This is a genomic window from Brevundimonas kwangchunensis (genome assembly GCF_039523815.1).
Lineage (GTDB): Bacteria > Pseudomonadota > Alphaproteobacteria > Caulobacterales > Caulobacteraceae > Brevundimonas > Brevundimonas kwangchunensis.
The window spans coordinates 499,867-542,209 of the sequence record NZ_BAAAGA010000001.1; the positions used below are offsets into that span (position 1 = coordinate 499,867).

Annotated in this window: 43 protein-coding genes and 2 tRNA genes; 19 read left to right on the plus strand and 26 right to left on the minus strand. The window is 67.9% G+C overall.

Translation table 11 applies throughout. From position 1 onward, the window contains the following. Positions 1 to 658: TetR/AcrR family transcriptional regulator (locus ABDZ95_RS02375; protein WP_343789785.1), on the minus strand; the 658-nt coding region annotated here is incomplete at its 3' end. 222 nt (positions 659 to 880) lie between these two features. Further along, the gene (locus ABDZ95_RS02380; RefSeq protein WP_343789788.1) at positions 881 to 2,719 is read right to left on the minus strand and encodes a cation:proton antiporter domain-containing protein; all 1,839 of its coding nucleotides are present in this window, start codon (positions 2,717 to 2,719) and stop codon (positions 881 to 883) included. 155 nt (positions 2,720 to 2,874) lie between these two features. On the opposite strand from ABDZ95_RS02380, the gene ABDZ95_RS02385 reads away from it, so the two are divergent. Beyond that, entirely contained in the window at positions 2,875 to 5,025 is a 2,151-nt protein-coding gene (locus ABDZ95_RS02385) for a M13 family metallopeptidase (RefSeq protein WP_343789791.1), read from the plus strand. A gap of 300 nt (positions 5,026 to 5,325) precedes the next feature. Here the strand turns inward: ABDZ95_RS02385 and hisS are convergent, their stop codons facing one another. From hisS to ABDZ95_RS02415, 6 genes are all read right to left on the minus strand, one after another. Next, positions 5,326 to 6,819, minus strand: coding sequence for a histidine--tRNA ligase (gene hisS / locus ABDZ95_RS02390; RefSeq protein WP_343789794.1), 1,494 nt, complete (start codon positions 6,817 to 6,819; stop codon positions 5,326 to 5,328). 77 nt (positions 6,820 to 6,896) lie between these two features. Continuing rightward, entirely contained in the window at positions 6,897 to 8,132 is a 1,236-nt protein-coding gene (locus ABDZ95_RS02395) for a DUF418 domain-containing protein (protein ID WP_343789797.1), read from the minus strand. An 87-nt stretch (positions 8,133 to 8,219) separates the two neighbouring features. Next, a complete protein-coding gene (locus tag ABDZ95_RS02400; protein ID WP_343789800.1) occupies positions 8,220 to 8,789 on the minus strand; it encodes a phthalate transporter in 570 nt (189 codons plus the stop codon). Then, positions 8,786 to 9,664 carry a 3-hydroxybutyryl-CoA dehydrogenase gene (locus ABDZ95_RS02405; protein WP_343789804.1) on the minus strand — a complete coding sequence of 293 codons (879 nt, stop codon included), beginning with the start codon at positions 9,662 to 9,664 and terminating at the stop codon, positions 8,786 to 8,788. Before ABDZ95_RS02405 ends, ABDZ95_RS02400 begins: the two co-directional genes overlap by 4 nt. Positions 9,665 to 9,795: 131 nt before the next feature. Continuing rightward, positions 9,796 to 10,116 carry a YggT family protein gene (locus ABDZ95_RS02410; protein WP_343789807.1) on the minus strand — a complete coding sequence of 107 codons (321 nt, stop codon included), beginning with the start codon at positions 10,114 to 10,116 and terminating at the stop codon, positions 9,796 to 9,798. Between the two features lie 122 nt (positions 10,117 to 10,238). Continuing rightward, positions 10,239 to 10,314 (minus strand) — tRNA-Ala (locus ABDZ95_RS02415). A gap of 235 nt (positions 10,315 to 10,549) precedes the next feature. Between ABDZ95_RS02415 and trhO the strand changes: the two genes are divergently transcribed. Further along, complete coding sequence (trhO, locus tag ABDZ95_RS02420; protein WP_343789810.1) at positions 10,550 to 11,500, plus strand: oxygen-dependent tRNA uridine(34) hydroxylase TrhO; 951 nt, start codon at positions 10,550 to 10,552, stop codon at positions 11,498 to 11,500. A gap of 1 nt (position 11,501) precedes the next feature. Here trhO and ABDZ95_RS02425 read toward each other — a convergent pair whose 3' ends face one another. The 5 genes from ABDZ95_RS02425 to ABDZ95_RS02445 all read right to left on the minus strand — a co-directional run bounded on the left by ABDZ95_RS02425 (position 11,502) and on the right by ABDZ95_RS02445 (position 14,996). Beyond that, the gene (locus ABDZ95_RS02425; RefSeq protein ID WP_343789814.1) at positions 11,502 to 11,777 is read right to left on the minus strand and encodes an HPr family phosphocarrier protein; all 276 of its coding nucleotides are present in this window, start codon (positions 11,775 to 11,777) and stop codon (positions 11,502 to 11,504) included. Then, positions 11,774 to 12,178: a PTS sugar transporter subunit IIA gene (locus ABDZ95_RS02430; RefSeq protein ID WP_343789819.1), complete on the minus strand. Its 405-nt coding sequence runs from the start codon at positions 12,176 to 12,178 to the stop codon at positions 11,774 to 11,776. The genes ABDZ95_RS02425 and ABDZ95_RS02430 overlap by 4 nt, the downstream gene beginning before the upstream one ends. 85 nt (positions 12,179 to 12,263) lie before the next feature. Continuing rightward, positions 12,264 to 12,689, minus strand: a complete 426-nt coding sequence (locus tag ABDZ95_RS02435) for an HPr kinase/phosphorylase (RefSeq protein ID WP_343789822.1) — start codon at positions 12,687 to 12,689, stop codon at positions 12,264 to 12,266. Then, the gene (locus ABDZ95_RS02440) at positions 12,686 to 14,323 is read right to left on the minus strand and encodes a two-component sensor histidine kinase ChvG (protein WP_343789825.1); all 1,638 of its coding nucleotides are present in this window, start codon (positions 14,321 to 14,323) and stop codon (positions 12,686 to 12,688) included. Before ABDZ95_RS02440 ends, ABDZ95_RS02435 begins: the two co-directional genes overlap by 4 nt. After that, positions 14,292 to 14,996, minus strand: a complete 705-nt coding sequence (locus tag ABDZ95_RS02445; RefSeq protein ID WP_343789828.1) for a two-component response regulator ChvI — start codon at positions 14,994 to 14,996, stop codon at positions 14,292 to 14,294. Before ABDZ95_RS02445 ends, ABDZ95_RS02440 begins: the two co-directional genes overlap by 32 nt. A 175-nt stretch (positions 14,997 to 15,171) precedes the next feature. Between ABDZ95_RS02445 and ABDZ95_RS02450 the strand changes: the two genes are divergently transcribed. Then, positions 15,172 to 16,887, plus strand: coding sequence for a hypothetical protein (locus ABDZ95_RS02450; protein WP_343789831.1), 1,716 nt, complete (start codon positions 15,172 to 15,174; stop codon positions 16,885 to 16,887). 16 nt (positions 16,888 to 16,903) lie between these two features. On the opposite strand, the gene ABDZ95_RS02455 is transcribed toward ABDZ95_RS02450, so the two are convergent. Further along, positions 16,904 to 17,257 (minus strand): TFIIB-type zinc ribbon-containing protein, encoded by a 354-nt coding sequence (locus ABDZ95_RS02455; RefSeq protein ID WP_343789834.1) that lies wholly within the window; start codon positions 17,255 to 17,257, stop codon positions 16,904 to 16,906. Between the two features lie 115 nt (positions 17,258 to 17,372). Here ABDZ95_RS02455 and ABDZ95_RS02460 point away from each other — a divergent pair, with 115 nt between their 5' ends. Next, positions 17,373 to 17,843: a PaaI family thioesterase gene (locus ABDZ95_RS02460; protein ID WP_343789837.1), complete on the plus strand. Its 471-nt coding sequence runs from the start codon at positions 17,373 to 17,375 to the stop codon at positions 17,841 to 17,843. On the opposite strand, the gene ABDZ95_RS02465 is transcribed toward ABDZ95_RS02460, so the two are convergent. Both ABDZ95_RS02465 and ABDZ95_RS02470 read right to left on the minus strand, forming a co-directional pair. After that, positions 17,840 to 18,496 (minus strand): glutathione S-transferase family protein, encoded by a 657-nt coding sequence (locus ABDZ95_RS02465; RefSeq protein ID WP_343789840.1) that lies wholly within the window; start codon positions 18,494 to 18,496, stop codon positions 17,840 to 17,842. The two genes, ABDZ95_RS02460 and ABDZ95_RS02465, sit on opposite strands and share 4 nt — an antisense overlap. Then, positions 18,497 to 19,159 (minus strand): dihydrofolate reductase family protein, encoded by a 663-nt coding sequence (locus ABDZ95_RS02470; protein WP_343789843.1) that lies wholly within the window; start codon positions 19,157 to 19,159, stop codon positions 18,497 to 18,499. Positions 19,160 to 19,268: 109 nt separating this feature from the next. Between ABDZ95_RS02470 and ABDZ95_RS02475 the strand changes: the two genes are divergently transcribed. Then, complete coding sequence (locus tag ABDZ95_RS02475; RefSeq protein WP_343789846.1) at positions 19,269 to 19,646, plus strand: hypothetical protein; 378 nt, start codon at positions 19,269 to 19,271, stop codon at positions 19,644 to 19,646. On the opposite strand, the gene ABDZ95_RS02480 is transcribed toward ABDZ95_RS02475, so the two are convergent. The 3 genes from ABDZ95_RS02480 to ABDZ95_RS02490 form a co-directional block, all read right to left on the minus strand. Continuing rightward, a complete protein-coding gene (locus tag ABDZ95_RS02480; RefSeq protein ID WP_343789849.1) occupies positions 19,647 to 20,627 on the minus strand; it encodes a hypothetical protein in 981 nt (326 codons plus the stop codon). An 85-nt stretch (positions 20,628 to 20,712) separates the two neighbouring features. Next, positions 20,713 to 21,480 (minus strand): ABC transporter permease, encoded by a 768-nt coding sequence (locus tag ABDZ95_RS02485; RefSeq protein ID WP_343789852.1) that lies wholly within the window; start codon positions 21,478 to 21,480, stop codon positions 20,713 to 20,715. Beyond that, positions 21,480 to 22,418, minus strand: coding sequence for an ABC transporter ATP-binding protein (locus ABDZ95_RS02490; RefSeq protein ID WP_343789855.1), 939 nt, complete (start codon positions 22,416 to 22,418; stop codon positions 21,480 to 21,482). The genes ABDZ95_RS02485 and ABDZ95_RS02490 overlap by 1 nt, the downstream gene beginning before the upstream one ends. A 96-nt stretch (positions 22,419 to 22,514) precedes the next feature. Between ABDZ95_RS02490 and ABDZ95_RS02495 the strand changes: the two genes are divergently transcribed. From ABDZ95_RS02495 to ABDZ95_RS02505, 3 genes are read left to right on the plus strand one after another with little or no spacing between them, the layout of a single operon-like run. Continuing rightward, the gene (locus ABDZ95_RS02495; RefSeq protein WP_343789858.1) at positions 22,515 to 23,399 is read left to right on the plus strand and encodes a DUF1206 domain-containing protein; all 885 of its coding nucleotides are present in this window, start codon (positions 22,515 to 22,517) and stop codon (positions 23,397 to 23,399) included. Positions 23,400 to 23,418: 19 nt separating this feature from the next. Continuing rightward, complete coding sequence (locus tag ABDZ95_RS02500) at positions 23,419 to 23,964, plus strand: lipocalin family protein (protein ID WP_343789861.1); 546 nt, start codon at positions 23,419 to 23,421, stop codon at positions 23,962 to 23,964. A gap of 8 nt (positions 23,965 to 23,972) precedes the next feature. Further along, positions 23,973 to 25,286: a PQQ-dependent sugar dehydrogenase gene (locus ABDZ95_RS02505; protein ID WP_343789864.1), complete on the plus strand. Its 1,314-nt coding sequence runs from the start codon at positions 23,973 to 23,975 to the stop codon at positions 25,284 to 25,286. A 52-nt stretch (positions 25,287 to 25,338) separates the two neighbouring features. On the opposite strand, the gene ABDZ95_RS02510 is transcribed toward ABDZ95_RS02505, so the two are convergent. After that, positions 25,339 to 25,950 carry a hypothetical protein gene (locus ABDZ95_RS02510; protein WP_343789867.1) on the minus strand — a complete coding sequence of 204 codons (612 nt, stop codon included), beginning with the start codon at positions 25,948 to 25,950 and terminating at the stop codon, positions 25,339 to 25,341. Between the two features lie 359 nt (positions 25,951 to 26,309). On the opposite strand from ABDZ95_RS02510, the gene ABDZ95_RS02515 reads away from it, so the two are divergent. The 7 genes from ABDZ95_RS02515 to ABDZ95_RS02545 all read left to right on the plus strand — a co-directional run bounded on the left by ABDZ95_RS02515 (position 26,310) and on the right by ABDZ95_RS02545 (position 32,680). Beyond that, positions 26,310 to 28,109 carry a long-chain-acyl-CoA synthetase gene (locus ABDZ95_RS02515; protein WP_343789870.1) on the plus strand — a complete coding sequence of 600 codons (1,800 nt, stop codon included), beginning with the start codon at positions 26,310 to 26,312 and terminating at the stop codon, positions 28,107 to 28,109. Between the two features lie 83 nt (positions 28,110 to 28,192). Beyond that, positions 28,193 to 29,059, plus strand: a complete 867-nt coding sequence (gene motA, locus ABDZ95_RS02520; protein ID WP_343789873.1) for a flagellar motor stator protein MotA — start codon at positions 28,193 to 28,195, stop codon at positions 29,057 to 29,059. A 130-nt stretch (positions 29,060 to 29,189) separates the two neighbouring features. After that, positions 29,190 to 29,474, plus strand: a complete 285-nt coding sequence (locus ABDZ95_RS02525) for a hypothetical protein (protein ID WP_343789876.1) — start codon at positions 29,190 to 29,192, stop codon at positions 29,472 to 29,474. Positions 29,475 to 29,612: 138 nt separating this feature from the next. After that, positions 29,613 to 29,891: a hypothetical protein gene (locus ABDZ95_RS02530; RefSeq protein ID WP_343789879.1), complete on the plus strand. Its 279-nt coding sequence runs from the start codon at positions 29,613 to 29,615 to the stop codon at positions 29,889 to 29,891. A 142-nt stretch (positions 29,892 to 30,033) separates the two neighbouring features. Next, on the plus strand, positions 30,034 to 30,381 hold the full coding sequence (locus ABDZ95_RS02535; RefSeq protein WP_343789882.1) for a hypothetical protein: 348 nt from the start codon (positions 30,034 to 30,036) through the stop codon (positions 30,379 to 30,381). An 87-nt stretch (positions 30,382 to 30,468) separates the two neighbouring features. Next, positions 30,469 to 32,235 carry a tRNA (5-methylaminomethyl-2-thiouridine)(34)-methyltransferase MnmC2 gene (gene mnmC2, locus ABDZ95_RS02540; RefSeq protein ID WP_343789885.1) on the plus strand — a complete coding sequence of 589 codons (1,767 nt, stop codon included), beginning with the start codon at positions 30,469 to 30,471 and terminating at the stop codon, positions 32,233 to 32,235. Between the two features lie 34 nt (positions 32,236 to 32,269). Further along, positions 32,270 to 32,680: a DUF6491 family protein gene (locus ABDZ95_RS02545; protein ID WP_343789888.1), complete on the plus strand. Its 411-nt coding sequence runs from the start codon at positions 32,270 to 32,272 to the stop codon at positions 32,678 to 32,680. Here the strand turns inward: ABDZ95_RS02545 and scpA are convergent. Next, the gene (gene scpA, locus ABDZ95_RS02550; RefSeq protein WP_343789891.1) at positions 32,677 to 34,818 is read right to left on the minus strand and encodes a methylmalonyl-CoA mutase; all 2,142 of its coding nucleotides are present in this window, start codon (positions 34,816 to 34,818) and stop codon (positions 32,677 to 32,679) included. The genes ABDZ95_RS02545 and scpA overlap by 4 nt on opposite strands. Beyond that, the gene (locus tag ABDZ95_RS02555) at positions 34,815 to 36,203 is read right to left on the minus strand and encodes a methylmalonyl-CoA mutase family protein (protein WP_343789894.1); all 1,389 of its coding nucleotides are present in this window, start codon (positions 36,201 to 36,203) and stop codon (positions 34,815 to 34,817) included. The genes scpA and ABDZ95_RS02555 overlap by 4 nt, the downstream gene beginning before the upstream one ends. A 243-nt stretch (positions 36,204 to 36,446) precedes the next feature. Here ABDZ95_RS02555 and ABDZ95_RS02560 point away from each other — a divergent pair, with 243 nt between their 5' ends. Further along, positions 36,447 to 37,151, plus strand: a complete 705-nt coding sequence (locus ABDZ95_RS02560) for a glutathione S-transferase N-terminal domain-containing protein (protein WP_343789897.1) — start codon at positions 36,447 to 36,449, stop codon at positions 37,149 to 37,151. Between the two features lie 234 nt (positions 37,152 to 37,385). Here the strand turns inward: ABDZ95_RS02560 and ABDZ95_RS02565 are convergent, their stop codons facing one another. Further along, entirely contained in the window at positions 37,386 to 38,084 is a 699-nt protein-coding gene (locus tag ABDZ95_RS02565; protein ID WP_343789901.1) for a pirin family protein, read from the minus strand. Positions 38,085 to 38,194: 110 nt separating this feature from the next. Between ABDZ95_RS02565 and ABDZ95_RS02570 the strand changes: the two genes are divergently transcribed. Beyond that, complete coding sequence (locus ABDZ95_RS02570) at positions 38,195 to 39,121, plus strand: LysR family transcriptional regulator (protein ID WP_343789904.1); 927 nt, start codon at positions 38,195 to 38,197, stop codon at positions 39,119 to 39,121. A 34-nt stretch (positions 39,122 to 39,155) separates the two neighbouring features. Here ABDZ95_RS02570 and ABDZ95_RS02575 read toward each other — a convergent pair. Both ABDZ95_RS02575 and cpdR read right to left on the minus strand, forming a co-directional pair. Then, positions 39,156 to 39,230 (minus strand) — tRNA-Val (locus tag ABDZ95_RS02575). Between the two features lie 93 nt (positions 39,231 to 39,323). Beyond that, positions 39,324 to 39,680 (minus strand): cell cycle two-component system response regulator CpdR, encoded by a 357-nt coding sequence (gene cpdR / locus ABDZ95_RS02580; RefSeq protein WP_343789907.1) that lies wholly within the window; start codon positions 39,678 to 39,680, stop codon positions 39,324 to 39,326. A gap of 133 nt (positions 39,681 to 39,813) precedes the next feature. On the opposite strand from cpdR, the gene ABDZ95_RS02585 reads away from it, so the two are divergent. Further along, complete coding sequence (locus tag ABDZ95_RS02585) at positions 39,814 to 40,665, plus strand: N-formylglutamate amidohydrolase (RefSeq protein WP_343789910.1); 852 nt, start codon at positions 39,814 to 39,816, stop codon at positions 40,663 to 40,665. Between the two features lie 242 nt (positions 40,666 to 40,907). Here the strand turns inward: ABDZ95_RS02585 and ABDZ95_RS02590 are convergent, their stop codons facing one another. After that, the gene (locus ABDZ95_RS02590; protein ID WP_343789913.1) at positions 40,908 to 41,600 is read right to left on the minus strand and encodes a DUF599 domain-containing protein; all 693 of its coding nucleotides are present in this window, start codon (positions 41,598 to 41,600) and stop codon (positions 40,908 to 40,910) included. Between the two features lie 143 nt (positions 41,601 to 41,743). On the opposite strand from ABDZ95_RS02590, the gene ppa reads away from it, so the two are divergent. Beyond that, positions 41,744 to 42,301, plus strand: coding sequence for an inorganic diphosphatase (ppa, locus tag ABDZ95_RS02595; RefSeq protein WP_343789916.1), 558 nt, complete (start codon positions 41,744 to 41,746; stop codon positions 42,299 to 42,301). Positions 42,302 to 42,343 lie beyond the last annotated feature (42 nt).

Consider the following 42,343-nt stretch of genomic DNA (forward strand, 5'->3'; position numbering starts at 1 on the left):
GCGACAGCGCGCCGGCGAGGATCAGGTCGATCTGCTTGCCGATCTGGGCGTCCAGCTGCTCCATGCCCCAGCCGTCGTAGGCGGCGTGGCGGAAGTTCGACAGCCAGGCGCCGTAGATCAGATCCGACAGCAGGCGGACGTCGGCGTCCTGACGGAGTTCACCATCACGGACGCCGGACTGGACGGTGTCGACGACCACCGAAACCAGCGGCTTCAGCGCGGTGCGGAAGCGAACCTCGGCGGCCTGCGGCTGGAACCACGAGCGGGCGACGATGGCCTGCACCAGCGGCAGTTGATCCAGCGATTCATGGTAGCCGGCGGTCAGGGCGGCCAGCAGGCGGCCGCGCAGGGTGCTCTCGTTCGCCGAAGCAGCCTTCACGACCTCGGCGAGGCGCGCCATGTCCTCGGTCAGGACGGCTTCGAACAGCTCGGCCTTGTCCTGGAAGTTGGCGAAGACCGCGCCCGTCGACATTCCGGCGCCCTTGGCGATGTCACGGATGGTGGCCGGTTCGTAGCCGCGCTCGGCGAAGAGGGTCCGGGCGGCGTCGAGAACCTTCTGCCGGGTCCGGACCTTGGCGGCCTGACGACGGTTGAGACGGGGAGCTTCGGACTCGGAATCCGAAGGGTTCCGGGCGGAACTCAGAGCCAGATCACGCATGAAGAAGGTTTACTCGACTGTTCGGCGGGCGGGCCCGCCGGCGGGGAGAGGATGCGCCGGAGCGCGAAGGTGACGGATCGCCGGGGAACGCCGCACGGCAGCCCCTGTTCGCGGCGAAGCCGGGGTCTGACCATGCAACGATGACCAAATTGGGGTGTACAGATTAACAGCAGCGCCACGCGAGCGGTTAATGCACCGCGTTCTGTGGAAGATTGTCGCGGACTACCGCCGCAGGGTTGAGCGCAGCGCGCGGGGCGCGCGGGACGTGTCCCCCTCGGGCATGGCGGCCTGGAACACCTTGCGGAACTGGTCCCGCTTTTCGTGCACCGACGCCAGCACCAAACCCATCGGGATGCCCAGATCGACCAGGGTGTTCTCGGCCAACTGAAGACTGGCCTCGGTGGTCTCGGGCACCGCATCGGTGACGCCAAGACGGTACAGGCGTTCGGCGTGTTTCGAGTCCCGCGCGCGCGCGATCAGGATGACATCGGGGCGCATCTTCCGGACCGCCTCGACCACCTCGTCAACCTTGGTAGGCGCGTCCATGGTCACGACCACGGCCCGGACCCGGTCGATGGCGCATTTCTCGAGCATCTCGGAACGAGCCGCGTCGCCGTAGAACACGTTTGAGCCCTCGGCCCGCCCCTTGGCGACCGTCGAAGCGTTGGCGTCCAGCGCCATAAAGGGCTGCTGGTGCTCCAGCAGCATCTCGCCGACCAGCCGGCCGACCCGACCGAAGCCGACGATCAGCACCTGGCCGTCTTCCGGGGTCGGAACCAGCGCTTCCGGGACCAGGTCCGGCTGCTCCTTCGCCACCTTGTTCACCAGGCGCTGCGCCAGCATGGCCATCAGGGGAACGGTGAACATGCTGATGGTCGCCGCGATCATGACCGTGCGCGAGAAGTCGGGGCTGACGATGCCCTCCACTGCCCCGGCGGCGAGGATGACGAAGGCGAACTCCCCTGCGGGTCCGAGCACCAGAGCCGTCTCGATCGCGGTCCTGTTCTTCACCCCCCACAGCCGGGCCGCGCCATAGATCAGGACGGCCTTGAGCGCCGTCAGGCCGAAGGCGAGGCCGAACACGCGCGCCGGATCGGAGGCCACAACGTCCAGATCCAGCCCGATGCCGACGCCGACGAAGAAGACGCCCAGCAGCAGCCCCTTGAACGGTTCGATCGAGACCTCGACCTCTCGCCGGAACTCCGTCTCGGCCAGCAGCAGTCCGGCGACCAGTGCGCCGAGGCTCATGGACAGGCCGGCGATCTGGGCCGCCAGACCGGCGCCGACGACCACCAGCAGGCTGGCGGCGACGAACAGTTCCTGCCCCTGCCCCCTGCTGCGCGCGCGGGCCACCGACCGGAACATGGGGCGCAGCACAAGGCGGCCGAGGATGACGATCAGGGCCAGCCCGATCGCCGCCGGGATCAGGGTCAGCAGGGCCGGGCGCAGCACGGCCGGATCGAACTCGCCGGCGGGTGTGGCCGTCTGAAGCGCCGTGGCCGCCAGAACCGTGACCGTGATCAGGATCGGCGCGACGGCCAGATCCTGGGCCAGCAGTATGGAGAAGGTCGAGCGCCCCGTCGCGCCGCCCATCCGTCCGCGCTCGGCCATGACCGGCATCACGACTGCGGTCGAGGACAGGGCCAGCCCCATGCCCAGCACAGCGGCCGACACCAGCGTCTGGCCCATCAGCATGAACATGGCCGCGAGGCCGACGGTGCAGACCGCGACCTGGGTCAGGCCCAAACCGAAGACCAGCCGCCGCATGGCCTTCAGTCGTTCCCAAGACAGCTCGAGCCCGATCATGAACAGCAGGAAGGCGACGCCCAGCTCGGACAGAAGGCGGATCTGGCCCGCGTCCGAGATGGTCAGCCAGTTCAGCCAGGGAACGGCGCCGGACAGCCGCGCCAGACCGTCCGGCCCCAGCAGCACGCCTGCCGCGAGAAAGCCCAGAACCGGACTGATCTTCAGACGATTGAAAAGCGGGACCACGACCCCTGCGGCGGCCAGAAAGACCACCAGGTCCTTGTACTCTCCCGCCGAACCGCCGTGAGTCGCCATCCGTCCCCCCAATCGGTTCAGCCTACAGGCTGAAACGCCGGGCCACAGGGGTTTCCGTCGATTCATGACAAAAATTTCAGGCGACACCCGGAGCACCGGGCGTAGGGTCCCGGCCGACCCTTCCGTCAGGTGAAGAGAAGTCCGGAAAATACTCCATGAAGAAGTTGCTTGTCGGCGCCGCCTTCGGCGCGATGCTCCTGCCGTCCGCCGCCCTCGCCCATCCCGATCCGCTGGCCTGGGCCGCCGGTGACGACCACGCCTGCATCGACGAGGCGTGCACCGTGTTCGAACTATTCCAGACGCCGGCGCAGGGCGCGGGCGTGGTGACCGGCTGGCAGGGCACCGAGGCGCCCCGCTACGGAACCTGGGGCTTCGACCTGAACGGTCGCGACACCTCGGTGAACCCGGGCGACAATTTCTTCCGCTACGCCAACGGCACGGCCGTCGACAATCTGCAGATTCCGTCGGACCGCACCTCCTACGGCTCGTTCAACCTGCTGCGCGAGCTGTCCGACAACCGCGTGAAGGTCATGATCGACGCCCTCGTGGCGCGCACCGACCTGACGCAGGGTTCGGACGAGCAGAAGATCGCCGACGCCTATCGTTCCTACATGGATGAGGCCCGCATCGAGCAACTGGACGCCCAGCCGCTGCAGCCCTATCTGGCCGCGATCCGCGCCGCCGACACCCATGACAAGGCCGCTGTCTACATGGGCGAGACCCAAGGCCGCATCGGCGGCTCGATCTTCGGCACCGGCATCACGATCGACCAGAAGGCGCCCACCCGTTACGTCGTCTCGACCAGCCAGTCGGGCCTCGGCCTGCCGAACCGCGACTTCTATCTGGACGCCCGTCACGCCGAGAAGAAGGTCCTGTACCAAGCCTACGTCGCGCGCCTGCTGGGCATGATCGGCTGGGACAATCCGGAACAGGCCGCCGCCGACATCGTGGCGTTCGAGACCCGCATCGCCGAGGCGCACTGGACCCTCGCCCAGAGCCGCAACCGCGACGAGACCTACAACGAGTACACCATCGCCCGTCTGGCCTCGGAGGCCCCCGGCTTCCCGTGGCAGGACTACTACAGCGCCATCGGCGTCGGTGAAGTGCCGCGCCTGATCGTGCGTCAGGACACCGCCCTGCCGAAGATCGCCGAGATCTACGCCGAAACCCCGATGGCGACGATCCAGGCCTGGCAGGCCTTCCACACGACCGACGACGCCGCGCCGCGCCTGTCGCGCCGCTTCTCGGACGCCCAGTGGGAGTTCCGCTCGCGCGACCTGAACGGCCAGCCGATGCAGCGTCCGCGCGACAAGCGGGGCATCAGCTTCGCCGAGGGCATGCTGGGCGAGGCCGTTGGCCGCCAGTACGTCACCGAGTACTTCCCGGCCGAGTCCAAGGCCAAGATGGAAGAACTGGTCGCCAACCTGCGCATCGCGCTCGGCAACCGCATCCGCAACTACACCTGGATGAGCGCCGCGACCCAGGCGGCCGCCCAGGAGAAGCTCGACAAGTTCACCGTCAAGATCGGCTATCCGGACAAATGGCGCGACTACTCGGCGCTGGAAGTCCGGGCTGACGACCTGTTCGGCAATGCCGAGCGCGCCGGCCTGTTCCAGTGGAACTACCAGCTGGCTCGCCTGAACAGCCCGGTGGACAAGGACGAGTGGGGCATGACCCCGCAGACCGTGAACGCCTATTACAACTCGTCCAACAACGAGATCGTCTTCCCGGCCGCCATCCTGCAGCCGCCCTTCTTCGATCCGAACGCGGATCCGGCCGTGAACTACGGGGGCATCGGCGGCGTGATCGGCCACGAGATCGGCCACGGCTTCGACGACCAGGGCTCCAAGTCCGACGGCGATGGCGTGCTGCGCAGCTGGTGGACGCCGCAGGACCGGGCCGCCTTCGACGCCCTGACCTCGCGTCTGGGCGAACAGTACGGCCAGTTCGAGCCGCTGCCGGGTCACCCGATCCAGCCGCTGCTGACCATGGGCGAGAACATCGGCGACGCCGCCGGCGTGGCCGTGGGTCTGGAAGCCTATCACCTGTCGCTGGGCGGCCGCCCGGCGCCGGTTCTGGACGGCACGACCGGCGACCAGCGCTTCTTCTTCGGCTGGGCGCAGGTCTGGCAGTCGAAATACCGCGAGGACGCGCTGATCAACCAGATCGCCACCGACTCGCACAGCCCGGCCGAGTTCCGCGTGATCGGTCCGGTGCGCAACGTCGACGCCTGGTACGACGCCTTCGATGTCCAGCCCGGCAGCCGGTACTATCTGCGTCCGGAAGATCGCGTCCGCATCTGGTAAGCGGATCGACCGTATGAAGACGAAAGGCCGGAGCACCGCTCCGGCCTTTTTTGTTCTGCCTCTTGCCGAGCGGCACGGTGCTGGCTTCCAGACGCAAAAAAGCCCGCCGCGGGGGATACATCGCGGCGGGCTTTCTTTCGCTCTCTGAGGAGCGGACGTTTCCTCCCCGAAACGCCTCCAGGATGCCGCTGCGCCGAAACGCTGCGCTTCCCGAGTGCGTCAGAAAGACGACAAATCGCCGCGCAAGTCAATCAAGACCCTGACGACAGAAGGGAAATTTCCTTTGTTATCAGCGATAACTCACGAAGCTGTGCGCGCCGCGTCGACGATGGCTCGAACCGTGGCCACCAGTTCAGCGCGAGGGGCGACCCGCTGGCCTGGCCGCTCGGCCTTCCACGCCTCATTGTCGGTGATGCCAGCGGCCAAGGCGCGCCCGGCGTCGAGATCCTTGATCGTCACCTGACCGGCGGCGATCTCGTCTCCGCCCAGAATGACAGCGGCCGGCGCGCCACGACGGTCGGCATATTTCATCTGCGCCTTCATGCCCGCCCGACCCAGATACAGCTCTGCGGCGATACCTGCATTGCGGAGCTCGGACACGGCGTCGAGATAGTGCTGCATGTCGTCCTGCGAGAAGACGATGACCACGACCGGGCCTCGCACCGCATCCTCGTCTCCGCGGCCGGCCGCACGCAGGGCCGAGGCCAGACGCGAGACGCCGAACGAGAAGCCGGTCGCCGGCAGACGCTCGCCGGTGAAGCGGGCGACCAGATCGTCATAGCGACCGCCGCCACCGATCGAGCCGAAGCGGACCGCACGGCCCTTTTCGTCGATAGTCTCGAGCAGCAGCTCCGCCTCGAACACGGCGCCGGTGTAGTACTCCAGCCCGCGCACGATGGTCGGGTCGAAGCGAACGGCGTCCTCGCCCACCCGCATTGCAGTCAGGGCGCGGTCGATGGCCGCCAGCTCTTCCAGCGCGCTCTCGCCCGTGGCGCCGAGACCGCCGGCCTGCGCGATCCGGTTCAGGGTTTCCGCGCGCGACAGCGCGCCGTCGCCGGCCGAAGCGAGGAAGGCCTCGATGGTCGCCGCGACCGCCTTGGGCACATTGGCGCCCTTGGTGTAGTCGCCGGACTCATCCAGACGACCTTCGCCCAGCAGCAGGGAGACGCCCTCCCAGCCCAGGCGGTCGAACTTGTCGATGGCGCGCAGGGCGGTCAGCTTCTGGATCGGATCAGTCACGCCGCCGGCCTCGAACAGGCCATCGAACAGCTTGCGGTTCGAGACGCGGATAACCGCCTGGCCGGCCGCCAGACCCGCCGCCTGAAGGCCCTCGCAAGCCATGGCGATGATCTCGGCGTCGGCCTCGGGCCGGTCCGAGCCGACGGTGTCGGCGTCGCACTGGACGAACTCGCGGAAGCGGCCCGGACCGGGCTTCTCGTTGCGCCACACCGGCCCGAAGGCATAGCGGCGGAACGGCTTGGGCAGGGTTTCCCAGCCCTGCGCCGCGAACCGGGCCAGAGGCGCGGTCAGGTCGTAGCGCAGCGCCATCCACTGGTCGTCATCGTCCTGCAGGGCGAAGACCCCCTCGTTCGGACGATCGGCGTCCGGCAGGAATTTGCCCAAGGCGTCGGCGTACTCGAACGCGCCGGTATCCAGCGGCTCGAAGCCCCAGCGCTCATAGACCTCGGACACGCGCTGGACCAGGCGGCGCTCGGCCACGAGATCGCGGCCACGGCGATCGGCGAACCCCCGGGGGGCGCGGGCTTCGGGGCGGGAGGCGGCGTCTTCGGTCATGGCGGGCTTCTAGAGGTTCCAGGTTTCAGGTTCTAGGGACTAGGGGAAGATCCGCCCCAGAACCTCCCACCTCGAACCTAACCCCTCGATATGGGCACCATCCGGCCGTAGGTCAGGCAGCGCCACGCCCACTCCAGCGGCCCCATGCTGAACCTCGACAGCCACAGCGGCGACCAGATCAGCTGGGCGGCCCAGATGGCGACGACCACTGTCCACATCTGCACCGGATCATGCTGACCGAACCACGTCGGGCCCCATGGCGCGTAATACAGCGTCACCATGATCAGGGTCTGGGTCAGGTAGTTGGTAAAGGCCATTCGCCCGACAGGGACCAGCCAGGCGGTTAGCGGCTGCAGGCCAAACCGGACCAGCAGGATCAGGACGCTGGCGTAGAAGAGGGTGATCAGGAAGGCCATGCCACCGGCGGCGGCGGCCAGACCGTTCGTCGGATCCGCTTCGCCCGCCATGATGTCCTGCCAGCGCAGCACGGCGAAGGCGATCAGATTGGCGCCGCCGATGGCGACGACCGTCAGATAGGTCCACAGCGGCGCCTTGCCGTGCAGATAGCCCGACTTGAACAGACCGAGCCCGAGCATCATCAGCGGCACGGTGATCGGAATCAGGAACGGGCTGACCATCAGCTGGAAGGTCGCCAGCACCTTGGCGTTTTCGATGAACGGCGCGAGACCGCCTGCGCGGTACAGTTCGATCGCCGCGGCGATGGCGGCGGGATCCGAAGCCGGCTGGCCGGCCTGCATCTGGGCCTCGAACTCCGGCGGCATGTTCGCCATCGCCCAATAGCCGAGCACGGCGATGACGCCCCACAACAGGGTAATCCCCCCGCCGACCCAGAGCAGCCGCTTCGGCTTCCACGAGCGCATCAGCATCATGAGCAGGCCGCAGTAGGCATAGTGCAGCAGGATATCGCCGTACCAGATCAGGCCGTGCAGGATGCCGAACAGTCCCAGCCACATAAGGCGGCGCGTCAGCAACGGGCCGCGCTGCTCATCGAACCGCTCGCCGCCGACCAGAAAGATCGAGACGCCGAACAGCATGGTGAAAAGAGTGCGGAACTTGTCGGCGAAGAAGACGTCCGTGATCCACAGCCCGATCAGATCCGCCTGCGTATCCGATCCCGGCGGCGGCAGGTCGGCCATCGTCAGCTGGAACGGCCAGGCGAAGGAAATCGCGTTGACCGCGAGGATGCCGAGAATGGCCCAGCCCCGCAGCATGTCGAGATTATGGATGCGGTCCTTCGGTCGGACCGGCTCCGGTGCAGGCAAAACGGACGGCTGGATCTCTACGGCGGCCATGACCTGTCTCCCCCTGCATCAGGCGGGCGCAGCTTGGCGGCGGCAAACATTACGTCAAACAAATTCGACGTAAGGTTGGTGAAAGCCTCAGGCCTCGTTTCTGTCACCCATGACGCCGAGACGGTCCCGCACCTCGGGTTGGGGGCGGAAGGCGATGAAGGCGGCGCACAGGCCGGCCCAGAGCGCATAGGCCACGCCGATCACCACCGCGAACGGAAGGCCGCCGACGCCGAAGATCAGCAGGGTCGTCTCCGTGGCGCCGATGCCCTCGCCAAGATTGGCGGCGCTCAGCCACTGACCGATGACCTGAACAAGGGCGAAGATGGCGGCCAGGGCCACGGCCAGCAGGCCGCCATAAAACATGAAGCGCCAGACCACGCCCAGACGCGTCGCCGGTCGCCCTGTCTGGCGACGCTCGCGCGCCAGCAACCAGAAGCCGCCCGGCACGGCGAAGACGCCGATCAGCAGCAGCATGAGCCGCCAGTCCATCTCGATGCCCGGCATCCAGTTCTGCGGCGGCCAGATCAGCAGGGTGATGACCAGCGGCGGCCAGAAAACGCCCGCCAGCGCGGCCAGCGCCGTGTGCTGGGGCTCGCGCTTCCACGCCACGCGCTGCTGGCCGGGGAAGTCTTCGGGACGTTCGAGTTTGGGAATCATCGCGTCGGCACCGGTTCGGCGCCGGAATAGTCATAGAAGCCGCGGCCCGACTTGCGACCCAGCCAGCCGGCCTCGACGTATTTCACCAGCAGCGGACAGGGCCGGTATTTGCTGTCCGCCAGACCTTCGTAGAGGACGTTCATGATGGCCAGAACGACGTCGAGCCCCATGAAGTCGGCCAGCTCCAGCGGGCCCATCGGATGGTTGGCGCCCAGCTTCAGCGCCTTGTCGATCGACGAGACGTTCCCGACGCCCTCGTACAGGGTGTAGATCGCCTCGTTGATCATCGGCACCAGGATGCGGTTGACGATGAAGGCAGGGAAATCCTCGGCATTGGTCGTGGTCTTGCCCAGCGACTCGGCGAAGGCGACGGCGGTTTCGTAGGTCTCGGCCGAGGTGGCTATGCCGCGGATGATCTCCACCAGCTTCATAACCGGCGCCGGCTTCATGAAGTGCAGGCCGATGAACCGCTCAGGCCGGTCCGTCGCCGAGGCGAGACGGGTGATCGAGATCGACGAGGTGTTGGAGGCCAGCAGGGTCGACGGCCCCAGCAGCGGGGTCAGTTCGAGGAAGATCGACTTCTTGGTCGTCTCGTCCTCGACGGCCGCCTCGATGACCAGATCGGCCTTGGCGGCCTCGGCCAGAGACCCGGCCTGCCGGATGCGCTTCAGCGCGGCGTCGGCCGCCGACTGGTCCATCAGATCGCGCGAAACCTGACGCGCAAGGCTGGCGGCGATGGCGCCCAGCGCCTGCGGCACACGATCGCCGGCGGCGTCGAACAGCAGGACGTCATAGCCGCCCGAAGCCACCGTCTGGGCGATGCCGGCGCCCATCTGGCCGGCGCCGACAATGGCGACTGTTCTGATCGTGCTCATGGAGTCCGGTTAGCTGCCGGGCGCGGGGGCCCTGTGGGCGGGCACCTTAGGACGGTCCCCGTATGGTGCAAGCGTCAGGCCGGAAAGGATTTCGCATTCCTGTCCGGCGTGGCGCGTCCGCATCTTCGACCTTAGTAAGCGACCAGCAGGCTCAGCAGGGCCGCCTGCGACGCCGGCAGCAGGTAGTTCATGACGCCGGTGATCAGGATCAGCACGATGATCGGCGTGATGTCGATGCCGCCCAGAGTCGGGATGATCCGACGGAAGGGCGCCAGCACCGGGCCGGTAATCCGGTCCAGCGCCTCGGCCAGGCTGGCGACGAAACGGTTGCGGTAGTTGATGACGTCGAAGGCGAACAGCCAGCTCAGGATGGCGCTGACGATGATGGCCAGACGCAGCAGGTTCAGCAGCGCGTGCAGAACGAAGAAGATAAAGCCGATGATCGCCGCCATGCCCGCGATAGCTCCTTGCCGGGGTGTTCGGTTCCGCTTCTAGCGACGCCCGCGACGAAACGCCAAGGTTTCCGCCACGGTGCGACCGCGGGGCAGCGTAACGAACTGAGAAGGGAAACGCCTGGTGGAGCCGAGGGGAGTCGAACCCCTGACCTCGTCATTGCGAACGACGCGCTCTACCAACTGAGCTACGGCCCCGTTTTTCGGGTGCAGGCGAGCGCGCGACATACGAGCGCGCCACGGGTGGTGTCAACGGGTTTCGGCGGGTTTGAGGGCGGCCAGACCCGGAGCCTTTGCAGGTTCGGAAATGACCGCCCCGGCGCGACGGATGGTGGTATCCGCCTCGCCTCATGCCGGATATGACGGATCGGCTTCGCTGGATCACTACACGAGACGACTTTCTGATTTCGCCGGAGAGGGCTATCTCGCGCCCATGCCCTCCGCGCCCTTCCGCATCGCCGCCCTCTACCGCTTCGCGCAAATCGCGGATCGCGAGGCCGTGCAGGCGAAGCTGAAGGCTTTGTGCGAGCCGGATGTGCGCGGCATCCTGCTTGTGGCGCACGAAGGGCTGAACGGCACGATCGCCGGGCCACCGGAGGCCATCGACAGAGTGCTGGCCGGCATCTGCGTCCTGCCCGGCTTCGCGGAAATCGAGGTCAAGTTCTCGGAGGCGCAGGCCCAACCCTTCCACCGGATGAAGGTGCGGCTGAAAGCCGAGATCGTCACCATGGGCGAGCCGGGCGTGGACCCGTCGCGAGACGTCGGGACCTATGTCACCCCGGCCAAATGGAATGCCCTGATCTCCGACCCGGACACGGTCGTGATCGACACCCGCAACGATTACGAAGTCGATGTCGGCACCTTCAGGGGCGCCGTGTCGCCGAACACCCGCACCTTCCGCGACTTCCCCGACTGGTTCCGCACCGAGGGCCGGGCCCTGCTGGAGCGGCCGAACCCGCCGAAGGTGGCCATGTTCTGCACCGGCGGCATCCGCTGCGAGAAGGCGACGGCCTTCCTGAAGGCCGAGGGCGTCGCGGACGTCCATCACCTGCAGGGCGGCATCCTGAAGTATCTGGAGACCGTGCCGGAGGCCGAGAGCCTGTGGGATGGCGAGTGTTTCGTCTTCGACGAGCGGGTCGCGGTCGGTCACGGCCTGACGCAGGGCGATCATAGCCTGTGCCGGGGGTGCCGGATGCCGGTCAGCGCCCAGGGCCGGACCTCGCCGCATTACGTCGAGGGGGTCTGCTGCGAGCGCTGCCACGACACGCGCACGGAGACCCAGAAGGCCGGATCACGCGAACGGGCGCGACAGATCGAGATTGCGGAGCAGCGCGGCGTCGATCACGTCGGCGCGCGTCTGGCGCCGAAGCTTCGCGAGGAGTGAGTTACTCGCCCTCGTCGAACTTGCGATCGACCAGGTCCAGCAGGGCGTCGATGGCGGTCTGGGCGTCCGGGCCCTCGGCGGCGATGTCGATCGAGCAGCCGTTGCCGGCGCCGAGCATCAGAAGGCCCATGATCGACAGGGCGTTCACCGTGACGCCGTCGCGGGTGACCTGGATCTCGGCGTCATAGCTGGAGGCCAGCTTGACGAATTTGGCGCTGGCCCGGGCGTGCAGGCCGCGGGTGTTGCAGATGTTGGCCGTAGCGGTCGCCGTGGTCATTTCTCGCCCTGCAGCACCCAGCTGGCCACCGAGATGTATTTGCGGCCGGCGTCCTGGGCATGGGCCACGCAGGTCTCCAGCGGTTCGCGAACGCGCACGCTGGCCAGCTTGATCAGCATGGGCAGGTTCAGGCCAGCGATCACCTCGGCGTGGGTCTCTTCCATGACCGAGATGGCGAGATTCGATGGCGTTCCGCCGAACATGTCGGTCAGCAGGATGACGCCATCGCCGTCGTCCACCGCGCGCGCGGCGTCGACGATGTCGCGCCGGCGGCGCTCCATGTCGTCCTCGGGGCCGATGCAGATGGCCGCGACCCCGCGCTGGGGTCCGACCACATGCTCCATGGCCGCCAGAAATTCCGAGGCCAGTCCCCCGTGGGTGACGATAACCAGCCCGATCATGAAGGCTTCACCAACTCGCGCCCCAGCGTCCCGGTCGTTCTGAACAGACCGCAAGCCGCGCGGAATAGCCCAACTCCGCGTCCGGTTAAAGCGCGGCCAACGCCGCCGCGACCTTTTCACCCGCCGAGGTTTCGCGAGGATCGAGCCTGAGCAGGGGCAGGCTGACGCCGTCAAACGTCCGGAATTCGGGCTCCGGAAGGCGTTCCGGCGGCTCCTGGGCCAGTGCGACGGCCAGCACAACGCGCACCGGAGCGACAACGGGGCGTGACACGATTCCCACGCCTCTGACCTCGATCCGGCCGGCGATCCGCTCTGTAGGCGCGGCGTAGAGCGCCTCGCCCGAGGCGAAGACGTGGACATAGTCGTCGCCGACCAGCCGCCAGCCGGACCCGATCAGGCGCAGGGCCAGATCGCTTTTTCCGGCGCCGGAGGCCCCGGTCAGCAGAACCGCACGCCAGCCGGAGCGTGTGTGCCGGGCGACGGCCGTGGCGTGGACCGGCTGCCGACTCACGCGCGGCGGGCCTGCGGCGCGGCGGGCAGGGAGACCTCGAAGCGGGCGCCGATCACGCGCCCCTGATCATCGGTGCGATTGTACGCCTGGACCCGGCCGTTATGCGCCTCGACGATCTGGCGGACGATGGACAGGCCCAGACCGGAGTTGTTGCCGAAGGCCGTGCCGCGCGGACGCGATGTGTAGAAGCGCTCGAACACCGTCTCCAGGTTCTCCGGCGGGATGCCGGGGCCGGAGTCCTCAACGGTCACATGGATCGGCCTCTGGAAGTCCAGATCGTCGCGCTTCAGGATCACCCGAACCTCGCCGTCCGCGGGACTGAAGGAGCGGGCATTGTCGATCAGGTTGCGGAACACCTGCCCCAAGGGCCCATCGCGCCCCATCACGGAGACGGCCTCGGAAGCCGCAGGCGCGAAGATCACATGGGCCTCGCCCGGCTTGCGGCCGGCGTCGTAGACCGAAACGATGTCCGACAGCAGGGTCGAAAGCGCGATCACCCGCGGGCGGTCGCGGTTCAGCTCCGCGTCCAGACGTGATGCGTTGGAGATGTCGGTGATCAGGCGATCGAGCCGACGTACGTCCTGCTGCAGCAAGGTGGTCAGTTTTTCGCGCTGCGCCTCGGTCTTGACCAGCGGCAGGGTCTCAAGCGCCGAACGGATCGAGGTCAGCGGGTTCTTGATCTCGTGACTGACGTCGGCGGCGAAGGCCTCGATGGCGTCCATCCGGGCCGACAGGGTCTCGGTCATCGTCTCCAGCGAGCGGGCGAGGTCGCCGATCTCGTCCTTGCGGCCTTCGAGGTCCGGGAGAGAAATGGCGCGGGCACGCTGCAGGCGGACCTCATCCGCGGCGGCCGACAGGCGCATGACGGGGCGGGCCACGAACAGGTGCAGCAGCAGGGCGGTGAGAAGTGACACGCCCAGCGCCACGAGCGCGAAGGGCATCAGGGCGGCGCGCTGCTGGGCGATGGTCTCGTCCACGTCGCCGGCTTCCAGCGTCAGAACGCCGAGCACCTGCTCGACGTGACGGACGGGGATCGACACCGAGACGACCCGGTCGCCGTTCTCGGAAATGCGAACCCCGGCTTGGGGCTGGCCGTCCAGCGCGCCCTCGACCTCGCGGGCCAGTTCGGCCCGGGCGCGTTCGAGACGAAGGCCGGCCTTTTTCTCGCGCGCAGGATCGACGGGCGCCTCGGGCGTACCCGCGGGTCTTGCAGGCGGCAGGGGCTGACCGGGGATCGCCTCGGTCACCTGATAGCTGTCGGCGACCGGCAGGCCGTCGATGTCATAGAGGCGTGCGCGCTGCCCGGTCGGAATGAAGGTGTCGACCAGCAGCGAGCTGGCCCGCAGGGTATCGAGCATCGGCTGGGGCTCGCCCTGGGTGATGCCTTGGTCGCCCAGCACCTTCACGAGAATCTCGCCTTGGGCCTTCAGCGTCTCCTGACGCGCCTCGATCAGCCCGCGCGTCCATTCGTTCAGGGCAAGCGCGCCGACGAACAGAATGAGCAGGCTGAGCAGGTTTAGCGCAAGGATGAGACCGCCCAGCCGAGAGCCCCCGAACCGCCGGGGGCGGCGCGGGCGGTCATCCTCCGCCGCAGCGGATGTCTCAGCTCTCGCGGTAGCGGTATCCGACGCCATACAGGGTCTCGATCGCGTCGAACTCGGGATCGACGACCCGGAACTTCTTGCGCATGCGCTTCACATGGCTGTCGATGGTGCGGTCATCGACATAGACCTGATCGTCGTAGGCGGCGTCCATCAGGTTGTCGCGGCTCTTCACGAAACCGGGACGCTGGGCCAGCGCCTGCAGCAGCAGGAACTCGGTGACCGTCAGCTTGACCGGCTTGCCGTCCCACATGCTCTCGTGGCGGGCCGGGTCCATGGTCAGCTTGCCGCGCTTGATGGCCTTGTTGCCGCCTTCGGCCGAAACTTCCGGCTCGCCGCCGTCGATGCCGGAACGGCGCAGCAACGCCTTCACCCGCTCGATCAGCAGACGCTGGCTGAAGGGTTTGTGGATGTAGTCGTCGGCGCCGAGGTTGAAGCCGAGGATCTCGTCGATCTCCTCGTCCTTCGAGGTCAGCATGATGACCGGGATGCTCGAGGTCTGGCGCAGGCGGCGCAGGACCTCCATCCCATCCATGCGGGGCATCTTCACGTCCAGGATCGCGAGATCCGGCGGCGAGGTCTCCAGCGCCTCCAGACCGGCGGCGCCGTCGTGATAGGCGGTGACCTTGTGCCCATGGCTCTCCAGCGCCAGCGAAACGGAAGCGACGATGTTCTCGTCGTCGTCGACCAGGGTGATGTTGGCCAAGGGGCTCTCCTTGCAGACTCTTCGTGCGCACGCTCAACGCGCAGCAAGCGTAACCGTTCTACGCCATCGCGGTGAGATTGCGGCGGAAAAGATGGCGACGCCGGCCTTAGTTCGCAATGAAACCGGACCTTAAAGTCTGACAGCGATCATGGGAGGCTGTTTCCGCGAGCGTTCCATGGCCGGCCCTGTCCACTACGAAGTCTACATCCGGAAGACCGCGCCGGCGCCCTGGGCCCTGCAGATGGCGACCGAGGATCGCGCACACGCGATCGAAACGGCCGAGGACCTGCTGCGCGACGACCGCGCCGCCGCCGTGCGGGTCACCAAGGAGACGCTCGATCCGGACACGATGGAGTTCAACAGCGTCACCGTCCTGACCAAGGGCGCGCCGGAGGTGAAGCGCAAGCGCCTGGTGCCCGAGGATGAGGCCGGCCCCCGCTGCGGCGGCCCGCAAGACCTTTACACCCCGATGGCCCGCGAGTTGATGGGCCGGGTGCTGGAAGACTGGCTGCAGCGTCAGGGAGTCACGACCTTCGAGCTGCTGCACCGTCCGGATCTGGCCGAACGGCTGGATGCGTCAGGCGTCGAGTTGCAGCATGCCATCCAGAAGGTCGCGGTGCCCGAAAGTCAGGCCGTCGGACAGCCGGTGCATGACCTGGTCCGGCACTATCAAAAGCTGTCGGAACAGACGATCGAACGACTGGTCACCGCCGGCCGCAAGGGTCGTTTCCCCAGCCTCGAAAACCACTCCCTCGCCGATCTGGCCCATCGCCTGAGTGGCCAGGCGGAACGAGGATTCATCATGGCCGGCATCATCGTCGGCGCGCTCAAAGGCATCCGGGGCAATCGGGCCCGGCTCGACAAGCTGATGGATATGGCCGACCGGGCCCCGATGGACGGGGCCCCTCGCGCGATGGTCATGGTCCCCATTGAACAACTGCTGTGCGAGATGCTGGGAACCCGGACCAGCCTCGCCGAGGTCCTTGGCCCCTCTCTCGATCAGGGGGCCTCTCTGGCGGCCGTGGTGCGCATGGTCGCTCCGCGGGAAGTCGATCTGCTGGTGGCGCAGGACACCCGCATGTCGCTTTTGATCCCGGTCGTCGACGGACCGGCCGCAAGGCTGGGAGCGAGGCTCGAGGCCGGAGAGTTCCCGTTGCTGTCCGCCGCCCTCGCCCGGATGGTGTTGCGTGAGCTGATGAGCCCCCGGCGGTTGCGCCCCGCCGACGCGGCGGGCGAGATCGACATTCTGCGGGCGCTGGCCATGACCCTGACCGCAACGGCAGGCCGCCTTCTGACCCTCGAGGAGGTGCAGACCGCGTTCAACGAGAGGTCGAAGGCCCTCGTCACCGCCGATTTCGTGGCCGCCTATGTGAAGCCCTGCGAGTCCGTGCAGTGCGAGGCGGAAGCTCTGACGCGCCTCTGCGAGAACGTGACCGGCGTCGCCAACAAGCGCTCGGCGGCCCGCTGGCTGTCGGCCTGCATCACCTCGCTGCGATTCGAGACCGAGATGCGCGAGCCGCAGGCCCAGGCGGCGCTGCACAAGCTGGCGCTGCTGGCCAACATGCAGCGTGCGATCCGGGCCTGCGGCCTGTCGGAGCGCGACGAGGAAGATATCGGCAACGCGTTCGGCGTGGTAGGCGGATCGGTCGAGACAGAGGGCAAAGCCATCGCGGCCCTCCTGCGTTCACCTGCTCCGGTACCCCAGAAGCTGTCGGCCCTGCTCCGCCTCGCCGCAGGCGAGACGGCTCCGTTGGGGCCAGTCGCCGAAAGGGCCAAGGCCGAGGCATTGCGCCTGTTCCGCATGCCGGACGCGCGCGCCGCGCTGGCGGCCCAACCCGAGGCGCTGGGCCCGCTCAAGGGCCTGATGAAGGCAGCCGGACTGGCCGCCTAGATCAGGCTGACAGTCGTCAGTCGAAGATGTCGAAGATGTCCATCCGCTTCTTCTTTTTGTAGCGGTGGTCATCGTGGCGATAGCGGTCGTCACGGTATCGCTCATCGCGGTAGCGGTCGTCCGGGCGCTGGCCCCAGGCCTGCGGCGCAGGCTGTTGCGGCGGATAGGACGGCTGGGGTTGCGGCGCGGGAGCCGGGGCGGCGATGGGTGCGGCGGCGCGCCCCTCGGCCGTAGCGGCCTCCATCAGCTTTTCGAGTTCGCCGCGATCCAGCCAGACGCCCCGGCAGGACGGGCACATGTCGAACTGGACGCCGCCGCGCTCCAGCGTCTGCATGGCGGCATTGTCGTTCGGGCACATCAGAAGCGGCATGGCGCTCTCCTTCATTACTGGATGAACAGCTACGTCGCGCGATGGCTCCGGCCAAGGCGGCGCGGCGATCCGCCGCGTGGTTGCGCGAAGTAGCCCGCGTCCCCACTGTGGCGCCATGACCGACCTCCCCAGGACCACCGCCGAAGCCATGACCAGCCTGTCCGGCCTCGAGCTCATGCAGGCCGTCATGGCCGGCAAGCTGCCGCCCGCCAGCATCAGCCACACCCTGCATTTCGATCTGGTCGAGGTGTCAGAGGGGCTGGTGGTGTTCGAGGGCCGGACCGCCGCCGACATCCTGAACCCGCAAGGCACGGTTCACGGCGGCTGGGCCCTGACCCTGATCGACAGCGCCACGGGCTGCGCGGCGCACACGACCCTGCCGGCCGGCGTCGGCTACACCACCGTCTCGACCCAGGCGAACTTCAACAGGCCGATCCGGTCGGACACCGGTCTGGTCCGCTGCGAGGGCCGGGTGATCAACGCCGGTCGCCAGATCATCACGGCGGAATCGACTATCAAGGATCAGGACGGCCGTCTGTTGGCCCACGGAACCTCCACCCTGATGGTGCTGCAGCCGCGCTCCTAGTCCTCGGGCAGAGGCGCCGGCATCAGGTTTCCGAACGGCGCTGCGTCCTCCAGAGCCTTCACGAACGACGGCCGGGCCATCAGGCGAGCGTGATACGCCCGCAGGGTCGGGCGATCTCCGAAAGGAACCAGCCGCCGGGCATAGGTCATCAGCGGCGCCGCACCACAGTCCGCAAGGCTGAAGCTGTCGCTCGCCGCCCAGGTGCGGCCATCCGACAGCCGGGCCTCCAGCATGTCCCAGGCCGTCGCCAGTTCGCGCTCATCGTTGGCGATCGCGCCGGCATGCGGTTCACCCGCGCGGCCGAGCCGGTTGAACACGATGCGGTTCATCGGCCCGCCGACATAGGTGTCAAGGATACGGTCCATGAACCGGACTTCCAGCGCCTGCTCGGGGTCGGCGGGGATCAGCTTCCCGCCGCCTGCCAGCCGGTCGAGGTATTCGATCACGATGCTGGACTCGATCACCGTCCGCCCGGCGTCCGTATCGACCAGCGCCGGCATCTTGCCGAAGGGCGACACGGCCATGAAACCGGGCATGACCTCCGGCGATCCGTCGACCAACTTCAGTTCGAACGGCAGGCCCAGCTCGTACAGGGCCACCGAGGTCTTCTGGCCATAGCCGGCGTAGGGGTGGGACCAGAGAAGCAGGGCCATCTACGAAACCTCTTTCTTGTTGCGCGCGATACGGAGGTGGGTGGCGCCCTCGCCCGCCGTACTCTCGACGATGCCATAGCCGAGCGCGGGCAGATCGAGGCCGTCCCAGAACGGTTCGCCACGGCCCAGCAGGACCGGCGACACGGCGATGTGGAGTTCGTCGATCAACCCGGCCTGCAGATACCGGCGAATTGTTTCAGCCCCGCCGCCGATACGAATGTCCAGATCGCCCGCGGCCTTGCGAGCCCGCTCCAGGGCGACCTCGATTCCCTCGGTGACGAAGTGGAAGACGGTGCCGCCCTTCATTTCGAACGAGGGTCGCGGATAGTGGGTCAGGATGAAGACCTCGCTCCGATAGGGCGGTTCCTCGCCCCACCACCCCCGCCAGCCGTCAGCGACCCAGTCGCCGCGGCTGTGCGCGAACATGTTGCGACCGAGGATCCATGCGCCGATGCCGGCCATGCCGCGTGCGGCGAAGTCGTTATCGACGCCCGCGCTGCCTTTCCCGTCGCCGTACAGCCCCTGAAAGGTTTTCGTCGGGAAGAACCACTTGTGCAGTTGCTCTCCACCCACGCCCAGCGGGTTCTCGAGACTTTGGTCCGGGCCAGCGCCGAAGCCGTCCGCCGAAACCGCATAGCAACTGACGCGCACCTTGCCGGCCATAGCGGGGCTCCCTGTGTCTGCGACGAACACACACCGGCCGGCGCGTCCTCGCAACCCCCCGTTAATCGACGCGGCGCACGCTCTGTGTCTTCACGGTGGGAGCCGGGACATGTCGAGCATTCAGACCGGAACGTACCGCCGCCAGCGGGACCATTTCGAACCACAGGACATCGATCCTCAGGAGCAGCGCCGGCTGCGCGGCCTGCTGGAGCAGATCGACTACGCGGCCTTCGTTTCCAACCGCGAGGTCGTGGGTCAGATGCTGCCCGCCCTGACGACGGCCAATTTTCAGCGGCTGGCGGTCATGACGGCGACCGCCCGCGCCAAATGGGTCGCCGAAGGTCTCCGCCAGTCGGAGTCAGGCGCGCCCTCCACGCCCGACCAGATCGCCCGGCTGACGGCGGCGCGAACCGCATTCGACGAACTGGTCGAGGTCTATGACGGCCTGCGCCGCATGGTCGAGCGCGGCTACGTCACCGTCAAATAGTCAGTCCTGTTCCAGCGGCTGCGGACGGGTGCGGATCGGCGCGTCCGGATCGGCGGCCGGGCGCTCGGCTGCGGTCGGCGGCGGGCTGGCGGGTTCAGGCGCAGGCTGCTGAACCGGAGCCGGCGCGATCTCGACCAGCGGCGCCGGCGTGATCGCCGGTGCGGCGGGCTGAGGCCGCGGCGTGGCCGACGCCTGGGCCGCCGGCGCGGGACGGCTCTCCGCAGCGGCCGGGCGCGCTGGTGACGGGGCTGGCGAGGACGCCGGCGGCACCGCCGCGCTCACAGGCGCCGGCGCGGGCGGAGCTTCAGGCGCGGGCGCGGCTGCGACCGGCGCTTCCGGCACAGCGGCCACCGGAGGCGAGGCGGGCTCGGCGACAGGAGCCGGGCGGTTCAGCGCCCAGAGGCCGATGGCGGCGACGGCCACCACAGCGGCGGCTCCGCCCAGATACAGAGGCATGCGACCGGAAGACTTCCGGCGCGCAGTCGCGGCGGCGAGCACCGGGCTGACCGTCGGCGCGACGGACTCCGACGGTGCGGCGGCGACAGGTTCGACAGGGCGCTCGACCACCGGCGCGGGCCGCGGAGCCGGTTTCGGCGTCGGCGGCGCGACCGGCGCAGGCCTAGGCTCCACCTTCGCTGGGGCGGCTTCGGGCAGGGGGCGCACGGTCGTGTCGGCCGCTGGTGGAGGACCGGGATCGGCCGCCCGCGCCGGGGTCGGCTGCGGGGTCTCGACCGGCGCCGCAGCGGGGAGCTTTGCAGCGGCAGGCCCCGCCGGACGGGCGCGCGGAATCATCGAGCCGCTGAAGATGCCCGGACCCGCCGGACGGGGAGCCGGTTTCGGCGGCTCGGGCAACGGCGGCAGCCTTTCGCCCTTGGGCAAAGGCCCCGCGCGGAAGGTGGTCGCCGGCGGACGCCCCCATTGCACCGCGCGCCGGAAAGGCTGCGGCTGACCGTTCAGGGAGTTGTCCGTCTTGTCGTTCATAGAGCCCGCTCCCGCGCCGTCAGCGCGTTTCGTCAACGCATACTGAAGGCGAAGGTGGCGACCGAAATGGCCGGTTTCGTGACGATCAGTTCTTCAGTCGGTATCCGGTGCGGAACATCCACCAGACGACGGCGAGGCAGGCGAGGAAGAAGCCCAGCGTCGCGCCGAGGCTGACCATGATCGAAACGTCGCCCACGCCGAAGAAGGCCCAGCGGAATCCCGAGATCAGATAGACCACCGGATTGAACAGGCTGACCACCCGCCAGCCGGCCGGCAGCATGTCGATCGAATAGAAGGCGCCGCCGAGGAAGGTCAGGGGCGTCACGATCAGCATGGGGATGAAGTTGAGCTGCTCGAAGCTCTGCGCCCAGACGCCGATGATGAAGCCGAACAGGCTGAAGGTCGCCGAGATCAGGATCAGGAAGGCGAGCATCCAGAACGGGTGCAGGATCTGCAACGGCACGAACAGGGCCGCGGTGGCGAGGATGATGAGGCCGAGGATCACCGACTTGGTCGCCGCAGCCCCGACATAACCCAGCACCGTCTCGAACGGGCTGATCGGCGCGGACAGGAGCTCGTAGATCGTCCCGGTGAATTTCGGGAAATAGATGCCGAAGCTGCCATTGAAGATCGAGTTGGTGAACAGGCTCAGCATGACCAGCCCCGGCACAATGAACAGGCCGTAGGGCACATCGGACACTTCGGTCATCCGACTGCCGATGGCGGAGCCGAAAACGACGAAATACAGGGCTGTCGTCACCACCGGCGTGATGATCGATTGCCACAGGGTGCGCAGGGCGCGGGCCATTTCGAAGCGATAGATGGCCCAGACGCCATAACCGTTGAACGCCATTACGCGACCTCCGTCTTCGATTGATGGACGAGGTCCACGAAGATATCCTCGAGCGAGCTCTGCTTGGTCGACAGGTCCTTGAAGCCGACGCCCGTCGCCTCAAGCCGGCGCAGCAGGCCCGGCACGCCGGTGTCGTCGGCATTGGCGTCGAAGACGTATTCCAGCTCGTGCCCCTCGTTCTTCAGCTCAACCTTCCAGTCGGCGAGTTCGGGCGGCACGGCAGTCAGGGTTTCCTGCAGCTGAAGGGTCAGGGTCTTCTTGCCCAGCTTCTTCATCAGGGTGGTCTTGTCCTCAACGAGGATCAGTTGCCCTTTCAGGATCACGCCCACCCGATCGGCCATCTCCTCGGCCTCCTCGATGTAGTGGGTGGTCAGGATGATGGTGACGCCACGCTCGCGCAGACGGCGGACCATCGCCCACATGTCCTTGCGCAGTTCCACGTCCACGCCGGCCGTCGGCTCGTCGAGGAACAGGATGTCGGGTTCGTGGCTCAGGGCCTTTGCGATCATGACCCGACGTTTCATCCCGCCGGACAGGGTCATGATCTTGGCGTCCTTCTTGTCCCACAGGCTGAGGTCGCGAAGGATCTGTTCGATGTAGGCCGGGTTCGGCGCCTTGCCGAACAGGCCGCGGCTCAGCGTCACCGTCGCCATGACGGTCTCGAAGGCGTCGGTCGTCAGCTCCTGCGGCACCAGGCCGATCGCCTGCCGCGCCTTGCGATAGTCGCGTTTGATGTCGTGCCCGTCGGCCGTGACCGTGCCGCTGGTCGGCACGACTATGCCGCAGATGATCGAGATCATCGTGGTCTTGCCCGCGCCGTTCGGCCCCAGCAGGGCGAAGATCTCGCCCTTGCCGATGGTCAGATCGACGGGTTTCAGGGCCTGCAGCCCCGATTTGTAGGTCTTCGTCAGACCTTCGATAACGACAGCCGGCTGCATGCGCGCCCTCCCAAGGGTCCCGCAGATATGTGTCGTCCTGCCGCACCTCAAGTCCATGACCCGTCCAGCGGAGCCATATTCCGTCAGGAGTGTTCGATGGACGTGCACGCCCGCCTCGCCCGTCTGATCAATCGCATCCCCCGTCCCGGTCGCCGGCGACGGAGCAACGCGGTGCGCGACGGCGTCGAGATCGCTGCCCGCGTCGGGTATGGAGCCAGGGGCTTCGTCTACCTGTCAGCCGGCCTGATCATCCTGTTGTCGAGCGCCGATCTGGTGGAGGGCGCGGTCGGCACGCGCGGCGCCATGGCCTGGCTGGGCCTGCAGCCGCTGGGCCGAGCCTGGTTGCTGCTGCTAGGATTGGGCCTGACCGCCTTCGTGGCATGGCGGCTGATGCAATCGATCATGGACGCCGACAACGAGGGCCGATCGTGGCAGGGGATGAACACCCGCATCAGCCAGGGGTTCAGCGGGCTCGGCTACGCCTTCCTCGCGATCAGCGCCTTCGCCCTTCTCATCCACACGCCGGCCGACCCGGTCACAGAGGAAGCGCGCACGGGTACGGAACAGGCTGCCCGGGTTCTTTCCCTGCCATTCGGCAACTGGCTGCTGATCGGGATCGGCCTGTGCATTCTTGGGGTGGGCGTCGCCAACATCGTGCGGGCGTGGCGCGAGGACTTCACCCAGTATCTGTCGTGCTCGGTCGACCTGTGCAGGCGCGTCGCGCCCCTGGCCCGCATCGGTTACATGGCGCGCGGGCTGGCGTGGTTGCCCCTTTCGGCGCTGGTCATCGCGGCCGGCCTGCATGCCGAGCCGTCCGAGGTCACCGGGTTCGGTGGCGCGCTCGACGCGCTGGACCGTCAGGTCGCCGGCCCCTGGCTGCTCGGCGCCGCCGCGCTCGGTTTCATCGCCTTCGGCGCCTTCTCCTTCATCGAGGCGCGTTTCCGTCGCATCCGGCCGCCCCGCGAACTCGTATCGGGTTGAGCCGTCACAGGAGTGCGCCATGCCCCTTCGCCCGATCGCCGTCACCCTCGCCGCCTTGAGCCTGACCGCCTGCGTCACCGCGCCGTCACCGGACGAGTACCGGGCGCCGCAACCGGCGCGGGCGGTCGATGCGGAACGCCTCTGGTCCGGACGCTGGATCGAGGTCGCCCGCCTGCCGGATCGCCTGACCGACGGCTGTGTGGCGGGCGCCTCGAACTATGTGCTGGTCTCGCCTACCCGCGTCGATGTCCGCGACACCTGCGAGCAGGGCCAGCCGGGCGGCCGCGAGAAAGCCATCGGGGGGCGCGGTGAAATCCTCGATCCCGGGACGAACGCCAAGCTGAGGGTGCGCTACCTCGCCGGTTTCGTGACATGGGACTACTGGGTGCTGGACCACGACGAGGCCTACACCTGGTTCATCTCGGCCGACCCGACCTTCGAGCGGCTGTTCATCTACACGCGCGAGGTTCCGACCCCGGCCCAACGCGATCGCCTGACGGAGCGCGCCCGCGCTCTGGGATATGATGTGAGCCGCCTCGAGTTTCCCGCCCTGCCGCCTCGCTGAGGACCGCCATGCGCCACCCCGCCCTGCTCGCCGTCTCCGCTGCCGCCCTTCTGATCGCGTCCTGCGGCACGGATTCCCGAACCGACCCGATGCTGGGCTATGGGCCGAACCCCACCCTGCCGGCGCCGAGCCAGACCCTCTTGCCGACCGTGAATGTCGCCGAGGCCGTCGGCTGGCCCGAAGGCCGGATGCCTACACCCGCGCCCGGGTTCCAGGTCGCCGCTTTCGCACGCGATCTGGACCATCCGCGCTGGCTCTATCGACTTCCGAACGGCGACATCCTCGTCGCCGAAACCAACGCTCCGCCGCGCCCGGAGCGCCAGCGCCGCGGCTTCCGCGACTGGGCGGCCGGACTGGTGATGAAGAAAGCCGGAGCGCGAGCGCCCAGCGCCAACCGCATCACCTTGCTGCGCGACGCCGACGGCGACGGCGTGGCCGAGGTCCGCACCGCCTTTCTGGAAGGCCTGACCTCCCCGTTCGGCATGGTTCTGGTCGGTGAGACCCTCTACGTCGCCAACGCCGACGCCATGGTCGCCTTCCCCTACCGGACCGGCGAGACACGCATTATCGCCGCCCCGCGCAAGGTCGCCGACCTGCCGGCCGGGCGAAATCACCACTGGACCAAGAGTCTCGTCGCCAGCGCGGACGGCTCGCGTCTCTACGTCGGTGTCGGGTCCAACTCGAACATCGCCGAACACGGCATGGAGGAGGAACAGGAACGCGCCGCCGTGCTGGAGATCGATCCGGCGACGGGCGCGCGGCGCATCTTCGCGTCCGGCCTGCGCAATCCCGTCGGCATGGCGTGGCAGCCGGACAGCGGCAAGCTATGGGTCGCGGTCAACGAACGTGACGAACTCGGCAACGATCTGGTGCCGGACTACATGACCTCGGTGACGCCCGGCGGCTTCTACGGATGGCCGTGGAGCTATTACGGTCAGATCGTCGATGAGCGGGTCGAGCCAGCCAATCCCGATCGCGTCGCTCGCGCACTGAAGCCCGACTATGCGCTGGGCGCCCATACCGCCTCGCTGGGCCTGACCTTCGGCGAGGGCGGCCTGTTTGCGGAGCGGTATCGCGGCGGGGCCTTCATCGGTCAGCACGGGTCGTGGAACCGCAAGCCGCGCAACGGCTATCGCGTCGCCTTCGTGCCCTTCCTGAACGGGACGCCTGCCGGCATGCCCGAGGATATCCTGACCGGCTTCCTCAATGCCGATGATCAGGCGATGGGCCGGCCGGTCGGCGTCCAGTTCGACGGGCGGGGCGCATTGCTGGTGGCGGACGACGTCGGCAACGTGATCTGGCGCGTCACGCCGATGGCATGAGAGAGGCCCCGCCGCGGATGCGACGGGGCCTGACGTCATTCAATGCCGAGAATCAGCCCAGCGGCTGAACGACGATCGCCGGAGCGGGGGCCTCGGCCGGCGCCGGGGTCGGGGCGGGCGCGATGGCCGGAGCCGGCGGGGCCGTGTTAAGCGACGGCGTCGGCGAGGCCGTCGTGTTCAGCGTGGCGGTCGGCGACGGGGCCGTCGGTTCGGTCACGACGCGCGGCGTCGGCGCGACTTCACGCTCGGCGGCAGGGGCCGCAGCGCGCGGCTCAGCGTGGCGGGCCGGAGCCGGGGCGGCGCGCTCGACAGGCGCCGCACGAACGACTGGAGCCGGAGCCGAAGCGAGGGCAGCCTCAGCTGGCATGACGGCGGCATCAGCCACAGGCAGCACCGGAGCGACCGGCATGACGGGCGCCGTGGCGGCCGGTTCGGCCAGCGCCGAGGCCGGAGCCTCGTCGCCGCCGCCCATCATCATGGCCGCGGCAGCGCCGCCGATAACCACGGCTCCGACGGGCGCGAGGATCATCCAGGTCTTGATCTTGCCGCCGCTCTTGCGACGCGCCGACTTCTTCGTGCGAGCGTATACCGGCACGAACTCGGGCTCGCGCGACGCTTCGTCGGCAAACGGGGTAATACGGTCGTCAGTGTAGGTGACGGACATCTGTTCCTCCATAATCTGCGAGGTACCCAACAGGCTTGCGGAGACCGCGGTTCCGCCAATTCGTCTTCCGCCTTCAAGAAACACCCTTGCGGCCACAAGTAAGGCGGCACGCGGACGACTTCAGCCAAGCTTGGTCAGGACCGATTGGCTTGAACAGCCGCGAACGTCATCTTCGCACCCCGCCGGAAATTCATCGACAGCCCAGAACGTTACGCAAGGGAACCGCCGCTTCGGCGCCACGCCTCGTGAAATTATGGCGAAATCCGTTCCTTATCCCTGCGAGCGATTCGCTCACCGGTTGACCACGGCGGACGCGCCGTTCATGACCTTGGAAGGGGCGTTCTCGCAGGGATACGACTATGGGTCTGGTGGCGAATATCCGACGCGACATCCGGTTCGCGAAGGGCCTTGGCCGCCTCCTGAAGCGCATCAAGCCCATCGATCTGGATAGCGACGTCCTGGTCTGCGACGACTGGGAAGAGGCCGTCGACAAGTTCGCCGACAACATCGCCATCGAGGACGACCGCCGTAGCCTGACCTACCGTGAGCTGGACGCCATGGCGAACCGCTTCGGCCACTGGGCACAGAGCCGCCGGCTGAAGCGCGGCGACACTGTCGCCCTCGTCATGCTGAACCGCGCCGAGTACATCGCCGCCTGGATGGGCTTTGCGAAGGTCGGTGTCGGCACGGCACTGATCAACACCAACCTGACCGGCCATGCGCTGGCGCACTGCCTGACCATCTCCAACGCGTCGCAGGTGCTGACCTGCGAGGAGTGCTGGCGCAAGGTCGAGGATGCGCGCCCCTACGTCGGCCGCAACATGATGCTGTGGGTTCTGGGCCTCGACGACGCCGACGAGGCCGACGAGCGTCGCGGCATCGACAAGCCCGTGCGCAGCGGCTCTTCGGTGCGTCCGGCCAAGTCGGTTCGCTCGGGCCTGACCAATCGCGACACGGCGCTGTACATCTTCACCTCGGGCACGACCGGCCTGCCCAAGGCGGCCAAGATCACCCACGCCCGCGCCCGTACCTACATGCGCGCCTTTGCCGGAGCGACCGAGAGCACGGAGAAGGACGTGACCTTCAACGTCCTGCCACTCTACCATTCCACCGGCGGGTTGGTCGGCATCGGTCCGGCGCTGCTGAACGGCGGCAAGCTGATCCTGCGCAGGCGCTTCTCGGCGACGACCTTCTGGCCCGACGTGAAGGCCACAGGCTCGACCCTGTTCGTCTACATCGGCGAGCTGTGCCGCTATCTGGTGAACTGCCCCGAAAACCCGGACGAGCGGTCGCACAAGCTGCGCCTCGCCTTCGGCAATGGCCTGCGCCCCGATGTCTGGACCGACTTCCAGAAGCGGTTCGCCGTGCCGAACATTCTGGAGTTCTACGGCTCGACCGAGGGCAACGTCTCGCTGTTCAACTTCGACGGCAAGGCGGGCGCGATCGGGCGGGTGCCGGGCTTCGTGAAGAAGCAGGTGAACTTCCGCCTCGTCCGCTTCGATATCGAGACCGAGGAGCCGGTGCGCGGTTCGGACGGACTGTGCCAGATGGTCAAGTCGAACGAGATCGGCGAGGCCATCGGCATCATCGGCGACGATACCCGCCATTCCTTCTCGGGCTATGCCGACAAGGCCGCCTCGGAGAAGAAGATCCTGCGCGACGTCTTCGTGCGCGGCGACCGCTATTTCCGCACCGGCGACCTGATGCGCCAGGACTCCGAGGGCTATGTCTATTTCGTCGACCGGATCGGCGACACCTACCGCTGGAAGGGCGAGAACGTCTCGACCGCCGAGGTCGAGCAGCGACTGGCCGACGCACCGGGCATCAAGGAAGTCATCGCCTACGGCGTTCCGATCCCAGGGCAGGAAGGCAAGGCTGGCATGGTGGCTCTGGTCATCGACGGCCGGTTCTCGGCCAAGACCTTCGCCGAGTGGGTCGAACAGGAACTGCCCACCTACGCCCGGCCGGCGTTCATTCGCATCATCAAGTCGGCGGATACGACGGGCACCTTCAAGTACCGCAAGGTCGATCTGGTCTCCGACGGCTTCGACCCGGCGAAGGTGGACGGCGCCCTGTACGTGCGCGGCGGAAAGAGCGGCTATACCAAGCTGAGCGAGACAGCCCGCGCCGCCATCCTGAGCGGCGAAACGAGGCTGTAACGAAGCGCGCCTTCGCAACCGCCGATTAATGATTAACGGCGATATGTGGGGGATCGACTTCCCCGCGCAGGCGTCCGCTCTCCATGTTCCAGATTATCGGCATCGTCGTGCTGTTCGCCATGGTGTTCGGCGGATACACGATCGCGGGCGGCAAAATGGGGGTGATCCTGCACTCCCTGCCCTATGAGATGATGATGATCGGCGGCGCCGCGGTGGCCGCCCTGTTGATCTCGAACGCCCCTTCCACCCTGAAGGGCGTGGCCGGCGGCTTTGGCAAGGTGTTCGCCGGCTCGAAGTGGAAGAAGCAGGACTACAAGGACCTGCTTTCCCTGCTGTTCCAGTTGACCAAGACGATGAAGTCCAAGGGCGTCATCGCCCTGGAAAGCCACATCGAGAAGCCGGCCGAGAGCAGCATCTTCCAGAAGTACCCCAAGGTGCTGAAGGACCACTTCGCCACTGACTTCATCTGCGACACCCTGCGGATGATGACCATGAACCTCGAGGATCCGCACCAGATCGAGGACGCCATGGAGAAGCAGCTCGAAAAGCACCACCACGAGGCGCTTGAACCGGCCCACGCGTTGCAGAACATGGCCGACGCCCTGCCCGCGCTGGGCATCGTCGCGGCCGTGCTCGGGGTCATCAAGACCATGGCCGCCATTACCGAACCGCCAGAGGTTCTGGGCGGCATGATCGGCGGCGCCCTGGTCGGCACCTTCCTGGGCGTGTTCCTGGCCTATGGTCTCGTCGGCCCGCTGGCCGCGCGCCTGACCGGAATCATCAACGGCGACGCCGCCTACTACAAGATCATCCAGTCGGTGCTGGTCGCCCACCTGCACGGCAACGCGGCCCAGATCTCGGTCGAGATCGGCCGGGGCGACATCCCGTCGACCGCCCAGCCGTCGTTCGCCGAGATGGAAGAAACCCTGTCCAACGCGCCGACCGAGTAATCACGGAGCCTTCACGCGTCCTCAAGCCACATCACGGCCGCGGGAACGGCGTGGCCATTGGCCGGTTGATCCTCTGGCGATCGTTAGAGCGGCGGACCATTCCCGTCGCGCGACCGTCGGAGGATTTCCGATGAAGCTGACGACCCTGAGCCTCGCCGCCGCCGGCGCCCTGGCCCTCGCCGCTTGTTCCGGCAGCGACGACGCCCCGAAATCTGACGCTGCTGCCAATGCCGGCGCGGACGACGCTGCGACGGCTCCGGCCGCACCGATGCCCGCCGACCCGGCAATGCCGCCCGTCGACGGCTCGGCCCCGATAACCAGTCCGGACGGCACGTCGACGACGCCGCCCACCCTGCCTACCGACCCCACGATGGAGCCGACGTCGCAGGCCACCACCTCGCCTCCAGCCCAGTGATCGAGGCGGTCGGACGGCCACGGTGTTACACGGGTTCACGAACCCGTGAGAATTCGCTTGCAACGACGCTCACGATCCCGTTATCTCAACTCGACGAGGATTCATGACCTCGTTTGAACCTTCTGAAGGATAACACCCATGCGCATCACCGCTCTGATCGCCGCTTCGGCCGCCGCTCTGGCCCTGGCCGCCTGCACCCCGGCCGCCGAAGACAAGGCCGCTGACGCTTCGGCCGACGCCGCTGCCGCCGCCGACACCGCCACGGACGCCGCCGCGACCGCCGACGCCGCTGCCGCTGACGCGACCGCCGCTGCTGGCGACGCTGCTGCCGCCGCTGCTGCTCCGGCTGCCGACGCTGCCGCCGCTCCGGCTGCTGACGCCGCTGCTGCTCCGGCTGCCCCGGCTGCTGCTCACTAAGAGCAACACCAGACAGGGCCTTCGGGCCTTCGTTGAGAAAGGGTCGTCCTCACGGGCGGCCCTTTTTTCATGCGCCGAACCCGGAACATCCGGCGAGCAGGGGTATTTCTCCTGCCAAGTCAGCTTTGCAGAAGGAAAACCCATGCGCCTGATCACCCTGACCGTCGCCGCAGCCGCCGCCCTGACCTTGGCCGCCTGCAACAACAACGATGCCGCCGAGAGCTCGGCCGACGCCGCCGCCGCTTCTGAAGCCGCCGCCGATACCGCCGCCATGGCGGGCGAAGGCGCGCCCGCCGACGCCTCGGCTGCAGCCGGCAGCGCCAGCTCGAACGCCGCCCACGCTTCGGGTGAAGCCCTGAGCATGGACACGACGACCGCTCCGACGGCCGGGGCCACCGCGCCCTACAGCCAGCCGCCAGCCGCCGGCGCAAACCAGACCGACACCGAGCGTCGTCTGAACCCGCAGGGCGTCGAAGCTCCGGCCCAGTAATCGGCTGAGCCAACCGAATGAGGGCCGTTCCACCCGGAGCGGCCCTTTTTCATTGCGTCATGCCCGCTCCGGTGTAGGTCCGGATCGATGACCGAAGACCGCTCACCGCGACTGACCTGGACCGAAGAGGACGCCCCGCGGTCCGGCCGCTTCGGCGATGTCTATTTCTCGCGCGAGGATGGGCTGGCGGAGACCCGGGCCGTCTTCCTCGCCGGATGCGGCCTGCCGGACGCGTGGGCGGGTCGGAGGCACTTCACGGTGGCCGAGCTGGGCTTCGGCACAGGCCTGAACATCGCGACCCTGCTGGATCTGTGGCGGAAGGCCCGGCCCTCGGGCGGACGCCTGCATATCTTCTCGGTCGAGGGATACCCGCTGAGCCGGGACGAGGCCGCTCGGGCGCTGGCGGCCTGGCCGGAACTGGCCGAGCCGGTTGAAGCGCTTCTGGCCGCATGGCCGGCCCCTACGCCGGGAATGCACCGGCTCGACCTGCCCGGCTTCGACGCGACGTTCGATCTGGCGATCGGTGAGGTCGAGCCGGTGCTGGAGGCCTGGATGGGGCGGGCGGACGCCTGGTTCCTCGATGGCTTCGCGCCCTCGACAAACCCCGGCATGTGGTCGGACGGCGTCATGGACCTGATCGCGGCACGGTCGGCGCCGGACGCACGGGTCGCCACCTTCACGGTCGCTGGCATGGTCCGACGTGGGCTGTCCGAGCGCGGTTTCACGGTCGAGAAGAAGCCGGGGCACGGACGAAAGCGCGAACGACTGGAGGCTCGCCTTCATGGTGAGCCGCAGGCCGACACCTCTCCGCGGGTCGCCATCATTGGCGGCGGAATCGCGGGGGCGTCACTCGCAAGAGCCTTCTCGCAGGCCGGTCATCCGGCAGTTCTCGTTGAAGCGGAGGAGATCGGCGCCGGCGCGTCGGGCTTCCCGGCTGCGCTGGTGACCCCGCGGCTGGATGCCGGAAACCGCGCCATAGCGGGACTGTACGCCGCCGCGCTGGAGCGGGCGGGGAGACTGTATGCCGCCGTTCCGGACGCCGTTCTGGAAACGGCCGTCCATCAGCTGGAGCACATGCCCCGGGACACGGTGCGGTTCGCGAAGGTGGCGGCGCAGGATCTCTGGCCCGAAGGATCCATGACCATGCCGCCGGCGGGCGGTCTGATGATGCGGGACGCGATGGCGGTCCGACCGCGTCCGATCCTCGAAACATGGCTGGCGGGGATCGAACGCCTCGAGGCCCGCGTAGGGAAGATCGAGCGGATCGGGACGCACTGGCGAATGATCGGAACTGGCGGCGAAACCCTGCTCGAGGCGGACGTCGTGATCCTGGCCGCGGGCTGGGGAAACGCGGCGCTGGATCCGGGCTTGCCGTTGTCGCCGGTGGGCGGTCAGGCGGACTGGGTCGAGGGCGCGACCACCTCGCCGATGGCCTGGGGCGGCTATGCGGTTCCGACCGACGGCGGTCTGTTGTTTGGCGCGACCCATGAGCGGGGCGTGACCGACGCCGTCGTGACGCCAGAGGCCAGCGCGAAGAACCGGGAGACCCTGGCGAGGGTCCTGCCCGACCTTGCGGCGCAGATCGCCGAAACACCGACGCAGGCGCGCGCGGCGGTGCGCGCCACGATGCCCGACCGCCTGCCGGTGGCGGGGCAGCTCGAAGCGGGCCTGTACGTGCTGGGCGGGCTGGGCTCGCGAGGCTTCTGCGCGGCGCCGTTGCTGGCGGAACATGTGGTCGCCCTCGCGCTGGGCATCCCGTCCCCGATCGCAGCGGATCAGGCCGCGCGGGTGAACCCGTTACGCTTCGTCAGCGGGGAGGGGCTTGCGCAACCTCAACCGACGGTAGACGGTTGAGGCACAGGGGTTCTGGTCTGAGGGAGCATAACGCATGCGTACGTCCATCGCCGCCGGTCTCGGTCTTCTTGTCTTCGTCGCCGCCTGCGCGCCGACCACCGCCCCCGGAGGTTCTGGCGAGAGCACGCCGCGTGCGGCCCGCCAGTGCTTCAGCGCCAACCAGGTCGACAATTTCCGCAGCGGGACTCTGGACCAGCTGTTCCTGCGGGTCAGCCGCGACAAGGTCTATGAGCTCAGCGTCGCGGGCGGATGCCGGGACCTGGACTACGCCCTTCACCTCGGCCTCGTCGCCGACACGGGCGCCAGCTCGCGCTTCTGCACGGGCGACTGGGCCAGGGTCGTGGTGCCGGGCAATACGCAGCGGACCGACGTCTGCCGCGTCCGGATCGTCAAACAGCTGACCGACGCCGAGTTCGAAGCTCTCCCGGCAGCCCACCGCCCCTAGCGCTTCTGGGCGTACCCGAGCCGTAAATTCAGCTTTTCGATCAAGTCGATAGCCGTATCGGCGATGACCGAGCCGGGCGGATAGACCGCGGCCGCGCCACTCTCCAGCAGGGGCTGGACGTCGGACGGCGGGATGACCCCGCCGACGACGATCATGATGTCCGACCGGCCCAACTTCTCCAGCTCGGCCTTCAGTTCGGGCACCAGCGTCAGGTGGCCGGCGGCCAGGGATGAGGCGCCGACGGCGTGGACGTTCTTCTGAACCGCCTCCTGCGCCGCCTCGGCGGGGGTCTGGAACAGGGAGCCGGCGGTGACGTCGAGGCCGAGGTCGCCGTAGGCCGTGGCGACCACCTTCTGGCCCCGGTCGTGGCCGTCCTGTCCCAGCTTGGCGATCAGGATGCGCGGCGGGCCGCCGTCGTTCTCGACGAAGGCGGCGACCATGTCGCGGGCGCGGCTGAACTTGGCGTCCTTGCCGGCTTCCTTGGCATAGACGCCGGAGACGGTCTTCACGCTGGCGATGTGGCGACCGAAGGCGGCCTCCAGCGCGTCGGAAATCTCGCCGACGGTGGCCTTGGCGCGAGCGGCCTCGACGGCGAGTTGCAGCAGATTGGCATCGCCCTTTGCGCCCGCCGTCAGGGCGTCCAGCGCGGCTTGCGTTGCGCCCTCGTTCCGCTCGGCGCGCAGGCGCTTCAGCTTGTCGAGCTGGGCGGCCAGCACGGCGGCGTTGTCGACCTTCAGCATCGGAATGTCGTCGGGGGTGTCGGCGAAGTAGCTGTTCACGCCGACGACGGTCTGCTGGCCGGTGTCGATCCGGGCCTGCGTCTTCGCGGCCGATTCCTCGATGCGCAGTTTGGGAATGCCGGCCTCGATGGCCTTGGCCATGCCGCCCAGAGCCTCGACCTCGGCCATGTGGGCGCGGGCGCGCTCGGCCAGTTCGTGGGTCAGGCGCTCGACGTAGAAGCTACCGCCCCACGGGTCGATCACCTTCGTCAGGCCGGTTTCCTGCTGCAGCAGGATCTGGGTGTTGCGCGCGATCCGGGCCGAGAAGTCGGTCGGCAGGGCCAGCGCCTCGTCCAGCGCATTGGTGTGCAGGGACTGGGTCTGGCCGCCCGCCGCCGCCATGGCCTCGACCATGGTGCGCGACACGTTGTTGAACACATCCTGCGCCGCCAGCGACCAGCCGGAGGTCTGGCAGTGGGCGCGCAGGGACAGGGACTTGGGATCCAGCCCGCCCTCGCGGCGCACGGCCTCGGCCCACAGCAGGCGGCCGGCGCGCATCTTGGCCACCTCCATGAAGTAGTTCATGCCGATGGCCCAGAAGAAGGACAGCCGCGGCGCGAACCGGTCGATCGGCATACCCGCCGCCACCCCGGCGCGCAGATACTCGACGCCGTCGGCGAGGGTATAGGCCAGCTCCAGATCCGCCGAGGCTCCCGCCTCCTGCATATGGTAGCCGCTGATCGAGATGGAGTTGAACTTCGGCGCGTGCTGCGCGGTCCAGGCGAAGATGTCCGCAATGATCCGCATCGAGGGCTCGGGCGGATAGATGTAGGTGTTGCGGACCATGAACTCCTTGAGGATGTCGTTCTGGATGGTCCCGGTCAGGGCGCCGTGGGCGACGCCCTGCTCTTCCGCCGCGACGATGTAGAGGGCCAGCACCGGCAGGACGGCGCCGTTCATCGTCATGGAGACGGACATCTGGTCCAGCGGGATGCCGTCGAACAGGGTCCGCATGTCGTAGATGCTGTCGATGGCCACGCCGGCCATGCCGACGTCGCCCTTCACCCGCGGGTGATCGCTGTCGTAGCCGCGGTGAGTGGCCAGGTCGAAGGCGATCGACAGACCCTTCTGACCGGCCGCGAGGTTGCGGCGATAGAAGGCGTTGGATTCCTCGGCCGTCGAGAAGCCGGCGTACTGGCGGATGGTCCACGGGTTGCCCGCGTACATCGTCGGGTACGGTCCACGGTGATAGGGCGCGATGCCCGGCAGGCCGTGGATGAACTCCATCCCGTCCAGCGCAGAGGCGTCATAGGCGGTTGAGACCGTCAGCCCCTCGGGCGTGGACCAGTCCCCGCGCGTCGGACCGACGCCGGTCGGCGACAGGTCGAGGGCGGCTTTCGAGAAATCGGGGAAGCTCATTGTCCGGCCTCCTTCGCTTCGAAGGGCGCGGCGAGGCGCATGGGGGTCAGGGGCACGCAGGCGTCGCCGCCGCCTTGGAGGACGGGCGCGGGCGCGGGTTCAGCCGAAGCCGGGCGGGGATCGGGATCGACGAATTTCGTCACCCCGACCATGTGCTTGCCGCCATCCGCCAGCGCCTTCTCCAGCACGGCGCGGGCGCGGGCGACGCGGGGCTGGATCAGGTGGCCGCGCAGGGCCTCCAGCAGGCCGCCCTCGGCTTCGATGATCTGGAATTCGGCCCAGGCGGCCTCGGCGAGGTCGCGGGTGCGGTGATCCAGATACCAGCTGCCCGAGGCCGGATCATCGACCCGGCCGAGGCTGGCCTCCTCCATCAGAACCAGCTGGGTGTTGCGGGCCTGACGCCGGGCGAATGCGTCAGAACGGCCCTCCACGCGGGTGAAGCCGTCCAGCACCAGGGCGTCGGCGCCACCGACCGCGCCGGCGAAGCCCGCCGCGGTGAGACGCAGAAGATTGGGCCAAGGGTCTCGCGCGGACAGCATGCGGCGCGAGGACCGGGCCTCGATGATGGCGGGCAGGTCCAGCCCGAAGGCCTGACAGATCGAACGCCAGACCAGCCGCAGGGCGCGGACCTTGGCGAGGCTGTCGAAATACTCCTGATCCACCGAGACGCCGAGGACCGTGCCCTTCAGCGCCTGTTCGGCCGACAGGCCGGCGCGATCGGCGGCGCGGACCATCTCGACCACCGAGGCGGCGACGAAGGCCAGCTCTTGGGCGATCGAACCGCCGGCTTCGTGGACCACGCGACCGCTGGCCATGAACAGGGTCGCCTCGGGGTAGGCGCCGGCGTGGCGGGCGGCGGTGTTGGCGGCGAGGTCCAGATGCTCGGCCATGCCGCGCGGGCTCTCACCGGTTTCGGCGAAGGCGGAGATCGGGTCCATGTGGAAGCGCAGGCGGGCGCGGGGCGAACCCTTGGCGGCGACCGCCAGGGCGTTGGCTGCGTCGGGGCCATCCAGACCGGCATCCAGCGCCACGGCCGCCAGCTCCAGAGCCACGCCGTCCAGCGCCCTTCCCAGCGGCTCGCTGTCCGACAGGACTTCGCCCCTCAGCAGGATCGACGCCGCACCGCCTCTCAGATCATCCAGGGCCGCCGCGTTGACAGCCTCGGGGTCATCGCCCTCGACCAAGGTCCGCAGGTCCCAGGCCCGGCCATCGGCGTCCGACGGCCGCGGCGCGCGCACCGTTTCGACCCCGGTCGCGCCGGCGTACAGGGGACGGACGATAAGCTGGTCGGCGTCGATATGGACCAGGCTCTCCAGCGGACGGTCCTTCAGAGCCTTCTCGGCGAGGGCCTTCCAGTCGGCGGGGGACGGGGTCGGGAATGTCATGGCGTCTCCTTGCCCTCCTCGAAGGCCGGGGTCCAGTCGGCGCGCCCCTGATGCAATGGATGCAATTGATGCAATCGATGCATCGAAAAAGCGTCTGCGGGTGGCCGGCACATCCTCCTCACCTTTGATCGCGGAAGTCTGGCACGCTCATGCGTCAAAAACGGTCGCATCGTTTTGTAACCCCGGCCGTTGCAGTCGGGCGGTTGCCGCCTACATCCTCCCCGACATCAAAGGGAGTTTCCGATGGTCGATCTGTCCGCCTTCCCGATCACAGAACGCTGGCCCGCCCGGCATCCGGACCGCCTGCAGCTGTATTCGCTGAACACGCCCAACGGGGTGAAGGTCTCGATCCTGCTGGAGGAGCTGGGTCTGCCGTATGAGCCCCATTTCATCGACATCATGAAGAACGAGACCTGGGGTCCGGAATTCCTGTCGCTGAACCCCAATGGCAAGATCCCCGCGATCATCGATCCCGACGGTCCCGGCGGGAAGCCGCTGGCCCTGTTCGAGTCGGGCGCCATCCTGGTCTATCTGGCCGAGAAGACCGGCCGCTTCATCCCCGCCGATCCGGCCGGCCGCTACGAGACCCTGCAATGGGTCATGTTCCAGATGGCCGCGATCGGCCCGATGTTCGGGCAGGTGGGCTTCTTCCACAAATTCGCGGGCAAGGACTACGAGGACAAGCGTCCACGCGACCGGTACGTCGCCGAGGCCACCCGCCTGCTGAAGGTGCTGGATGACCGGCTGGAAGGCCGCAACTGGATCATGGGCGACGACTACACCATCGCCGACATCGCCACCCTGGGCTGGGTGCGCAACCTGGTCGGCTTCTACGAGGCCGGCGATCTGGTGAAGTTCAGCGAGCTGAAGAACGTGCCCGGCTGGCTGGAACGCGGACTGGCGCGCCCGGCGGTGCAGCGGGGGCTGGAGATACCGGCGCGGCCCTGAGTTCTCTCCCCCCACACACGCCGTCATCCTCGGGCTTGACCCGAGGATCGGAGGTCCCGCTCGCTCTGCGTCAAAAGCGGCCTGCGGGCCTCGCAGCACGGAACACATCTGAGCTGCCCTTACCCCCGGCCCTCGGGTCAAGCCCGAGGGTGACGACGTGAGGGTGGTAGGGTGACGGCGTGAAAATGAAAAACCCGGCGTCAGCGCGAGCCGGCGCCGGGTTTTCTGTCTGACCTACGCCGCGTCGACCAGCACGATCTCGGCGTCAGACAGGGCCGTGATGGTCACCGTGTCGACCTCGGCGATGGCCACGCCGTCGCGGGCATTGGCGCGCACGCCGTTGACCTCGATCTCCCCGACCGCCGGAACCAGATAGCCGCGCCGGGTCGCGCCCAGCGGATAGTCGGCGGTCTGGCCGGCCTTGAGGGTCGCCGCGACGACCCGGGCCTCGGCCCGGATCGGCAGGGCGTCGCCGTCATTGTCGAAGCCCGAGGCGAGGACCACGAACTGACCGGCGCGCTCGCCTTTCGGGAAGGGACGCGAACCCCAGGACGGCTGCTCGCCGCGACGGGTCGGCTCGATCCAGATCTGGAAGATCCGGGTCAGGTCCGGCTCGGCGTTGTACTCGGCGTGGCGGATGCCGGTGCCCGCGCTCATCACCTGGACGTCACCGGCCTCGGTGCGGCCCTTGTTGCCCAGGCTGTCCTCGTGGGTGATGGCCCCTTCGCGGACATAGGTGATGATCTCCATGTCCGCGTGCGGGTGGGGCGGGAAGCCCGTGCCGGCGGCGATCTCGTCGTCGTTCCAGACGCGCAGCGCGCCCCAGCTCATCCGCTTCGGGTCGTAGTAGCTGGCGAACGAGAAGTGATGTTTCGCATTCAGCCAGCCGTGGTCGGCGCCGCCCAGTCCGGCGAAAGGTCTCAGCTCGATCATCGTCGTATCTCCGCGTCCCGCCTTCGGGACGCCGTTGCTTGACGACAAGATAGCGATCGGCTGAGGATCAGAAATAGAAACAACCGAAACTCATCGTTTCCGATCCGATCATGTCGAAACTGCCCGATCTCGAGGCCCTGGCCATCTTCTCAAAGGTGGCGGAGACCCAGTCCTTCTCCCGCGCGGCCGATGCGCTGGGGGTGTCGAAGGCGACGGTGTCCAAGGCGGTCAGCCGGCTGGAAGTGCGACTGGGCGCGACCCTGCTGCACCGGACATCACGCCGCTTCTCCCTGTCGGACGCCGGGCGATCGCTGGCGGCGCGGGCGGGACAGATGCTGGCCGAGGCGGAGGCCGCCGAGGGCGAGGTGATGGATCAGGCGGTGCGGCCGCGAGGTCTGGTGCGGCTGGCCGTACCCATGTCGTTCGGCATGGGGTTCGTGGTCCCGGCCCTGCCGGAGTTTCTGGCCACCCATCCGGACATCTCGGTCGACCTGCATCTGTCGGACGAGGTGATCGATCTGGTGGGCGGCGGGTTCGACTGCGCGCTGCGGATCGCGGCCCTGCCGGATTCCTCGCTGACGGCGCGCAAGCTGCGGCCGATCCGGCGGCATCTGGTGGCCTCGCCCGACTATCTGGCCCAGCGCGGACGGCCGGAGCATCCCGACGATCTCGGTCGCCACGCCTGTCTGGCCTATGCCTATCTTCCGAATGCGGAGTTGTGGCGGTTCGTGAACGGCGCCGGCGAGGAGGTGGCGGTGCGGCCGCACGGGCCGCTGCGCGCCAACAACGCCGACGCCCTGACGGCGGCACTGTGCGCGGGTCTGGGCGTCGCGCCCCAGCCGGACTTCATCTACTGGCGCGACGTCGCCGAGGGCCGGCTGCAGACCATCATGACCGACTGGACCCTGCCGCCCATCGCCCTGCATCTGGTCGCGCCAGGCGGCGGGCCGAGACCGGCGCGGGTGACCGCCCTCATGACCTGGCTGACAGCACGATTCACCGCCCCGCTGTGGCCCGGAGACGACGTCGGGCGCTGAGAGCGCTGCGATCGCTTTGATTGTCAGGAAGAAATGGTGGACGCGACAGGGATTGAACCTGTGACCCCTACGATGTCAACGTAGTGCTCTCCCGCTGAGCTACGCGTCCGCCTTTGCGGCCCTGGAGGTAACCCCCGGGGCGGGAAGGCGCGGTCTATAACCCGAGGGCCTCGCCGGCCGCAAGGGTGAAACCGCAGGATTTTCAGGCAGCGACCATCCGCTCCACTTCACCGACCAGGTCGCGAAGGTGAACGGGCTTGGCCAGGACCTTGGCCTGGGGGCTGGCCTGGGCGGCCGAGAGGGCCACGGCCGCGAAGCCGGTGATGAACATGATGCGGATACCCGGCTGGCGGGCGGCGGCCACGCGGGCCACCTCGATGCCGTCGGCGCCCGGCATGACGATGTCGGTCAGAAGAAGATCCCACGGGCCCTGGTCGAGCGCATCGATAGCGTCGTCCCCGTTCTCGCAGTCGACGACCGAGTGGCCGGCGCGCTCCAGCGCACGGGCCAGGAATCCCCGAAGCGAATGATCGTCTTCAGCCAGTAGAATGCGCGCCATTCAGGTCTCGTCCGCCCCCGGAGTCTTCAGCCGACGAACGCTACGTCGGCACTGGTAAACCCGCCATGAAAATCCCCGGTATGGCGAACGCGGCCATTATGGATGATCGGCCGAAACAGGCTAAGGGTCGCGAATGGACGGCGGCGCGGGCGAAACGGGGCGGGTGGAAGGCGAAGGGCCGGTCCGGATCGTGCGCCCGGCGACGCCCGGCCGGTTCGTGTTCGCCTCGCCCCACTCCGGCGACCATTATCCCGAGGACATGGACGCCGACCCGTCCCTCACCGAAGGCAGCCTGCGCAGCGCGGAGGACGCGCTGGTGGACCGGCTGATCATGCCGGGGGCCGAGCGGGGCGCGACCCTGGTGCTGGCGCGGATCGGGCGGGGCTATGTGGATCTGAACCGCGATCCGGACGAACAGGACCCGGCGCTGGTGGACGGGATCGAGGGTGTCGGCACACCGCGGGCGGCGGCGGGCTACGGCGTCGTGCCGCGCCTGACGGGCGACGGGCGGGCCCTGTACCGGAGGCGACTGTCTCTGGCGGAGGCGCGAGGCCGGGTGGCGCGGGCGCATGCGCCCTATCACGCGGCGCTGGCGCAGGAACTGGAGGCGGCGCGGGCGCGGCACGGCGAGGCGGTGCTGGTGGACTGGCATTCCATGCCCGCGCGGGCGACCCAGGCGCCGGGCGGTCGGCGGGGGCCGGACGTGGTGCTGGGCGACCGGCACGGCTCGTCCTGCCCGGCGGAGCTGACGCGAAAGTTGCGAAAGGCGTTCGAGGCGCTGGGCTGGCGGGTGGCGCTGAACCACCCCTATGCCGGCGGCTGGACGACCCAGACCTGGGCGCGGCCGGACGAGGGCTTCCACGCCATCCAGATCGAGCTGAACCGGGCCCTGTATTTCGACGAGATGGAACGGGCCCCCGGCGCCGGATGGTCGCGCACGGAGCGGGGGGTCGCCCGCGTGATCGCCGACCTGCTCGCGGACTAAAAAAAAGCCGCGCCCGAGGGCGCGGCATGAAAAGTCTATAGGGAGGAAACGCCCAGGAAGGGCATGACGCCGCGAGGCGTCGAAGATCAAGCTAGTGTGCGGTGCACAAACCGTCAAGCGGGTATTTCGCACCTGCGGTCACGCAATGTAACGGCACGATTCCGCCACGATCCAGTAAGGTAAGCGGTTTCAGAGGTGAAAATCACCCCAGTCCGTCCGCGACTGCGAACAGGCTTGACCATTCAGCCGTCCTGACGGTCCAGAAGTCGGCGTGCGGCACGGATCGCGCGGGCCGCAGGAGACGCCGACTGACGCCAGACCAGCAGGCAGAATGCGGCCGTCACGCCCACGGCCAGCCAGACAGAGCCAAACAGCCAGGCCGCTGCTGCAAGTGCGAAATAGTAGCCGCGCACGCCCTGACTGAAGGCGCTGAGCGCGGGATTAAGCAGATTGGTCGCCGCCTCGCCCAAGGCGACCCGGTCGGCCTCGGTATCGGCTTCCGGCGCCGACCCGATCAGGGCGAGGGTGTAGTTCATTTGGCGCAGGGCCCAGATGAAATCCAGCAGGCCGCGCACGAGGCAGATCAGGATCAGCGCCAGCTTGGCCTCGAGCAACGGCGTCGGCACGGGCTCGGCGCCGACAGAGGCAAAACCTTCAAGAGCGGACTGGCCGCCGAACAGGATGCCGGCGACCGCCGCGATCAGCAGCAGGTTCGTCGAGGCGAAGAAGCTGGCGGAGTTGATCGAGTGGCCCATCAACTGGCTGTCGACCAGCCGCATCTCGCGATGGGTCATGGCCGTCATCCACACCCGGCGAATGATGGTCATGTCGTCGTTCAGCGTGCCGGTTCGATGGGCCAGCACCTTGAGCAGCGGGTCGTAGCCCAGCCAGCACAGGAAAAAGAGGGCCAGCGCGGCGTAGTCGAACGGCGTCATCGTCTCTCCTGTCGTCCGAGTCGCGGGCGTATTCCGGACATACCACTTTAGTGCCGATACGCCTTGTCGCCTTGCTTCGGGCGCCGTCCACGACTATCACGCGCGCCTCCCCGTTTCGCATCTGCAACATAGATGAGTCCGTCATGAACCTCGACGCCATCCCCGTCGGCCCGAACCCGCCCTGGGACGTCAACGTCGTCATCGAGATCCCGCAGGGCGGCCTGCCGGTGAAGTACGAGATGGACAAGGAGTCCGGCGCCCTGTTCGTCGACCGCTTCCTGCACACGGCCATGTACTATCCGGGCAACTACGGCTTCATCCCGCACACCCTGTCGGACGACGGCGATCCCTGCGACGTGATCGTGCTGAACCCGGCCCCGGTCGTTCCGGGCTGCGTCATCCGCTCGCGCCCGATCGGCGTGCTGAAGATGGTCGACGAGGCCGGCGGCGACGAGAAGATCCTGGCCGTGCCGGTCGACAAGCTGAACCCGTACTACACAGACATCGCCAGCTATCGTCAGCTGCCCGCCATTCTGGTCGAGCAGATCGAGCATTTCTTCACCCGCTACAAGGATCTGGAGAAGGGCAAGTCGGTCACGGTCAAGGGCTGGGGCGACGCCGGCGAGGCCGCCGAACTGATCGCCGCCGGCATGAAGGCGCATCAGGAAAAGCTGAAGGCCAAGGCCGCCAACGCGGCGTGAGCTTGGCATCGGAATGATTTTGGAAAGCCCCGGCGGAAACGC

What these genes read in the sequence shown, in the direction of transcription:
- ABDZ95_RS02380 (WP_343789788.1), bottom strand. Translation starts at nt 2,719, where the DNA reads ATGGCGACTCACGGCGGTTCGGCGGGAGAGTACAAGGACCTGGTGGTC.
- ABDZ95_RS02385 (WP_343789791.1), top strand. Translation starts at nt 2,875, where the DNA reads ATGAAGAAGTTGCTTGTCGGCGCCGCCTTCGGCGCGATGCTCCTGCCG.
- hisS (WP_343789794.1), bottom strand. Translation starts at nt 6,819, where the DNA reads ATGACCGAAGACGCCGCCTCCCGCCCCGAAGCCCGCGCCCCCCGGGGG.
- ABDZ95_RS02395 (WP_343789797.1), bottom strand. Translation starts at nt 8,132, where the DNA reads ATGGCCGCCGTAGAGATCCAGCCGTCCGTTTTGCCTGCACCGGAGCCG.
- ABDZ95_RS02400 (WP_343789800.1), bottom strand. Translation starts at nt 8,789, where the DNA reads ATGATTCCCAAACTCGAACGTCCCGAAGACTTCCCCGGCCAGCAGCGC.
- ABDZ95_RS02405 (WP_343789804.1), bottom strand. Translation starts at nt 9,664, where the DNA reads ATGAGCACGATCAGAACAGTCGCCATTGTCGGCGCCGGCCAGATGGGC.
- ABDZ95_RS02410 (WP_343789807.1), bottom strand. Translation starts at nt 10,116, where the DNA reads ATGGCGGCGATCATCGGCTTTATCTTCTTCGTTCTGCACGCGCTGCTG.
- trhO (WP_343789810.1), top strand. Translation starts at nt 10,550, where the DNA reads ATGCCCTCCGCGCCCTTCCGCATCGCCGCCCTCTACCGCTTCGCGCAA.
- ABDZ95_RS02425 (WP_343789814.1), bottom strand. Translation starts at nt 11,777, where the DNA reads ATGACCACGGCGACCGCTACGGCCAACATCTGCAACACCCGCGGCCTG.
- ABDZ95_RS02430 (WP_343789819.1), bottom strand. Translation starts at nt 12,178, where the DNA reads ATGATCGGGCTGGTTATCGTCACCCACGGGGGACTGGCCTCGGAATTT.
- ABDZ95_RS02440 (WP_343789825.1), bottom strand. Translation starts at nt 14,323, where the DNA reads ATGGCGTCGGATACCGCTACCGCGAGAGCTGAGACATCCGCTGCGGCG.
- ABDZ95_RS02450 (WP_343789831.1), top strand. Translation starts at nt 15,172, where the DNA reads ATGGCCGGCCCTGTCCACTACGAAGTCTACATCCGGAAGACCGCGCCG.
- ABDZ95_RS02455 (WP_343789834.1), bottom strand. Translation starts at nt 17,257, where the DNA reads ATGCCGCTTCTGATGTGCCCGAACGACAATGCCGCCATGCAGACGCTG.
- ABDZ95_RS02460 (WP_343789837.1), top strand. Translation starts at nt 17,373, where the DNA reads ATGACCGACCTCCCCAGGACCACCGCCGAAGCCATGACCAGCCTGTCC.
- ABDZ95_RS02465 (WP_343789840.1), bottom strand. Translation starts at nt 18,496, where the DNA reads ATGGCCCTGCTTCTCTGGTCCCACCCCTACGCCGGCTATGGCCAGAAG.
- ABDZ95_RS02470 (WP_343789843.1), bottom strand. Translation starts at nt 19,159, where the DNA reads ATGGCCGGCAAGGTGCGCGTCAGTTGCTATGCGGTTTCGGCGGACGGC.
- ABDZ95_RS02475 (WP_343789846.1), top strand. Translation starts at nt 19,269, where the DNA reads ATGTCGAGCATTCAGACCGGAACGTACCGCCGCCAGCGGGACCATTTC.
- ABDZ95_RS02480 (WP_343789849.1), bottom strand. Translation starts at nt 20,627, where the DNA reads ATGAACGACAAGACGGACAACTCCCTGAACGGTCAGCCGCAGCCTTTC.
- ABDZ95_RS02485 (WP_343789852.1), bottom strand. Translation starts at nt 21,480, where the DNA reads ATGGCGTTCAACGGTTATGGCGTCTGGGCCATCTATCGCTTCGAAATG.
- ABDZ95_RS02490 (WP_343789855.1), bottom strand. Translation starts at nt 22,418, where the DNA reads ATGCAGCCGGCTGTCGTTATCGAAGGTCTGACGAAGACCTACAAATCG.
- ABDZ95_RS02495 (WP_343789858.1), top strand. Translation starts at nt 22,515, where the DNA reads ATGGACGTGCACGCCCGCCTCGCCCGTCTGATCAATCGCATCCCCCGT.
- ABDZ95_RS02500 (WP_343789861.1), top strand. Translation starts at nt 23,419, where the DNA reads ATGCCCCTTCGCCCGATCGCCGTCACCCTCGCCGCCTTGAGCCTGACC.
- ABDZ95_RS02505 (WP_343789864.1), top strand. Translation starts at nt 23,973, where the DNA reads ATGCGCCACCCCGCCCTGCTCGCCGTCTCCGCTGCCGCCCTTCTGATC.
- ABDZ95_RS02510 (WP_343789867.1), bottom strand. Translation starts at nt 25,950, where the DNA reads ATGTCCGTCACCTACACTGACGACCGTATTACCCCGTTTGCCGACGAA.
- ABDZ95_RS02515 (WP_343789870.1), top strand. Translation starts at nt 26,310, where the DNA reads ATGGGTCTGGTGGCGAATATCCGACGCGACATCCGGTTCGCGAAGGGC.
- motA (WP_343789873.1), top strand. Translation starts at nt 28,193, where the DNA reads ATGTTCCAGATTATCGGCATCGTCGTGCTGTTCGCCATGGTGTTCGGC.
- ABDZ95_RS02525 (WP_343789876.1), top strand. Translation starts at nt 29,190, where the DNA reads ATGAAGCTGACGACCCTGAGCCTCGCCGCCGCCGGCGCCCTGGCCCTC.
- ABDZ95_RS02530 (WP_343789879.1), top strand. Translation starts at nt 29,613, where the DNA reads ATGCGCATCACCGCTCTGATCGCCGCTTCGGCCGCCGCTCTGGCCCTG.
- ABDZ95_RS02535 (WP_343789882.1), top strand. Translation starts at nt 30,034, where the DNA reads ATGCGCCTGATCACCCTGACCGTCGCCGCAGCCGCCGCCCTGACCTTG.
- mnmC2 (WP_343789885.1), top strand. Translation starts at nt 30,469, where the DNA reads ATGACCGAAGACCGCTCACCGCGACTGACCTGGACCGAAGAGGACGCC.
- ABDZ95_RS02545 (WP_343789888.1), top strand. Translation starts at nt 32,270, where the DNA reads ATGCGTACGTCCATCGCCGCCGGTCTCGGTCTTCTTGTCTTCGTCGCC.
- scpA (WP_343789891.1), bottom strand. Translation starts at nt 34,818, where the DNA reads ATGAGCTTCCCCGATTTCTCGAAAGCCGCCCTCGACCTGTCGCCGACC.
- ABDZ95_RS02555 (WP_343789894.1), bottom strand. Translation starts at nt 36,203, where the DNA reads ATGACATTCCCGACCCCGTCCCCCGCCGACTGGAAGGCCCTCGCCGAG.
- ABDZ95_RS02560 (WP_343789897.1), top strand. Translation starts at nt 36,447, where the DNA reads ATGGTCGATCTGTCCGCCTTCCCGATCACAGAACGCTGGCCCGCCCGG.
- ABDZ95_RS02565 (WP_343789901.1), bottom strand. Translation starts at nt 38,084, where the DNA reads ATGATCGAGCTGAGACCTTTCGCCGGACTGGGCGGCGCCGACCACGGC.
- ABDZ95_RS02570 (WP_343789904.1), top strand. Translation starts at nt 38,195, where the DNA reads ATGTCGAAACTGCCCGATCTCGAGGCCCTGGCCATCTTCTCAAAGGTG.
- cpdR (WP_343789907.1), bottom strand. Translation starts at nt 39,680, where the DNA reads ATGGCGCGCATTCTACTGGCTGAAGACGATCATTCGCTTCGGGGATTC.
- ABDZ95_RS02585 (WP_343789910.1), top strand. Translation starts at nt 39,814, where the DNA reads ATGGACGGCGGCGCGGGCGAAACGGGGCGGGTGGAAGGCGAAGGGCCG.
- ABDZ95_RS02590 (WP_343789913.1), bottom strand. Translation starts at nt 41,600, where the DNA reads ATGACGCCGTTCGACTACGCCGCGCTGGCCCTCTTTTTCCTGTGCTGG.
- ppa (WP_343789916.1), top strand. Translation starts at nt 41,744, where the DNA reads ATGAACCTCGACGCCATCCCCGTCGGCCCGAACCCGCCCTGGGACGTC.